Genomic DNA, 56,888 nt, shown 5'->3' with positions numbered 1-56,888 from the left:
GGCATGTGCTGCTCGCGACCCGTGGGCGAGGACCAGCCCTCCTCGACGCGCGCGCGCAGGGTCGGCCGGAGCAGGTCCGTGCCGGACAGGCCGCGCAGCGCGAGGATCGCGGGACGCACGAACGCCTCGAACGAGACGAACGCGCTGACCGGGTTGCCCGGCAGGGCGATCACGGGGGTGCCGTCGGCGAGGCGCCCGTAGCCCTGGGGCTTGCCGGGCTGCATCGCGACCGACACGAAGAACATTCCGTGCATCGGTGCGAGCACCTCCTTGACGACGTCGTACGCGCCGACGCTGACACCGCCCGACGTGACGATGAGGTCCGCGGCCCCGGCGGACTCGAGCGCCTCCGCGAGCGCGTGCGCGTCGTCGCGGACGGCACCGAGGCGGTGCACCTGGGCGCCCGCGGCGCGGGCCGCAGCGGCGAGGAGGTAGGAGTTCGAGTCGGGGATCTGCCCCCGCCGGGTCGCGACACCGGGCGTCACGAGCTCCGAGCCGGTCGAGATGACGACGACGACCGGCCGCCGGTGCACGACGACCTCGGGGCGCCCGACCGCGGCGACGGCCGCGATCCGGTACGGGGTGAGCTCCTGGCCCGCACGGAGCACGACGTCGCCTGCTGCGACGTCCTCCGCGACACGGCGCACGTGGCGACCGGGCGGCGCAGGGGCGCGCACCTCGACCTCGTCGGTGCCGCCGTCGGTGTCCTCGATGGGCACGACGGTGTCCGCACCCGGCGGCACGGGAGCGCCCGTCATGATCCGCGCCGCGGTGCCCGCACCGATGACGGGCGCCGCGTCGGTCCCGGCGGCGAGGTCGGCGACGACGCGCAGCCGCACCGGCGCGGCCGCCGACGCACTCGCGACGTCCGCGGACTGCACGGCGTAGCCGTCCATCGCCGAGCCGTCGAAGCGCGGCAGCGCCTCGAGAGCCGTGACGTCGCCCGCGAGGACCAGGCCCGCGGCGTCCTCGAGCGCGAACGTGACAGCAGGCGTCGGCGTGATCTGGTCGAGCACAGCCTCGCGGTGCTCCGTGACCGTGCGACTCATCGAACCTCCCCGGTGCGGTAGCCACCCACGCTAACGGCCCGGGACCGGCTCCGGGGGTCATCGGTGCGACGTGGCGGGCGTGCTCACCGCGCCGCGCGTCCCCCGCTCAGTCCACCGCTGACCCGGGACGACCGCTCCGGGTCCGTCGTCGCGAGCCAGTCGAGCAGACCGCACACCACGTCGGTGCAGCCGCCGCAGCCGGTCGTGGCCCGGGTCGCGCGGGCGACCTCCTCGACGGTGTCGTGGCCCTCACGCCAGCACGCCACGACCTCGCCCTTCGTCACGCCGTTGCAGCGGCACACCGTCGTCCGGTCAGGCATCAGGGTCGGCGAGGCGGCCGGCACAGGGGCGCCGGCGACCGGGCGCACGAGGAGCTGAGCGGGGTCCGACGGGGCCGGCGTCCCGTGCGTGTAGGCCGCGGTGAGGTCCGCGGCGACCGGGCCCGCGCCGACGCAGGTCGCGCCGACGACCCGCCCGTCGGCCACGACGACCTCGACGTGCCGCCCGCCGGCAGGGTCGGACAGCAGGACCGAGCGAGAACCGGGGAGCTCGGCACGGCGCGAGCCGCTGACCCCCATCGACACGACATCGAGGCCCGCCGCCTTGAGCCGCACGACGTCGGTGCCGCCTGCACGGAGCGGCACGGCGTCCGCAGCGCCCGCGCCGCCGTGCCCGCGGGGTTCGTCGAGGCCGTCGGGTCCGGCAGTCAGCGACACCGCGAGCCGGCGCGCCTGGTCCCAGCCCTGCGCGATGAGCCCGGTGCCCCCCTCGGGCGGCTGCGCGCAGTCCCCGATCGCGAACACGCGGGGGTCGGCCGGGGTCGCGAGGTCGGGTCCGACGACGACGCCGCGGCCCACGTCGAGGCCCGCGAGCTGCGCGATCCGCGTCTCGGCGACCGTCCCCGCGGCCAGCACGAGCAGCTCGCACGCGAGCACCTCGCCGCCCTCGAGCCGGATGCCCGCGACCCGCGCGTCGTGCACGAGCGCCTCCTGCGTCCGAGCGGCGACCCGGAGCCCGATACCGAGCGACGCGAGCCCGCTCGCGACGGTCGCCGCGGCCCCGGCGTCGAGCTGCCGGTCCATCAGGTGCGCGCCACCGTGCACGACCGTCACCGCGAGGCCTCGGCGCGCAAGCCCGCAGGCGACCTCGAGCCCCAGGACTCCCGCGCCGACGACGACGGCCACGCGCGCGTTGACGGTCGCCGCGACGATCTCGCGGGCGTCGTCGAGCGTGCGCAGCGCGTGCACCCCGGCCGGCAGCTCGCCGTCCGGGCCGAAGCCGTGCAGGTCCGGGATCCGTGCGCGCGCGCCCGTCGCGAGGACGGCCACGTCGTAGGGGTGCAGCCCGCCGTCCGAGTCCACCGCGACGCGTCCCGACCGGTCGAGCGCGACGCACGCGAGGCCCGGCAGGACGCGGGTGCGCGCTCGGACCGTGCGCGGCAGGGACAGCGACGCGACGTCGATCTTCCCGGCGACGACCTCCGAGAGCAGCACCCGGTTGTACGGCTCGTACTCCTCGGCGCCCAGCACCGTCACGTCGAACCGGCCGTCGCGGTCCCGTGCGTGCAGGTCGTCGGCGAACCGTGCGCCGACCATGCCGTGCCCGATGACGACGACCCGCGTCGCGCCGGTCACGCCGCCGCCCCCGCACCCGTGGGGAGCGCACGCTCGTGCGGACCGTCGTCCGACCCGTCGTCGTACGGGCTGTCGCACGGCTCGATCGAGACCGCGCACACCTTGAGGCCGGGCATCCCCGACACCGGGTCGGTCGCGTCCGACGTCAGGTGGTTCACGCTGCCCTCCCCCGCCCAGTGGAACGCCATGAAGACCGTGTCGACGCGCACGGCGTCGGTCACCCGCACCCGAGCGACCGCCCGTCCGCGGCCCGAGTCGAGGCGGACCCACGCACCGTCCTCGATGCCGTACCGCTCGGCGAGCAGCGGGTGGATCTCCGCCAGGGGCTCCGGGGCCGCGCGCACGAGCTCGGGGACCCGGCGGGTCTGCGCCCCCGACTGGTACTGCGCGAGCACCCGCCCGGTCACGAGGTAGACGGGCGCGCCGGCGTGCACGTCGTCGGAAGTGCCGGCGTGGTCGACCGCCACGAGGCGCGCGCGGCCGTCGGCGGTCGGGAAGTCACGGGTGAACAGCCGGGGCGTGCCGGGGTGCGGGGGCTCGCCCTCGGGTGTCGCGGGGCACGGCCAGAACAGGTCCGGCTCGGCGTCGAGGCGCGCGTGGCTGAGGCCGGAGTAGTCCGCACGGCCGCCCGCGCTGGCCCGGGCGAGCTCGTCGAACACCTCGGCGGGGTCGGTCGGGAAGTGCACGGGCGAGCCGAGGCGACGGGCCAGGTCGGCGAGGATCTCGAGCTCGCTGCGGACACCTGCCGGGGCGTGGAGCGCGCGTCGGCGGCGCAGGACGCGACCCTCGAGCGAGGTCATCGTGCCCTCCTCCTCGGCCCACTGGGTCACCGGGAGGACCACGTCGGCGAGCAGCGCCGTCTCGGACGGCACGAGGTCGCACACGACGAGGAGGTCGAGGGCCGCGATCCGCTCGCGCACCCGGTCGGCGTCGGGCGCACTGACGACGATGTTCGAGCCGTGCACGAGCAGCGCGCGCGGACCGTCGGGGGTGCCGAGCCGGGCCAGCAGCTCGACGGCGGGCAGGCCGGAGCGCGGCAGGTCCGCGGGGTCGACGCCCCACACGCCCGCGACGTGCGCGCGAGCGTCGGCGTCCTCGATCGAGCGGTAGCCGGGCAGCTGGTCGGCCTTCTGGCCGTGCTCGCGACCGCCCTGGCCGTTGCCCTGACCGGTGATCGCGCCGTACCCGCTGCCCGTGCGCCCCGGCAGGCCGAGCAGCAGGGCGAGGTCGATCGCCGCGGTCACGGTCGCGGTGCCCTGCGTGCTCTGCTCGACGCCCCGGCCGGTCAGGACGTAGGCGCCCGCCCCGCCGCGCGACGGCGACGCGGACGAGAGCAGCCGGGCGACCGCGCGCAGCGTGTCGGCAGGCACCCCGCTGACCTGCTCGGCGCGTTCGGGCCACCAGGACGCGACCGCGCGACGCACGTCGTCCAGCCCTGTCGTGCGCCGCTCGACGTACGTCGCGTCGTGCAGCCCCTCCGCGAGCACGACGTGCGTGAGCGCGAGCAGGACGACGAGGTCCGTCCCCGGTACCGGCTGCACGTGGGTGCCCCGCCCGTCCGACGTCAGGTCGGCCGTCGCGGACCGCCGAGGGTCGACGACGACGAGCCCACCCGCGGCCCGCGCGCCCGCGAGGTGCTGCACCGACGGGGGCATCGTCTCGGCGAGGTTCGAGCCCAGCAGCAGCACGGCCTGCGCACCGCCGAGGTCCTCGAGCGGGAACGGCAGCCCGCGGTCGATGCCGAGCGTCCGGTTGGCGCCGGCCGCCGCGCTCGCCATGCAGAACCGACCGTTGTAGTCGATGTTCGGCGTGGCGAGCACGGCACGGGCGAACTTGCCGAGCGTGTACGCCTTCTCGTTCGTCAGGGCGCCGCCACCGAACACCGCCACCGTCGCGGGCCCGCTCTCGGCCCGCAGCTCATGAAGCCTGCGGGCCACGAACCCGAGCGCCTCGTCCCAGGTCGCGGGACGCAGCCGGCCGTCGGTCCGCAGCAGCGGCGTCGTCAGCCGGTCCGGGGTGCGCAGGAGGCTCGCGCTCGTCCAGCCCTTCTGGCACAGGCCGCCGCGGTTCGTGGGGAACTCGCGGCCCGACACCGTCACCGGGTTCGCGCCCGGGGGCGATCCGGCTGCGTCCACCGGCGTGAGCTGCATCGCGCACTGCAGCGCGCAGTACGGGCAGTGCGTGTCGGCGGCGCCCGTCATCAGACCGCCGCCGCCGCCATCGCCGCGCCACGCCGGTGGTAGACGGCCCACGCGACGACCGACATGACCACGTAGAGACCGATGAACACCCAGAGCGCCGCCTCGAGGCCACCGGTCCGCGACGTCGACACCGCGAACCCGCGCGGGATGAGGAAGCCGCCCAGCGCACCGATCGCCCCGGCGATGCCGATGCACCCCGCGGCCGCCTTGCCGGCCCGGTCGAGCGCGGCCGCTCCGACGACCCCCGCACGGAAGACCGCCGGGATCATGCGGTAGGTCGAGCCGTTGCCCACGCCGCTCGCGATGAACAGGACGAGGAACGAGGTGAGGAACAGACCGAACGTGTGCGACCGCAGCGCGGCGATGGCCCCGAGCGCCCCGAGCGCCATCGCGAGGAACGACGCGATCGTGACGCGCGTGCCGCCGAGCCGGTCCGCCAGCTTGCCGCCGAGGGGACGGGCAAGCGAGCCGACGAGCGCACCGAGGAACGCGATCGATGCCGTGACCTCGGGGAACTGACCCTTGAGGAGCGTCGGGAAGGCCCCCGAGTAGCCGATGAACGAGCCGAACGTGCCGATGTACAGGAACGAGATGATCCACGTGTGCCGCGTGCGGGTCGCCGCGGCGAACGCCCGGTAGTCGGCCTTCGCGGACGTCAGGTTGTCCATGAACCGCCACGCGATGAACGCCGCGAGCAGCACGAACGGGATGAACATCAGCCCGGCCCGCTCGAGCGAGAGACCCGCGCCCGCGACGATCACGAGCGGCACGGCGAACTGCACCGCGGCGGTCCCGAGGTTGCCGCCCGCTGCGTTGAGGCCCAGCGCCGTGCCCTTCTCGCGGGCCGGGTAGAAGAACGAGATGTTCGCCATCGAGGAGGCGAAGTTGCCGCCGCCGACGCCTGCGAGCGCCGCGATCGCGAGCATCACCCCGAACGGGGTGCCGGGTCGTTGCACGGCCCACGCGATCGCCGACGTCGGCAGGAGCAGCAGGAGCGCGGACACGATCGTCCAGTTGCGGCCGCCGAACCGCGGGACCGCGAACGTGTAGGGGATCCGCAGCGTCGCGCCGACGAGGCTCGGTACCGCGATGAGCCAGAACAGCTGGTCGACGCTGAAGGCGAAGCCCGCGGCGGGCAGCTGCGGTACGACGATGCTCCAGACCGCCCACACCGCGAAGCCGAGGAACTCGGCGAACACCGAGGCCACGAGGTTGCGCTGCGCGATGCGGCGGCCGCCGTCCGCCCAGAACGTCGGGTCCTCGGGGTCCCAGCGGTCGATCCAGCGCCCGCGCGCCGAGTGCGTCCGGCCGAGCGGGACGACGGGGTCGGTGATCGTCGTGGGTCCGGCGCCCGTGCCGACGGTGGTCACGGTGGTGGGAGTCGCCATCACTGCCTCCTGGAGGGTCGGCCCCGGTCGGGCCGTCTCCTCGACGGTAGGAAGCGGTTGTTACGCCCCACCCCCGCGCTCGTGACGCGCGTGGAAACCTCCGCGCACACCCGGCGCGGACGGGCCGTGAGATCCCGCGAGAGCACGAGGCCTCCCGCTCAGTCGACCGAGCGCCCCGCGGGGGCCTTCGACACCGCAGCAACGCGGAGTCGTCGTGTCATACCCCGTGTCGGAGCGACAGCTGCCGGTCCCGGGTCGCGTCCCCGGGTGCGAGGGCGGCGTCGACCGCGGCAAGGGCGTGCACCTGGGCGGAGTCGATCAGGGGGAGATCGGTGTCGGTAGCGCCGATGAGCAGCCCGATCTCGGTGCAGGCGAGCGCAACAGCTCCGGCGCCACGGTCGGCGAGCCGGTCGACGATCTCGAGGTACGCCCGCTTGGACGCTGGCTCGATCCGGCCCGTGGTGAGCTCGTCGAAGATCACACGGTCGACCACCCCTCGGTCATCGTCGCCGGGGACGATGACGTCGATGCCCCATCTCTCGCGCAGCCGATCGCGGTAGAAGGACTCCTCCATCACCTGCCGGGCACCGAGCACCCCGATCTGCTCGACGCCCAGCTCCTGGGCGCGGGCCCCGACCGCGTCGGCGATGTGCAACAGGGGCACGCGGGTCGCCGCCTCGATCGCGGGAGCCACCTTGTGCATCAGGTTGGTGCAGAGCACGACGACGTCCGCTCCGGCGGCCTCGAGCCGGACGGCGCCGTCCACGAGCAGCGCCGCGGCCTCGTCCCAGGCGCCACGCACCTGGAGCTCGCGGACCATCCCGAAGTCCAGCGAGACCATCACGACCTGCGCGCAGTGATGCCCGCCGAGCCGGTCACGGACCTCCTCGTTGATGATGCGGTAGTAGGTTGCGGAGGAGTCCCAGCTCATCCCGCCCAGCAAGCCGATCGTTCGCATGGGTGCCATCGTGGCCGCTCGCGGCCGCTCCCGGAAGACCGAGACGCTTGGCCGGGTCCCAAGCCATACTTGGGGCATGGACGCAAAGCGCATGCTGATCTTTGGTGCGGTGGTTCGCGCGGGCTCGCTCGCCGCAGCCGCACGGGAGCTCGGCTGGACCCAACCGGCGGTCAGCCAGCACGTCCGTGCCCTGGAACGGGAGCTGCGGGTGCCGCTGATCGTGCGCGGCGCTCGCGGCACGGTCCCGACCGAGGCGGGCCTCATCGTGCTGGCGCACGCCAACGCGGTCGCCGCACGTCTTCGAGCCGCGGACGCAGAGGTGGCCGCGATCGCGGACAGCACCGCCGGCAGCGTCCGCCTGGCCACGTTCCCGACCGCCGGGGCAACCCTCGTTCCCGCGGCGATGGAGGTCATGGTTCGCCGCGCGCCGGGCCTGGAGGTGCGCCTCACGGACGCCGAGCCTCCGCAGGCGCTCGGCCTGCTCGACTCGGGCGACGTGGACGCCGCGCTGGTCTTCCGGTACGACGACGAGCCGGCCAACAGCGACCGCTTGGTCCGCACGCTCACCGACCATCCTCTCGGCGAGGACGCGATCCGTCTCGTCCTGCCGGCCGAGCATCGGCTCGCCGGGCGACAGCGGGTCAGGCTGACCGAGCTTGCCGACGAGCGCTGGGTGGGCGGCTGCGTCCAGTGCCGAGAGCACCTCATGCGGGTGTGCGCCCGTGCCGGCTTCGCACCGGACGTCCGGCACAGCACCGACGACTACGTGATCGTCCAGTCCCTCGTCGCGCAGGGTCTGGCAGTCGCCCTGCTACCCGAGCTCGCGCTGCGCAGCGTGCGCAACAGGGGAATCGCGGTCCAGGACGTCGACGGCGTCGGCATCCGGCGCATCTCCTTGACCCATCACCCCGATGCGGCCGGCATCCCGGCGCTCCGCGCCCTGGTCTCTGCGCTCACGGAGACCCGGACGAGTCCCGTGACGGACCTTGCCGTGGGCTGACGACCGCCGACAGGTTCCGGACGCAGCGGAGTCTCCCGGGCCCGTGACCCATGAACCGATCACGAGCAGGCGGCTTCGTCCGTGGTCCTCGGCGCGCCGGGCGCACCACCTCGGGGAACTGGCTCGCGCGGGCTGGGCCGCACAACCCACGTCTGCTCCTCCGGTCACGATCACCCCACGGTCAGGCCTTGCCCACCTTCCTAGCCCCTGACGGAACGTCGCTCCAAACAGGAGCATGCGGGCATCCGTCGCTGGCACCTCGACGCAGCGCGCGCGTTCTTCAGTGTCGAGCCCCCGCACGACCTCCCAGCGCGTCTTCGGGCCGTGAGCGCGCCCGTTCTGGTCGTGGCCGGAGCTCAAGACCGTCTGAGGGGCCTGGCGCTGGGACGCTCGGCCTGCCGATCTCGGGCCGCATCTGGACGAAGACGGCCACCGCGCCGAGCACCAGCACGACCGCTGCCACCATCAGCGCGAGCTGGAGCCCATCGGTGAAGGACACTGCCATAGACCACGAGATGGCATGCGGAACGTCGCGCGACGACGCAATGCCGCCCGCGCCTCCCGCGGTCGCCGTGTCGACGACGCGCCGAGCGACATCCGCGGGGACCCCGGCGGCGGCGAGTCGTGAGGGGAGAACCGACGCGAGCCGGGCGGTGATGAGGCTGCCCATGATGGCGATGCCGGCGACGCCGCCCAGCTCGCGGGTGGCGTTCGTCGTAGCCGATGCCATTCCGGCGCGGGCGGCAGGGACACGGCCCATCACGGCGATCGTGATCGGGCTGAAGGACATCCCCATGCCGGTGCCGATCAGGGGGAGCGCCCACCAGAAGTCGGCGTAGCTCGCGGTCGCGTCGACCCTCGAGAGGATCGCTACGCCGGTCGCGCAAAGCGACAGTCCGATGACGAGGGGCAGCCGAGCGCCCCATCGGGCCGCCATCCGGCTCGCGACCGGTGCCGCGATCATGATGACGCCGGTCGAGGGGAGCGAGGCGATCCCGGCAGCCGCGGCCGACCAGCCGAGCACGGACTGCATGTACAGGCCGAGGTAGCTGAGGACGCCGAACATCCCGAAGCTCACCACGAAGCCGGCGAAGGCCGCGCCCGCGAAGATGCGGTCGCGGAACAGCCGGACGTCGAGCATCGGGCGCTCCGCCCGCAGCTCGACCGGGACGAAGAGAGCGAAGCCGACGACGGCAAGGGTCGCGCTGCCGAGGACCGTCGGCGAGCTCCAGCCGCGGCTCGGTGCCTCGATCAGCGCAAAGACCGCGCCGGCGACACCCGCCGTCCCGATGACCTGACCGAGCAGGTCGATGCGACCGTGGTGCCCGTCGTCGTGCGGCAGCACCCGCGCACCCAGGGCCAGAGCGGCGACGCCGACGGGGACGTTGATCCAGAAGGCGCTGGCCCACCCGAAGGCGGTCACGAGCGGGCCGCCGATCGCCGGACCGAGGGCGAGGCCAAGTGCCGAGACCCCGCTCCAGGTGCCGATGGCGCGGGCGCGTTCGACCTCGGAGAGGAAGGTCACGCGCAGGACCGCGAGCGACTGCGGGGTGAGGAGAGCCGCGCCGACCCCCTGGACCACGCGGCCCGTCATGAGGATCGGGAGCGTGCCGGCGAGCGCGCACACCAGCGAACCACCCGTGAACAGCGTGAGCCCGACGAGGAACAGGCGACGGCGTCCGAGGCGGTCGCCGAGGGTCCCGCCCAGCAGGAGGAGGGACGCGAACACCAGGCTGTAGCCCTCCATGACCCACTGCAGGTCGATCATCCCGGCATGGAGGTCGGTCGAGATGCTGGGCAGCGCGTTGCTGACGACGACGTTGTCCAGCATGGACATGAAGAGGGCCAGGCAGAGCGTGGAGAGGATGAGTTGGCGCCGACGGGCGTCGGGGGCAGGATGCATCGACGTGAACCTAACGGTGTTAGATCAATGGACGATGCGAGGTTCCCACTAACAGTGTTAGATTGCAAGCGGTCGACCAGAGGAGGATGCAGCGATGGCCCCCAGGCCCCGGGCGGGGATTGATCAACCCGTGCTCACTCAGGACGCTGTCGTCCAGGCCGCGCTCGTCGTTCTCGAGCGCGACGGCCTGGATGCGTTGTCCATGCGACGTGTCGCAGCCGAGCTGGGACTGCAGGCGGCCTCGCTGTACTGGCACGTCCGCAACAAGGAGGAGCTCCTCGATCTGGTGGCCGACGCCGCGCTGGCGGGGATGGACCTGTCCGTCTCCGCAGGCAGCTGGCGTGAGCGGGTGTGGGTGCTGGCCCACCGCTACCGAGTGCTCCTCAAGTCGCGGCGGGACGTCCCGCGCCTCATCGCGGGCCGCTTCGTCGTCGGGCGCCATGCCTCGACGATGATGGAGCACGTGCTCGGTGAGTTCCGCGAGGCCGGCTTCAGCCCTGGCGGTGCGGCGGCTGCGATGTACCTCCTCTCCGTCACGTACGTGCAGGGCTTCGTGCTCCAGGAGATGAACCCGATGCGTGCGGTCGAGGCGCTGGGGGGAACGCCCGCCGAAGCGATGGAGGCCGTGTCCGCCGAGCTCGCCGGCCTCCCACGGGAGTCGTTCCCGCACCTCGCCGAGGCGTCGGCCCACATGACGGCGATGGACCTCGACGAGAGGTTCGACTGGGGACTGGAGTGCCTCCTCGACGGCCTCGAGCTCCGGCTCGCCGGCTCGCTCACGTCGGCGGAGCCTGGAGATCCCACCTCTCGGTGAAGCGGCCACGTCTGGGTCTCGCGTCACTCGGCCCGACCGCCTCAGCGACCGCACCCCGCGACGACGTGCGCGGACGACCGAACCTCGATGTAGCCCATGGGTGCACGCGGTCGCGCGACGTCGACCTTCGCCGGTGCGCGGCAAGGCTTCGCCCGGCGGGGGTGTGGAGCGAGCACGTCAGTGCGCTCGTGCGGCGTCTCCAGCAGGCGGGCTCCGGTGTCGAAACCCAGACGCAAATCCCGGTGGGGAGGGCCGCCCTCGTCGAGCGTCTCGATCCACAGCGACCACGCTGCCGCCTGGATCGAGCAGCCAGCCGCCGTGCCGCGAGCTGGGTGAGGACCGTTCGCGGTCGTCGTCAGTCTCGTCGTGCGGCGGTGTCGTCGTGCGGGTTCTCGTCGCGCGCGGTCGCGTCGTGCGCCGCGAGGGCCTCGTCCAGCTCGGCCATGATGCGCCGGCACTCCTCGACGTCCCACGGCGTCCCGGACAGCTCGAACTCGAAGAGCACCGGGCGGCCGGACCGCGCCGCGACGACCCGGCACGCGCGCTGGTAGTGCACGCCGAAGTTCCGGTTGCCGCTGCCGATGACCCCGACCATGCGGCGCCGGTTGACGTCGGACGCGAGGAAGCGCAGGACGCCCTCGGGCACGGTGTCGTTGCGGTCGTTGCCGGACTTGTACGACGGCGTCAGCAGCACCCAGGGCCCGTCGGCCTCGCCCAGCCGGTGCTCCCGCTCCGCGAGGTTGAACACGGGCCGACCGAGGCGCTCGGCGAACGAGCGGACGAGGCCGCTCGACGACGAGTAGTAGTAGATCGGTGTCTGGCGCATGGCCTGCCCAGCCAACCAGGCCCGGGACCCCGCCGCGAGGACGATGGTCCCCGGCTCAGAGCCCGGCGATCAGGTCGGCGAACGACGTGGGGTTGGCGAACGGGTCGGCGACCCGGTGCGGCGACCGTGCGGCGACGAGGTCGGCGAGCTCACCGGCGGCGCGCTCGACCCGCACCTGGAGCGGCGGGACGTCGTCGGGCACCTGCTCGCCGCTCGTCGCGCCGAAGTCCTCCGTCGCGCCGAACACCGACGTGGGGACGACGACCGCGTGCAGGTACGTGAACAGCGGGCGCAGGGCGTGCTCGAGCGCGAGCGAGTGCCGGACGGTCCCGGCGGTCGCGCCGATGAGCACCGGCATGGCGGCCAACGAGCCCGGCTCGAGCACGTCGAAGAAGTTCTTGAACAGCCCGCTGTAGGAGCCCGAGAAGATCGGCGTGACGGCGATGACGCCGTCGGCCTGCGCGACCGTGTCGATCGCGCGCTTGAGGTCGGCCGACACGAGGCCGGTCAGCAGCGTGTTCGTCAGGTCGTGCGCGTGCTCGCGCAGCTCGACGAACGTCACGTCCACGTCGATCCCGCGTTCGCGCAGCGACGCGGCGGTCGCCTCGGCGAGCCGGTCGGCGAGCAGCCGGGTCGAGGACGGCTGGCGCAGCCCGCCCGCCACGACGGCGATGGTGCGGCGGTTCATCGCGACACCCCCGCGCTCTCGGGCTCGGGAGAGGCACCGGTGACGTCGTCGGGCGCGGCGTAGACCGTTGCGTCCTTCGACCCACCGGCCGCAGCCACGAGCGAGGCATGCGTCGGCGCGTCCGGCACGTGCGCCGGGCGGCCGATCGCGAGCTCCTTGCGGAGCACCGGGACGACCTCGCCGCCGAGGATGTCGAGCTGCTCGAGGACGGTCTTGAGCGGCAGTCCCGCGTGGTCCATCAGGAAGAGCTGGCGCTGGTAGTCGCCGACGTGGTCACGCATCGCGGCGTACCGGTCGATGACCTCCTGCGGGCTGCCGACCGTGAGCGGGGTCTGGGCGGTGAACTCCTCCATCGTCGGGCCGTGGCCGTAGACGGGGGCGTTGTCGAAGTACGGGCGGAACTCGCGCTGGGCGTCCTGGCTGTTCGCGCGCATGAAGACCTGACCACCGAGCCCGACGATGGCCTGGTCGGCCGAGCCGTGCCCGTAGTGCTCGAAGCGGCGGCGGTACAGAGCGACCATCTGCTGGGTGTGCTCGATGGGCCAGAAGATGTTGTTGTGGAAGAACCCGTCGCCGTAGAAGGCAGCCTGCTCTGCGATCTCGGGGCTACGGATCGAGCCGTGCCACACGAACGGCGCGACGCCGTCGAGCGGGCGCGGGGTCGCGGTGAAGGACTGCAGCGGCGTGCGGAACTTGCCCGACCAGTCGACGACCTCCTCGTCCCAGAGCCGGCGCAGCAGCGCGTAGCTCTCGATCGCGAGGTTGATCCCCTGGCGGATGTCCTTGCCGAACCACGGGTAGACCGGGCCGGTGTTGCCGCGGCCCATGATGAGGTCGACGCGACCGTCTGCGAGGTGCTGGAGCATCGCGTAGTCCTCGGCGATCTTCACCGGGTCGTTCGTCGTGATGAGCGTGGTGGACGTCGAGAGCTGCAGCGTCGTCGTCTTCGCGGCGATCCAGCCGAGCATCGTGGTCGGCGACGAGGGCACGAACGGCGGGTTGTGGTGCTCACCGGTCGCGAAGACGTCGAGCCCGACCTCCTCGGCGTGCAGGGCGATCGTCATCATCGCCTTGATGCGCTCGTTCTCGGTCGGGGTGCGACCCGACACCGGGTCGGTGGTGACATCCCCGACGGTGAAGATTCCGAACTGCATGTGACTGCTCCCGCCCTCCGATGTTGTACAACATTCAACCATCTGGACAGCAGAACCTCAACCCTTGCGGCGGTATTCCCCGCGGACCGGCCTGCGGGCCGTGTCGCGGGCTACGCGACGAGAGCGCGCAGCCGCGGCAGCACCTCGGTCGCGTACAGCTCGAGGAACCGCGGCTGGTCGGGGCCGGGCGCGTGGAACACCAGGTGCCGGAACCCGAGCTCGAGGTACTCCTGCGCACGGCGGACGTGCTCCTCAGGGTCGGTCGAGACGATCCAGCGGGACGCGACGCGCTCGATCGGCAGCGCGTCGGCCAGGCGCTGCATCTCGACCGGGTCCTCGACGCCTGTCTTCTCCTCCGGGGTCAGCGCGAGCGCGCCCCAGAACCGCGTGTCCGCGAGCGCGCGGTCAGGGTCGTCGTCGAACGACACCTTCATCTCCATGAGCGTGTCGACGTCGCCCGCGACGCGTCCGGCCTTCTCGAGCCCTTCGGCCAGGGCCGGCACGAGCGTGTCGGCGTACAGCGAGCGCGGCTTGCCCGACGTCGTGATGAAGCCGTCCGCCATCCGCCCCGCGAGCCGGGTCGCGGCCGGGCCCGACGCGCCGATGTAGATCGGCACGGGCGACTCGGGGCGGTCGTACACCGTGGCGTTCTCGGTGCGGAAGTACGTGCCCTCGAACGTCACACGGTCCTCCCGCCACAGCTGCTGGATGAGCTGCACCGACTCCTTGAGCCGCGCGAACCGCTCCTTCATGTCGGGCCACTCGATGCCCAGCGGGACCTCGTTGAGCGACTCCCCCGAACCCACGCCCAGCACGATCCGGCCGGGGAACATCACGCCGAGCGTCCCGAACGCCTGCGCGACGACCGCCGGGTGGTACCGGAAGCTCGGCGTCAGCACGGACGTGCCGAGGATGATCCGCTCGGTCCGCGCGCCGACGGCCCCGAGCCACGGGATCGCCGCGGGCGCGTGCCCGTCGTCGTGCCGCCACGGCTGGAAGTGGTCGGAGATGAACACCGAGTCGAAGCCCGCCTGCTCGGCCAGCACCGCGTAGTCGGCGAGCTGCGCCGGCCCGAACTGCTCCGCGGACGCCTTGTACCCGAACCGGACCTGACCCGTCATCGTGATCTCCCTCGTGCGTCCTGTCTGCTCCATCATCGTCGCCGACGCACGTGAACGGCGTGTTGCCCCGAGGCTCAGTGCCAGGACGTCCAGTCGGCCTTCGCGATCATGCAGTGCACGCCCTTGACCGCGTCCACCACCTGGCTGACCTCGAAGTCGCCGGCCGCGGACAGGTACGCGAGCGCGACCGACCGCGGGACACCGAACCGCCCGTGCAGGAAGTCGACGGCGTGCCGGACCGCCTTGCGCATCGCCTCGTCGAGGTCGCTGTCCATACCCGTCGGGATCCAGTGGGTCCCGGTCTCCACGACGGGGTTCGTCAGCGGCCCGAGGACGCCCGCGCGGTCGGCGGCCGAGATCACGCTGAGCCGCAGCGTCGCCCGCAGCGATGCCTCGAGCGCCGTGAGCGCGACCTCGCCGTTCCCCTGCGCGAAGTGCGGATCGCCCGCGTAGAACAGCGCGCCGTCGACCAGCACCGGCAGATAGAGGGTCGAGCCGACGCCCGTGTGCCGGATGTCGATGTTGCCGCCGTGGTCGCCCGGCGGCACGGACGGGACCGCGTCGGTCGTCGCGACGGCCGTTCCCATCAGCCCCAGGAAAGGGTGGAGCGGGAACTGGACGTGACGGCCGCCACCCGCGTCGATGCGCCCGAGGTCACGGCCGCCCACGTGCGCGACCCAGCTGAAGTGGGAGACGGTCCCGGTGCTGACGATCCGGTCGATGTGCCGCGTCGGCGACGAGTCGTGGTCCTCGGGGAACTCGCCGGCCAGCGCGCCGAAGCCGTGCCGGTTGCTGACGAACCCGTAGGGGACCCGGTACGCGAGGTCCAGGACGTCGACCTTGAGCACGTCGCCGGCGCGGGCACTCGGGACTCGGATCGGCCCGGTGACGACGTGCGGACCGTCGTCGAGCGTGTTGCTCAGGGTGCTCGCCGCGATCTCGACGACGTCGTCGAGCACCTCGTCGACCCCGAACTGCGCGAGATAGGCGCGAGGGTCGCGCCCCTGATCCTCGAGCAACCCCTCGTGGCTGACGGTGTCGATCGTGACGGTCTCACCTGCACCGACCTCGAGGACCGCCTCGGCGGCTGCGTTCGGCAGCCAGCCCCAGCGGACCTCGTCGACGCGCGAGGGCAGGTAGTGCCGGCCGAGGACGACTCCGCGGCCCGGCTGGAGTGCGGCGGTCATGCCGCACCGGCCGGCGCACGGCCCGCGCCGTGGGCCAGCCCGACGACGAGGTCGATCTCGACTGCCGCCCCGACGGCGAGACCGGTGACTCCCACGCAGGTCCGGCTGGGCAGCGGGCCCGAGAACCACCGGACGTACTCGGCGTTGAACGCGTCGAAGTCTGCGAAGTCCGTGAGGTAGACCCGCACCATCAGCGCGTCGTCAAGGCTCGCACCGACGCCCGCGACCACGGCTCGCAGGTTGGCAAGAACCTGTCGCGCCTGCTCGACGGTCCCGCCGTCGACGAGCTCGCCCGTCGACGGGTCGGTGGGCATCTGTCCGGTCACGAAGAGCAGGTCGCCCCACTGCACCGCATGGGCGAAGGGGCCGACCTGGGCCGGGACGCCTGCGCCGGGCTCGAAGACGTACGTCTGCTTCTTGGGCATGGTCATACCTCCGCTGCGTCCATCGCGCCGACGAAGCGACGTGTCGCCTCGTGCCGCGGGTTACCGATGACCTCGTCGGCCGGTCCTTCCTCGATGACTACTCCGCCAGCCATGAACACCACGCGGTCGGCAACCTCCCGCGCGAACCTCAGCTGGTGCGTGGCGATGATCATCGTCAGGCCGGCGTCCCGGGCGAGCGCCTGGATCACGGCCAGCACCTCGGCGACGAGCTCCGGGTCGAGCGCGCTCGTCGGCTCGTCGAGCAGCAGCACGCGCGGGCGGGGGGCCAGCGCCCGCGCGATCCCGACGCGCTGCTGCTGGCCGCCGGACAGGTGCCGCGGAAGTGCGTCAGCACGGTCGGTCAGACCAACCTGCTCGAGCATCTCGTCGGCCCGCGAGTCGGCCTCCGCGCGGGTCATGCCGTGCAGCCACCGCAACGGACCGGCGACGTTCTCGCGCGCGGTCAGGTGGTGGAAGAGGTTGAACTGCTGGAACACCATCCCGACACCGGCCGCGACGCGCTGGCGGGCGATTCGGCGCTCCCGCAGGCCGGCGCCTCGCTCGTCGTACCCGATCGCCGTGCCGCCCACGAGGACCGAGCCGCCGTCGAGCCCCTCGAGGTGGTTGATCGTGCGCAGGAGTGTGCTCTTGCCGGACCCGCTGGGCCCGAGCAGCGCGATCACCTCACCCTGGCGCACGTTGAGGTCGATGCCCCGCAGCACCTCGTTGGCGCCGTAGCTCTTGCGGATCCCGTAGGCCTCGATGAGCGCTTCGCCGAAGCTGCGCGGCGGCGGGTCGGCCTGGGTCGCGCCGGCGGTTGCCGTCGGCCCGACGTCGGTACGGTCGACGACCGTGTGCGGACCCGCCGGAGTCGTCGCCGGGTGTGTGCCGAGCGACCGCACCCGGGTCAGGAGCGAACCGTGCGAGGCTCGATCGAGGTCGACCGAGCGCTCGATGACGAGCTGGACCAGCGTGAACGCCCCTGTGAGCACGAGGTACATCACGGCGGTCGCGAAGTAGATCTCGAAGTAGTCGAACGTCGCGGAGGCGAGCTGCTGGGTGCGCAGCGTCAGCTCGGGCACCGCGATGATCGACGCGAGCGCCGAGTTCTTCATCGTGGCGACGGCCTCGCTCCCGAGGGCCGGGACGCTCGCGCGCCCGGCCTGCGGTGCGACGACGCGGCGCATGAGGACGACGGGCGTCATCCCGAGCGCACGCCCCGCGGCCGTCTGGCCGGGGTCGACCTCTCGGACAGCGGACCGGAAGATCTCCGCGAAGAAGACCGCCTCGTTGAGCGCGAGCGCGACCCCACCGGCGATGAGCGGCGGGAAGGTGACCCCGACGCGCGGCAGCACCGTGAACACGAACACGAGCTGCAGGATGAGCGGCGTGCCGCGGTAGAGCGTCGTGTACGCCCGGGCCGAGAACGTGAGCGGCTGGAACCGCGTGAGCTGCATCGCGGCCAGCAGCAGGCCCAGGACCATGCCACCGGCGAATCCCATGGCCGTGAGCCGCAGCGTGAAGGCGACTCCGTCCAGCAGGTAGGGCAGCGTCAGGTAGTGGAAGAACTTCGTCATGGTCCTGGGCCTCCGGCTCAGCCGACGCTGAGGATCGTCGGCGCGGCCAGGGCGTTCTCGTTGAGCTTCCACTTGACGGAGAGCTCGTCCTGCAGCCCGCTGCCCTGGATCTCGGCGAGCGCGGCCGCGACCGCGTCGCGGAACTCGTGCTGGCCCTGCGGGATCCCGATCCCGATCGTGTAGTCGAGCATGACCGTCTCGGCCGATCCCAGGTCCTTCGGGTGCTCGGTGATGTAGCCGTTGACGGTGTTGATGTCGTTCATGTAGGCGTCGGCGCGCCCGGCCAGGATCGCCTGCACGCAGTCCGCGCTGCTGTCGAACAGGCTGACCGTCGGCGCCACCGTGCCGGCCGCCTCGCAGGCGGGTCCGACGGCCTCGACGAGCGGCACCTCGACGTAGCCCTTGTTGAGGGCGACCGTCAGCCCGCAGAGCGAGGTGTCGATGCCGGTGATGGACTTCGGGTTGCCGGTCGCGACGAGGATGCCGTCGAAGACCTTGGAGTAGCTGATGAAGTCCACCCCGCCCGCCGCGCGCTCCTGCGTCGCGTAGAGGTTCGACAAGATCCAGTCCGCACGGCCCGAGGAGACCGTGGGGATGAGCTCGGAGAAGCCGACCGGGACGTAGTCGACGGCGAAGCCGAGGCACGCGCCGATCGCCGCGCCGAGGTCGATGTCGAAGCCGACGTACTCGTCGGGGTTGTCGGGGTTGACGACCTCGTAGCCGGGGGTGTGAGGGTTGAGCGCGTTGGTCTTCGTCGTCCCGACGAGATCGGGGTGCGCGGTGCGGAGTGCGGTGCACGCGGTCGAGTCGGCGAGCGTCTTCCAGGCCGAGGCCTGGTCGGTGGGGGCCGAGGTGCTGCCGGCCGAGGCGCTGCTGCTGCTCGAGCATGCCCCGAGGGCAAGGAGGGCGGCCAGCGCTCCCGCCGTCGCGAGGGCGGTCGTGGGCTTGTTCATCGCGGTTCCTTCCAGGTCACCGGAGCCGTCGGACGCCTCGTGAAACGGGGCTCCCCGCGACGCCGCCGTTGGGGTCCCGGTCAGATGGTCTGACCGATGTCCCGGAACGCTAGCCCCCGAAACGGGGCTCGAAGGTCCGCCAGCGGCATTCGAAACAGACTGTTTACACAGTCGATACCGGGGGAAATATTGGTCCGACCATCCGACCGCTGAGATGCTACTGTGCCGCTGTCCCGCACCGTCGATCAGAGGAGCAGCGTCCGTGCAGACCACTCCCGTCCCGCCCCTCGCGCACCGCGCACCGAGCATCTCCGTGACGCTCGCCGCACATTTCGAACGGCTGATCGCGACCGGCGGGCTGCCCCCCGGATCCCGGCTTCCGAGCGAGCGAGACCTCGCGGCGTCGATGTCGGTGTCACGCGCGTCGCTGCGCGAGGCGATGGCGGAGCTCGAGAACAAGCACCTCATCGAGCGCACCCCCGGCCGCGGGACCATCGTCGTCGAGGCGTCAGCCGAAGAGCTCGAGCTGCGCGGGCTCGCCGCCGACTCGGCCGAGCAGGACGACGCGGCCGAGCTGCGCCTCGTCGTCGAGCCGTCGATCGCCGCGCTGGCAGCCCAGCGCGCGACCGAGTCCAACCTCCTCCAGCTTCGGGAGGTGCTCGACGCCTCAACCCCAGCTCTCAAGCCGGCCCGCTCGCTCGAGCTCGACCTGGAGTTCCACCTCCTGCTCGCGCACGCCGCGGGCAATCCCCTGCTCGTCACGCTGCACGGCCTCATGAGCGAGTGGACGATGCCGGTGCGCACGCACTCGCACTCGACCCGCGCCGGCCGGACGCACTCCGTCGCCTGGCACCGTGCGATCTACGACGCGGTGGCGGCGCACAACCCCGACGCCGCGCGTACGGCCATGGAGAGCCACCTCGCCGACGTCCGCCATCTCATCGCTGCCGAGACAAGCCGTTGATGCGCCTCCCCTCGCCCCGCACCCTGTATCCGGCCGGACTTCTGATCCTGACCGCCGCGACTGGGACGATCGACGCCGTCAGCTACCTCGCGCTCGACCGGGTCTTCACCGGCAACATGACCGGCAACGTGCTGTTCATCGGCTTCGCTCTCGCAGGCGTCGACCACATCCCGTTGCTCAACAACGCGATCGCGCTGGCCGGATTCGTGCTGGGCTCGATCCTCGGTGCGCGGGTCGTCGGCCACGAACACCCTCGGGGGCTGCCTCGCGTCAGCGCGTGGCTGCTCGCGACGGGCTGCGTTCTGGCCGCACTCCTCGCGACCGCCTGGGCCCTCACGTCGACACTCGGCACCCCGGCCCAGCTGATCGTGACCGCTCTGCTCGCCGGTCTCATGGGCGCCCAGGTCGCCGCGGTCAAGCCGGTCGGCAACGTCGACATCACGACGATCGTCGTGACGAGCACGCTCGCGAACCTGTCCCGCGACAGCCGCCTCGCCGGCGGACGTCAGCCCACGCGCCACGCGGCGCGGGACCGGCTCCTCGCGGTGATCGCCATGGGCATCGGTGCGACGGTGGGCGCCGGCGCGATCCGGTGGACGTCAGGTCCGGTCGCGCTCGGCGCTGCGACAGCGGTCTTCGCGCTCGGCACCGCGGTGCTCATCCTCGGCCGCGTCGCTCAGCGGCGCGCTGACGAGCCGTCCACCCCCACCGCCGAGAACAGCCGCGCGACCTCGTCGTACGCGGCGAGCAGCTCGGGGATGCTCGACCGGACCCGCGCGTAGAGCGCGACGTCGACCGCAGAGACCGGCACGGCCGGCTCGACGTCGGTCGAGGGACCTGATCCGCCCGCCGCGAGCGCCACGGCGTCCGCGAGCGACGTCGCCCGACCGAGCGCGTACAGCCCGAGCGCGGCGGCGCCGAGCGCCGATCCCTCCGCTCCGCCGGTGACCTGCAGCGGGTGCCCGAGCGCCGCCGCCATGACCTCGCGCCACACCGGCGAGCGGAAGGCGCCACCGGTCGCCCGGATCTGCGTGACCGGCTCGAGGCGGTTCAGCTCCTCGACGATCGCCGACAGCTGGAGCGCGACGCCCTCGACCGCAGCCCGCACGAAGTGCCCACGCGTGTGCTCGTGCCGGATGCCGAGGTAGGCGCCGGTCAGGTCCGGGTCCCACAGCGGTGCCCGCTCGGCGAGCAGGTAGGGCAGCATGACGAGCCCGTCCGAGCCGGGCGGCACGGCGTGCGCGAGCGCCAGGAGCTCGGCGTCGCGGGGGGCACCGTCGGGTCCGGGTGGCAGGTCGCAGCCGAAGACACCGCCCGCCCAGCGCACGACGACGCCGCCGTTGCTCACGGCGCCGCCGACCACCCAGGCGTCGTCGGTCAACGCGTAGCAGAACAGGCGACCGTCGGGGTCGACGACAGGCTGCGGGACGACCATGCGGACCGCGCCGCTCGTGCCGAGCGACAGTCCGACGACGCCGGGCTCGAGGGCACCGGTGCCGAGGTTGCCCAGCGGGCCGTCACCCGCCCCCACGACCACCGGGGTCCCCGGGGCCAGTCCGACGCGCGCGGCCATCGCGGCCGACAGGTCGAGCGTCGCGGTCGTCGGCAGGATCGGCGGGAGCTGGTCGGCGCGCACTCCTGCGACGTCGAGGGCAGCGGCCGACCACGTGCGGGTCGCGTTGTCGAGCAGTCCGGTGGCTGACGCGGACGACAGCTCGGTGACGAGGGACCCCGTGAGCGCGAGGAGAACGTAGTCCTTGAGCCCGACCCACCACCGAGCCGCGGCGCACACCGCGGGCTCGTGCCGCGCGAACCACATGAGCTTCGTCAGCGGGCTCATCGAGTGCACCGGTGTGCCCGACGTGCGGTGCAGCGCGGCTGCCTGACCCGTCGCGCGCAGGTGGGCCGCTTCCCCGTGCGCGCGCGAGTCGGCCCACGTGACGAGCGGGGTGAGGGGGTGCAGGTCGGCGTCCAGGGCGATGAGCCCGTGCATCGCCGAGCTCACCGACACCGCGACGACCTCGGCGCCGCGGGCCGCGGCCACGCAGTCGGCGAGCGCCCCGGCGACGGCGGCGACGATCGTCTCGGGGTCCTGGACCTGCCAGCCTGGCTCCGGGGACAGCAGCGGGTACTCCCGGATCGCGGTGTGCCGCCACGGGTCGCCGACGCCGAACGCGACGACCTTGGCCGCGGTCGTCCCGACGTCCAGCCCGATGACGACCTCGGCGGGGAGGCTCGGGGCCACGGGCTGCAGGGAGGGTGTGGACGGCGACGTCATCATGACCCCATCAGGTCGTGGGCGGAGGTGATGACCGCTGCCACGAGCCCGGCGTCGGACGCGAGCGCCCTGTCGAGGTGATGCAGCACCGCGGGGACCGCGTCAGGCAGCGGGCCGGCCGCGAGCGGCACGAGCACGGTGGCAGCCGGGTCGGCCGCCGGCGCACCGGCGCCGCGCAGGTGGCACACCCAGGCGGCCAGGATGCGCACGGCCCCAGCCGGCATGCGGCCCGCGGACCGCACACCCCGCAGGGTCGGCACGATACGCACCGGCAGCTTGAGCGAGCCGTCCGTCGCGATCTGGGCCAGGAGGTGGCGCATGCGCGGGTTGGTGAAGCGCTCGAGGAGCGCAGCCCGGTACGCCGCGACCTCGTCGGGCGGCAGCGTCAGGTAGCGGGACGACTCGTCCCACCACTCCTCGACCCAGGCGCGGCAGACCGGGTCGCCGATCGCCTCCGCGACGGTCTCGTGCCCGCGGATGCTGCCGGCGTAGGCGAGCAGCGAGTGGGCACCGTTGAGGAGCCAGAGCTTGCGCTGCTCGAACGGCGTGACGTCGTCGACGATCCGGGCGCCCACTGCGTCCCAGCCGGGGTGCCCGGCGAGGAACTCGCCCGCGAGGACCCATTCGCTGAACGGCTCCGTCACGACCGGGGCGGCGTCCTCGCAACCCGTTGCGGCGAGGACGGCGCGTTCCACGTCGTCGGTCGGACGGGGGGTGATCCGGTCGACCATCGTGGTCACGAACGACACGTTCGCGTCGATCCAGCTCGCGAGGGTCGGGTCGACGGCGTCAGCGAAGCCGCGGACGACTCGCGCCGCGACCGCGCCGTTGTCGGGGAGGTTGTCGCACGGCACGATGCTCACCGGGCCGCTCCCCGCGGCACGTCGGGCGAGCAGGCCGGCAACCAGCCGCGCCGGGACGGTGTCGACGACCGCGAGGGGGTCGGCGCTCAGCACGGTGATGTCGTCGGCGACGTCCGGGCGTGCGACGTCGAGCGAGCCGTCGGCGCCGCGGGCGTACCCGGCCTCGGTCACCGTCAGGGTGACCAGGGCGAGGTCGGGCGAACGCAGGTACCCGAGCCACGCCTCGTGCTCGGATGCGGCGTGGACCGCCGAGACGCTCGAGACGACCTCGTAGTCATCACCGTCCGGGCGCTGCGTGACGAGCGTGTAGAGCCCGTCCTGCAGTCCCATCGCGTCGGCGAGCACGGGCGTGCGCCCCGTGAAGGCGGCGATGCCCCAGTCCGGCGCGTCGGGTGCGTGCTCGGTGTACCAGGCCTGGTGGGCCCGGAAGAAGTTGCCGAGACCGAGGTGCGCGATCCGCACCGGGGCCGCAGGCCGGGCGTCCCCGGACGATCGCGAGAGACGGCGGGCTGTGTGGGTCGAGGACGTGGCGGTCACGCTCGCCATCCTGGTCGTCGCGAGAAGCGGGCGGCAATCGGTTGCCACTTCTTGCCGCCGTCGGCGCGAATCCTTGCTCAGGCCCCCCGCAGGGCGCATCGTGGCCCGCATGACCACGACGCAGTCGGGAACGACCCAGACCGGCTCCAGCGTGATCGGCGGGCCCGCGCAGGTCCTCACCGACGACGAGATCACGCGGTTCGTGCGCGAGCAGCTCGACGCGCGCGACCTCGACGGCCGCAGCGTGTGCCTGGTGATCCCCGACGGGACCCGCAGCTGTCCGCTGCCGCTGCTCCTGAGCGCGGTGCACGGCGCGCTCGCCGGTCGCGTGACCCGGCTGACCGCGCTCGTTGCCCTCGGGACCCACGCCCCGATGGACGAGGCCCACCTCGCGAAGATGCTCGGGTACGCCGTGGGCGGGCTCGAGGAGCGGTACCCCGGCATGACGGTGCTGAACCACGAGTGGTGGGACCCGGACACGTTCGTGTCCCTGGGCGTCATCCCGAGCACGCGGATCGCCGAGCTGTCCGAGGGCCGTCTCGCGCAGAGCGTCGACGTCCGGCTCAACCGGGCCGTCGTCGAGCACGACGTCGCGATCGTCGTCGGGCCCGTGTTCCCGCATGAGGTCGTCGGCTTCTCGGGCGGCAACAAGTACTTCTTCCCGGGTGTCGCGGGCCAGGCGATCATCGACCTGTCGCACTGGCTCGGCGCGCTCATCACCAGCTCCGAGATCATCGGCACGCGCGGCATCACCCCCGTGCGAGCCCTGATCAACGAGGCGGCCGCGATGATCCCGTCCGAGAAGCTCGCGCTGTGCGTCGTCGCGCAGTCCGGGACAGGCGCGCTGCACGCGGCAACCTTCGGTGACACCGAGTCCGCGTGGGCCGCCGCGGCCGACGTCGCGGCCGAGACGCACGTGCGGTACCTCGACGCACCCGTCACGCGCGTCCTGTCGATCATCCCCGAGAAGTACGAGGACATCTGGACCGGGGCCAAGGGCTTCTACAAGCTCGAGCCCGTCGTGGCGGACGGCGGCGAGGTCATCATCTACGCCCCGCACATCACCAAGATCTCCGAGACGCACCCCGAGATCTACGAGATCGGCTACCACTGCCGCGACTACTTCGTGAAGCAGTGGGACCTGTTCTCCGACGTGCACTGGGGGGTCCTCGCCCACTCGACGCACCTGCGCGGCGCAGGCACGTGGGACGCCGAGCACGGTGAGCGCGACCGCGTCCGCGTGACGCTCGCGACCGGCATCCCCGAGGACGTGGTCCGCAAGGCCAACCTCGGCTACCTCGACCCGTCGACGCTCGACGTGGCGGCGTTCGAGGCCGACGGCGAGACCTTCGTCGTGCCGAACGCGGGTGAGGTCCTCTTCCGCCTGCGCTGAGCCGTCGAGTCCCGGACGACGAGGCGGGTCGGCAGCACGACGGGCTGGCCGGTGCGGCTGCGCGCACCGTCGATCATCGACAGCAGGTGCGTCGTCGCCGCCGACCCCTCGGTGTGCAGCGGCGCCGCGACGGTCGTGAGCGCGGGCGTGACGAGCTCGGCCGCGAAGATGTTGTCGAACCCGATCACGCTGACATCGCGCGGCACCTGGACGCCGGCCGCGCGCAGACCCCGGATGAAGCCGATGGCCACCTGGTCGTTGTAGGCGATCACGGCCGACGTCGGCGCCTCGAGGAACTCCGCGACCGCGAGCGTGCCGCCCTCGACGTCGGGCGTGACGGGGCCGACGCGGCGCACCTTGAGCTCGAGCTCGAGCGCCGCCTCACGCAGCGAGCGCCACCTCATCCCGTCGGTCCAGGACGCCTCCGGACCCGCGACGTAGGTGACGTGGTCGTGACCCAGCTCGCCGAGGTGCTCCGCGGCGCGGCGCATCCCGCGCGCGATGTCGGTCACGACGCACGGCACGTCGACGATCGCGCGGTTGAGGACCACGACGGGCTTCTGCTTGGACATCATCCGGATCGCGGAGTCCGACATGCGCGAGCTCGCGAGCAGGATCCCGTCGACCGTGGCCATCGCGCGCTCGACGGCAGCGCGCTCGCGGACGTCGGACTCGCGTGTGTCGACCAGGAGCACCGTGTACCCGGCCCTGCCCGCGGCATCCTGCGCGCCCCGCACGATGCCCGAGTAGAACGGGTTCGCGATGTCGGAGACGACCAGCGCGATCATGCGTGTCCGGGACGTCGACAGGGCGCGTGCGACCGGGTTGGCCCGGTACCCGAGGTCCTGCGCGACCCGCCGGACCCGCTCGGCGGTCTCGGAGCTGACGCGACCGGGCCGGGAGAAGGCCCGCGAGACCGTGGACGGGGCGACGCCCGCGGCGCGCGCGACGTCGTAGATCGTGACGGTCGGTGGAGCACCGTCCCGACCTGTCATGGACCCGTCTCCCTCGATGTCGCTGCCGCCGCCGTGCGGCTCGGCGGGCCTCGCCGCCCGCCCGGCACGGGCCCAGCGGTCGCCTCGAGCCTACGGCGCGGTCCCGCGGGGCAACTCCTGGCAACCGATTGCCCCGGCAGTGGGCCGCTGGCTCAATGGGAGACGCGCCGCCGCGTTCGCTCTGCTCGCGGCGGTCATCATGGTCACCTGCCCGCTGACCGAGGCGCGGTTCACGCAGATCGTCGGCGAGGTCCGCGCCCGCAGCGCCGCGCGCCCGTGCGGTCGCGTGGACCGTGCGGGCGTCTGCTGCACACAATGGCTGCTGCACGCCATGGTCGCTCGACCGGTCCGAGAGCACGTCAACAGTGAGCTGAGGTGACGCAGTGCCCGCACAGACCGACGTGACGCTCTCGCCCGAGGTCGGCGCGGCCGCAGAACGGGTCATGGAGCTCGTCGCCGGCAGGGCCCGGCTCGGCGTCGCCTTCTCGGGCGGTGTCGACTCGGCCGTCCTCCTCGCGCTCGCCGTCCGGGCTCTCGGCTCGGACGGCGTGATCGCGGTCCTCGGCGTCTCGCCGAGCCTCGCGGCCGACGAGCGGTCCGCGGCGCACGACGTCGCGGCGTTCATCGGCGTCCCCGTCGTCGAGGTCGCGACCCACGAGGGCGAGAACCCCGCGTACCGCGCGAACGGCCCGGACCGGTGCTTCTTCTGCAAGGACGAGCTGTTCACGCGGATCTCGGACGACGTGGTCGCCGCCCACGGGCTCGGAGCGGTCGCGTACGGCGAGAACGCCGACGATGCGCGACGACCCGACCGGCCCGGCTCGCTCGCCGCGACCCAGCACCAGGTGCTCCGTCCGCTCGCCGCGGCGGGGCTCGACAAGGCGATGGTGCGCCGGATCGCCCGCGAGCTCGCGCTGCCGTGCGCCGACAAGCCGGCGGCTCCGTGCCTCGCGTCGCGCATCCCGCACCACGACGAGGTCTCCCCCGCCAAGCTCGCCCAGATCGAGGCCGCGGAGAAGGCCCTGCGCGCGCTGGGGTTCGCCGACTCGCGCGTGCGTCACCACGGCGACGTCGCGCGCATCGAGCTCCTCGCGACCGACCTGGAGCGCGCGGTCGCGCCCGGCCTGCGCGAGGCCGTGCAGCGCGCCGCGACGGACGCAGGCTTCCGGTTCGCGGCGATCGACCTGGCCGGCATCCAGTCGGGCGCGTTCACGCTGTCGCTGGTCGACGTCAGCGGCCGGCCGGCCGGCTCCGGCGGCGCCACGCTCGGGGCAGCCCGTGCCTGACATCTGGCAGCCGCCCGACTCGATCGCGGACTACGTCGAGCTCGACCACGACCGCGTCGCGCGCCGCGGCTACGGGGAGGCCGTGTACTGCGAGGGCAAGTCGCCCGCCCAGCTCGCCGCCGTCGCCGAGGCGGTCGCGGAGCGCTCCCGGATCGCGTCGACGCCCTCGGCCACGCTCTTCACGCGCGCGTCCCCGGCGCACGCCGAGGCCGTCCTGGGCGTGCTGCCCGACGCCCGGTACGACGAGGACGCGCGCCTCCTCGTGTGGCCGCCCGTGCCGCCCGCACCCACCGGGGGGCTCGTCGTCGTGCTCGCGGCGGGCACGTCGGACCTGGCCGTCGCGCGCGAGGCGTACCTGACGGCGGTCTACCTCGGTCGGGTCTGCGAGCTCGTCGTCGACGTCGGGGTCGCGGGGCTGCACCGCGTGCTCGCCCGGGTCCCGCTGCTGCGCAGCGCACGGGTCGTGGTCGTCGCCGCCGGCATGGACGGCGCCCTGCCCGGGGTCGTCGCGGGTCTCGTCTCGGCCCCGGTGATCGCGGTGCCGACCTCGGTCGGGTACGGCGCTGCGTTCGGTGGCCTCGCGCCCCTGCTGACGATGCTCAACGCGTGTGCGCCGGGCGTCGCGGTCGTGAACATCGACAACGGCTACGGCGCGGGTCACCTGGCCGCGCAGATCGCGGCACCTGTCTAGGTCGGCGCGACGACCTCGTCCGCGTCGACCAGGTCAGCGACGCGCGCACCGGGCACCAGGCCCGCGTGCTCGACGGCCGCGACCGCCGATGCGAGCAACCCGCGGACCGGGACGCCCGCGGAGTCCGCGAGCGCGGCGACGTCGTCGAACTCCGGCGTCGCGTGCACGACGACCCCGTCCACGTGCGCGACCTTGACCCGGACCGCACCGCCCGCGACGGGCACCGTCCGGGTCAGGCGGTCGAGCGCGGTGCGCGCCACCTCGACCTCGCGGACGCCGATCGTGCTGGTCAGCGCGAAGACGAGGGTCCGGAGCGCCGCGCGGTGGCCGGCGTCGGCCAGCACGGCGAGCGTGTGCGCGGGGCGGCCCTTCTTCATGACGATCGGGACGAGCCACGCATCGGCGGCGCCGGCCTCGAGGAGCGCCGCCAGGACCGTGGGCCACACGCGCGGGTCGAGGTCGTCGACGTTGGTCTCGAGCACCCACATCCGGGTCGAGGCGTCGGTGCCGGTCGAGCCGTTCGCGGTCGACGCGTCGGGCAACCCGAGCACGACCCGCACGACGTTGGGGCGACCCGGGGTGTCCCGGGTTCCCGCGCCGATCCCGACCGCGCCCACTCGCAGCGCAGGCAGGTCCTCGGAACGGGTGGCGAGTGCCGTCACCAGCGCCATGCCGGTGGGGGTCGCGAGCTCGCCGTCACCGCCGCTCGTCACCGACCACCCCTCCGACAGCGCGAGGACGGCCGGCACGGGGACCGGGATCTCGCCGTGAGCGGCGCGGATCCGACCTGACCCGAGCGCGATCGTGCTCACCGAGAGCGACGCGACCCGGAGGTCCTCGAGCGCTGCGCACGTCCCGACGACGTCCGCGATCGAGTCCCAGGCGCCGACCTCGTGGAAGTGCACCTCGTCGGGCGCGACGCCGTGCACCCGACCCTCCGCGTCGGCCAGCCGCGCGAACGTCGCGAGCGAGCGGTCACGGACCCCGGCCGGGATGTCCGCCTCCTCGATGCGCGTGCGGATCGTCCGCCACGTGCGGTGCGGGTGGTCCGCGACGAGCGTGCGGACGTCGAGCTTCGTCGCGCGCATCCCGGCGCGCTGCACCGTGCGCGTCTCGAGGCGCACGGTCGCGGGGAGCACGGCCTCGACGACCGACTGGACGGCGGGCAGCCGTGCGCCGGCGTCGATCAGGGCACCGAGCAGCATGTCGCCGGCGACCCCGCCGGACGCGTCGATCCAGGCATGCAGCGTGCTCACGTCGTCCACTCCCCCACGGTACGGGTGACCCGGCCGGCCGACGGTCGGACGCGTCGCGCTGGTCAGAGGTTGAACGCGACGCGCGGGCAGGTCGCCACCAGGTCGATCGCGGTCTCGAGAGCCTCGTCCTCGTCGAGGCGGTGCTCGGCGACGAGCTGGGCCAGGTAGCCGCTGTCGAGGCGTCGGGACATGTCGTGGCGGGCCGGGATCGAGCAGAACGCTCGCGTGTCGTCGATGAAGCCCGACGTCTTGGCGAAGCCGGCCGTCTCGGTGACTGCTGCCCGCCAGCGCCGGACCGCCTCGGGGGCGTCGAGGAACCACCAGGGCGCGCCGACGTACACCGAGGGGTAGAAGCCGGCGAGGGGCGCGAGCTCACGTGAGAAGACCGTCTCGTCGAGCGTGAAGAGCACGAGGCGCAGGTTCGGTTGCGTGCCGAACCGCTCGAGCAGTGGCCGCAGAGCGTCCGTGAACTCACCCCGCAGCGGGATGTCGTGGCCGGTGTCCGGGCCGTAGGCCTCGAACGTCGGCCGGTGGTGGTTGCGCAGCACCCCGGGGTGCAGGGTCATCGTGAGGCCGTCCTCGGCGGACATGCGCGCCATCTCGAGCAGCATGTGCCGGCGCAGCGAGGCCGCCTCGTCGGGCGTCGCCGTGCCCGTCACCCCGGCGCGGTAGATGCGCGCGGCCTCGGCGGTCTCGAGCGGTGCGGTGCCGACGTCCTCGTCGGCGGGGAGGAGACGGTCGAGGTGCGGGCTCAGGGGCGCGGCGCTGGACATGGCCGCACTCTCCGACCCCGCCGGAACGGACGGCAATCGCTTGCCATCTGTTGCCGCGGACGGTCGACGAGCGTCAGGCGACCGCCGGCAGGTGCAGCTCGGGCACGTGCAGGCCGGGCAGGTGCAGCGCCGGGAGACGCAGCTCGTGCAGCGCGTCGAGCAGGATCCGGTTGAACGCGACGGGCTGGTGGGAGTTGACGTCGTGGCCCGCGCCGGGCACGACCGTCAGCCGGGTTCCGGGCCGGGCGCCGAGGTACCGCCGCTCGTCGAGCCGCAGCGGGTCGCGCCGACCGTTGACGAGCCACACGGGCACGTCGAGCCCCCGGAGGTCCGCGAGCGGCGAGTACCCCGTGAGCACCCTCAGCATGTCGGTGACGACCGACCAGTCGTCGCCGCCGATGTCCAGGGTCCGCGTCACGTGGCCGGCAAGCCTGCGGTACGCGCCGACGGGCTTGCCGCGGATCTCCGTCGAGCACCCCGCGAGAACGACGCCAGCGAGCGTGCCCTCGCGGCGCGCGGCGTACGCGAGGGAGGTGTACCCACCGAGCGAGAGACCGACGAGGAGCGGCGGGACGGCACAGCCGGCGACGGCCTCGTCGATCGCCGCGAACGCGGCCTCGGCCGTGAACTTCTCGCTCGCGCGCGTGCCGTGGCCGGGCAGGTCGATCGCCACGCCGCGGTGCCCGCGCCGAGCGACCGCGGCGACCTGGGGGGACCAGATCGCCGACGACGTGCGGACTCCGTGGACGAAGATGACGGGACGCGGGATGGCAGGGCTCTTCTCGGAGGCTGGCGGGGCTGCTGGTTCGATGGTACGCGGCGCTGCTGAGCGGTCCCTGGGCGCGGTTGGAGCCGTGGGAGCCTTGAGCACATGCCGTCGTACCGCATCACCCTCGGCGTCGGCGCGCTGCGCGCCGGGACCGACCCGCAGTCCGTCCTGCCGGCCGCGGCGGCCGCGGCGCGCGAGCTGACCGTCGTCGAGGCGTGGGACCTCGCCGTCGTCCGCGGCGAACCCCGCATCACCGTCCGGTTCACGGCCGACGACGACGAGGGCGCGACGCACGTCGGGCGCCACACGAACGCCGTCGTCGAGACGCTCGCGGACGTGCGCACCCCGCAGCTGAGCCGCCGGTGGGGCGCCCGCTGGTACCCGGTGCGCTGAGCCCCGGACGGCGTGCGCGAACCCCGCGGCGCCCGACGTCAGCTCGCATCGACCTGCTCGGCGATGTGCCCGAACCGGTGCGCCGTGCGGCTGATCGCCTGCTCCCGCAGGACGCACAGCAGCTCGCGGCGGCCGCTCGCGAGGACCGGCTGGTCGAGCACCGTGACGTCACCGACGCGGGTCCGGGCCGCCTCGCGCAGACCGGGCGCGAGCCCGATGACCCGGATCCGACCCGTCACGCGACCCGCCGCGACCCGCGCGGCGAAGGCCGCGTCGTCCTCGTTCCAGAGGCGGCTGATCGCGACGGGCACCCGGGCCCGGGCCGCCGCCGCGAGCACGCGCATCACCTCGCGCTCGCGCGCACCGGCTCCGACGCGCACGGTCAGGTGCGGCACCGGTCGGTAGCGGAAGATGTTCGCCTCCGCGCGCAGCCCGCTCGGGTCGTGCTCGCGGCCGAGCTCGAGGTCCCAGCACCGCGCGTCGTCGGCCTCGGCCCACGCGAGCCAGGCGTCGTCCCCGACAGGCACGTCCGGCGAGTCGGACCAGAGGCCGAGCTGGGCGACGTAGTTGGGGCCGCCGGCCTTGGCCCCGGGCCCCACGACGGACGCCTTCCACCCGCCGAACGGCTGCCGGCTCACGATGGCCCCCGTGATGTGCCGGTTGACGTAGGCGTTGCCGACCTCGACCCGGTCGAGCCAGTGGTCGATCTCGTGCTCGTCGAGCGAGTGCAGGCCGCCGGTCAGCCCGAACGCGACGGCGTTCTGCAGCTCGAGGGCCTCGTCGAGCGTCGCGGCCCGCATGACCCCGAGCACGGGCCCGAACACCTCGGTCGTGTGGAAGAACGAGCCCGGCGCGACGCCGCTCTTGACCCCCGGCGTCCACAGCCGCCCCTCGGCGTCGAGCTGTCGCGGCTGCACGAGCCACTGCTCCCCCGGGTCGAGCGTCGTGAGCGCGCGCAGGAGCTTGCCGGCGGCGGGCTCGGTGAGCGGACCCATCGTCGTCGCCAGGTCCGTCGCGGGCCCGACGGCGAGCGAGGCGACCGCGTCGGCCAGCTGGCGGCGCAGGCGCCGGCTTGTCCCGGCCGACCCGACGAGGATCAGCAGCGACGCCGCCGAGCACTTCTGCCCGGCGTGGCCGAACGCCGACCGCACCACGTCCGCGACCGCGAGGTCGTGGTCGGCCGAGGGCGTGACGATGATCGCGTTCTTGCCCGACGTCTCCGCGAGCACCTCGAGGTCGGTGCGCCACGACGAGAACAGCCGCGCGGTGTCGATCGACCCGGTGAGGACGACGCGCGCGACGGCCGGGTGGGTCACGAGCCGTCGACCGGCGCCGCCCTCGGTCGCGAGCAGCACCTGCAGCAGGTCGCGCGGCACCCCGAGGTCGTCCATGGCGCGGTGGATCGCCCCGACCGCGACCTGCACGCACCGCGGGGTCACGTGGGACGGCTTGACGAGCACCGGCGAGCCGGCCACGAGCGCGGACAGGACCGATCCGACGGGGATCGCGACCGGGAAGTTCCACGGCGGCGTCACGACCGTCAGGCCGTCCGGGCGGTAGGTCGCGCCGGGCACGCTCCCGTCCGCGAGGAGCTCGGCCTGGTCGGCGTAGTACCGGGCGAAGTCCACGGCCTCGCTGACCTCGGGGTCGGCCTCGGCGACCGTCTTGCCGGCCTCCTGGACCATCGTCGCGACGAGATCGCCGCGCGCCTCCTCGAGGTGGACGGCCGCGCGGCGCAGCACGTGGGCGCGCCGGGCGGGCGACGTCTGCGCCCACAGCTCCTGGTGCACCTGGGCGCGTGCGACGGCCGCGTCGACGTCGTCGGTCGTCGCGACGGCGGTCCCGGCAGGGACGACGACGTGACGCACAAGCACGTCGGCGGCCCAGTCGCGCGACGCGGCGACGGCCGGGTCGGTGTCGGCGGCGTTGACGAACGGGTCGCCCGGAGCCGCCTCGACGGGAGCGGGCCGCGGGCCGCGTCGCGGCGTCGTCGGCGGCTCCTCGCTCCGCCGCACCGACGAGATGAAGGCCGCGCGCTGCCCCGCGAGCCCGTGGCCGGCACCGTCCGCCGGGGTGAACATCGCCGCGAGGAAGTTCTGCGGTGCGGCGTTCTCCTCGAGCCGTCGGACCAGGTAGGAGATCGCGACGTCGAAGTCCGACCGCGCGACGACGGGTGTGTAGAGCAGGACCGGGCCGACGACGTCCCGCACCGCACGGGCCTGCGCGGGCGCCATGCCCTGGAGCATCTCGATGTCGAGCGCCTCCGAGACGCCGCGGTCGTTCGCCAGGAGGTGCGCGAGCGCGACGTCGAACAGGTTGTGGCTCGCGACGCCGACCCGGACGTCGCGCGCGCGCTCGGGCCGCAACGCGCGGTCGAGGAGGCGCACGTAGTTGGCGTCGACGTCGGCCTTGTCCGGGTAGGGCGCCTGCTCCCAGCCGTGCAGCTCGGCCTCGACCTGCTCCATCGCGAGGTTCGCACCCTTGACGAGACGGACCTTGATCCGCGCACCGCCGAGCGCGCGGCGCCGGGCCGCGATCTCGCTCAGCTCGTCGAGCGCGGCCGACGCGTCCGGCAGATAGGCCTGCAGGACGATGCCCGCCTCGAGCCCCAGCAGCGCGGGATCCAGGAGCAGCCGCTCGAACACCTGCACCGTGAGCGCGAGGTCGCGGTACTCCTCCATGTCGAGGTTGAGGAACGTGGCGTGCCGGGCGGCGGCGAGATACAGCGGACGCAGCCGGGCGACGACCCGGTCGCGGCTGCCCGCGGTGTCCCACGTCGACAGCTGGCTTGCGACGGACGACACCTTGACCGACACGTAGTCGACGTCGGGACGCCGGACCAGCTCCTGCACCCGCTCGAGTCGCCGGGTCGCCTCGGTCTCCCCGAGGACGGCCTCGCCGAGCAGGTTGAGGTTGAGGCGGAAGCCGTCGGCCGCGGCGCGCGCGATGTGCACGGCGAGGTCGTCGCCCGCATCGGCGACGAGGTGCCCGACGATCTGCCGCAGCCGGAGCCGCGCCGCGGGCACGACGGCCTGGGGCAGGAGGGGGGCCAACGGTGCCCCGAGCGTGAGCAGCGTCCGGTCGACCGGGCCGAGGAACCCGCGGGCCGCGGAGGCGTAGCCCGTCAGGGCAGCGAGCTCGCGCGCGGCGACACGCTCGTCCTCGGGGCGCGCGACGCGGTCGATGAACCGGACCGCGAGCTCGAGGCCCGCCGGGTCGGAGACGAGGGCGGCGAGCCGGCCGGTCGTCCGCTGCTCGCTCGCGGTCTGGCCCGCGGCGCTCGCCGCGATCCACTGCTCGGCGAGCTCGAGGGCTGCAACAGTCAGGGAAGTCGGGCTGGTCTGCATACTCACCTCTTCTACTCCCTGTGGGTGCCGTCCGCGAGAGGCCGCGCCCGGTCGGTCCGACCCGGCCCCTGGGACAACGACGGAGCCGACCCGGCATGATGGTCCGGTGACTGCTGCACAGCTCCCCACCCTGGCCCTGCGTGGCGCCGACATCCCGCTCCTCGGGCTCGGCACCTGGCGGGCCGAGGGGGATGGCGCCGTGCTCGCCACGACGACCGCCCTCGAGCTCGGCTACCGCCACATCGACACCGCGACCGGCTACGGCAACGAGGCCCAGGTCGGTCGCGGGCTCGCAGTGTCGGGCGTGCCGCGCGACGAGGTGTTCCTCACCACGAAGCTGCCGCCCGACCGCGCAGGCCGCGAGCGCGAGACCCTCGAGGAGTCGCTGACCGACCTGGGCACCGACCACGTCGACCTGTGGCTCGTGCACTGGCCGCCGAACAAGCAGGCCACGCCCGCCACGTGGGAGCAGTTCATCGCGCTGCGCGACGAGGGGCTCGTCCGTGCGATCGGCGTGTCCAACTACTCGGTCGCCCAGATCGACGAGCTGATCGCCGCAACGGGCGAGGCGCCCGCGATCAACCAGGTGCCGTGGAGCCCGACCGACTACGACGCGCAGCTGGTCGCCGACCATGCCGCACGCCGGGTCGAGCTCGAGGGGTACAGCCCGCTGCGGCGCACCGACCTCACGCACCCGACGCTCGTCGAGGTCGCGGCCGCCCATGAGGTCACCGCTGCCCAGGTCGTGCTGCGCTGGCACCTCGACCACCATGTCGTCGTCATCCCGAAGTCGGTCCACCGCGATCGCATCGCCGCCAACCTCGACATCCTCGGGTTCGCGCTCACGGCGGCCGAGGTCGCGCGTATCGACGAGATCGGCCCCCGGGCAGGCTGAGCCATGAGCGGTGACGCGCCCGACACCGAATCGAGAGGCGCACGGCGCCCCTCGACGGGCGCCGTGCGGCGCCGGCTGCTGACCTGGCTGGCCCCGGTCGTCGTGGTCGTCGTCGTGGCGGCGTCGTTCGCCGTGGTGCAGGTTCGCGCCGCCCGTGCGGCCGATGTCCGAGCGGCGACTCAGCGGGTCGTCGAGGCCGACGCGACGCAGGCGGCCCGGGTCGCCGCCGACGCAGCCGCCGCGCGGGACGAAGCGGCTCGGCTCGCACGAGAGGCGAGCGTGGCTGCCGAGCGCGCCGCGGCCGTCACGACGGTCCAGACCCAGGTCGCGACAGCTGAGCCGGTGCTCGCGGCGTCCGAGGGCAAGGTCGACGACGACGCGGTGCGCCGCGCGCTCGCGACCGCGATCGAGGCGGCGCGCACCACGATCACAGCGGCCGCCGAGCCGGTGAGCGCAACGGCACCGGATGCGGCCGCGATCCTCGCCGCGGGCACGGCCGTCGACACGGCCCGCGGCGCGGTCGAGGCGGCACAGGCGACGTGGCGGCAGGCGGCCGAAGCGGCTGCGGCAGCGGCAGCCGCGGCGAAGAGGTCGACGGCCGCGAGCACGCCGGCCGCGGCCGGCTCATCGGCGGCGGATCTCGCCGCAGCGGCTGCGGCAGCGAAGGCGAAGGCGGCCGCGGGGGGCGTGCCCGTCTCGGTGACGTCGGTCCCCACCGCGGACGGCGACGGCTCCAACGGCCACATGCCCATGTCGTCGATGTGCCTGATCGGCTGGGGGACCGACCAGATCGGCAGCCCGCAGTACCTGCGCTGCGACGCGGCGGACGCGCTGGCCGGGCTCAACGACGCGTTCCGCGCCCGCTTCGGCGAGTCGCTCGCGATGGATCTCACGTACCGCTCGTACGACGAGCAGATGCGGATCGCCGCCTACTACGGCGCGCTCGCCGCGAAGCCCGGCACGTCGTCGCACGGGCTCGGCACGGCCCTCGACGTGCAGGAGTGGCCTGGGGTCTACGGGTTCGGCACCGAGCGGTACGTGTGGCTCGTGGCCAGCGCCCCGACGTATGGCTGGTTCGCGCCGGCACGGGTGCGCGAGACCGGTGCGTATCCCGAGTACTGGCACTACGAGTACGGCCCGGGTCGCACGAGCTGATCGACGGGCGGACGCCCTCGTGCCGAGCTCCGAGGCGCGTCAATGTCACGGTCCGATAACGATCCGGCGCGCTGGGACCAAAGTACCTAGTACTCACTGTGCTAGGTGTCTGAGCCGCTGATAGACATTGCCTCCTCCTACCCGGGGACCCCTCTGACCGGCAACGTCGCCGGTCCTCCGCCCCGGACGACCGCACCTTCCGCGCACTTCACCACAACGAGGTGGTCATGAATCGACACGCGCTCGCGGGGATCTTCCTCGCCGTCCTGGCTGCACTGATCGTCCTGCTCTCCGGCTTCCTCGGACCCGACGTCCAGGGAGTCGTCCTGCTCGGCGCGGCCCTCGGCGGCGCCCTAGGCCTCGTCCCGGACCGCTCCCCCGCGCAGCGCGTCGGAGCGTTCGCCGTCGGGTTCGTCGCCGCCTGGATCGGCTACCTGCTGCGTGCCGCGACGCTCCCCGACGCGCCGAGCGGTCGCGCCGTGGCCGTGCTCGTCGTCCTGCTCGTGTGCCTCGCGGTCGCCGCAGCGACCCGTGGCCGGCTCCCGCTGTGGGCTGCGCTCGTCGGCGCGGGCGCGATGGCCGGCTCGTACGAGGCGGCCTACGCGGCCGACCCGACCGCGTTCCTCGCGTCGTCTCCCGCCTCGGCGACCGCCGTCCTGCTCACCGCAGGTGCCGGGTTCGTCGCCACCGCGTTGCTCGGGCCGAGCGTCGCCGACGACCGAGCGAACGAGCGTGCGACCTCCGCCACGGCCGAGGAGGTCCACGAGCCCGTCCGTGCCCCGGCGCTCGAGCCTGTCCGGGACCGCCAGCACGCCGAACCCTCCCCCGTCTTCCGCTCCTTCGAGCCCACCCCGGAGGCCTGACGTGACCGCACCGACCACCGCCCCCCGACGGCCCCACCGCTCCGTCGTCAGCTCACGCGCGCTCCGCCGCGTCGGGACCGCGAGCCTCGCCCTGCCGCTCGCGATCCTCGTGGCCTCGACGCCCGCGAGCGCCGGCACCGCGAGCGCGACCAGGACGGCGGCCGCCGCATCCACCGGTGACGTCGTCGTCACCAACACCGAGACGGTGCAGGCCCGGCTCGACGCGACCGGCAAGCAGCAGGAGGCCCGCGTCTACGAGCAGCTCACCTTCACGGGCAAGGGCAAGGCGCACGTCTCCAACCCCGTGTCGACCAAGGGGCTGCGCAACCTCGACGGCTTCGGCGGCTTCACGGTGGCCGACGGCGCGCTCACGACCGATGTCACGGTCGACGGCGAGCAGCGTCTGCGCACCGTGAGCGACCTCGATCACCCGCTGCCGCTCGCCGTGTCCGTCGCGTACACGCTCGACGGCACGGTCGTGAGCCCCGGCAGCGTGCTCGGGAGGTCGGGGACGCTCGAGGTCCGGTACACGGTCACGAACACGACCACCCGCCAGGACAAGGTCTCCTACGACGACGGCACGGGCACGCAGGTCGCCACGACCGCCGAGACGGTCGTGCCGATGATCGGTCAGCTCGTCACCACGCTGCCGTCCACGTTCACGGCGGTCACGTCGGGCGAGGCGAGCATCGCGGGCGACGGTCGCGGCGGCACGATCATGACCTTCCAGATGACGCTGTTCCCGCCGATCGGCTCCGCGACCGCCGAGTTCGGGTACACGGCGCGGATCACCCAGGGCGTCGTCCCGCCCGCGACGATGACCGCGCTGCCGGTCTCACCGTTGACCAGCACGTCGTTCAAGGGCGGCTCGGCGAGCTACGCGAGCGGCGCTCAGGCCGGCGTCGACCTCACCGCGGGCGCGATCACGATCGACTCGAGCGTGCTCCAGCTGCGCGACGGCGCGGCGAGCCTGCTCGACGGCCTCGTCCAGCTCCGCGACGGTGCCGGGGCGCTGTCCGCTGGCCTCAACGACGAGGCGGCGCCCGGTGCGGCTCAGCTCGCCGCGGGCCTGACGACGGCGCACTCTGGTGCCGCCCGGCTGGCCGGTGGCGCGTCCACGCTGGCCGGTGGGCTCGTCCAGCTCCGAGACGGCGCCACCCAGCTGTCCACCGGACTGAGCACCTCGGCGGTCCCGGGGGCCAACCAGCTCGCCGCAGGCCTGACGACCGCGCACACCGGCGCGTCCGCCCTCGCGGGCGGCGCGCAGCAGGTCGACACCGGCGCGCAGCAGGTCGCTGCGGGGAGCGCTCAGCTCGACGACGGGCTCACGTCGGCAGGCAGCAAGGTGCCCGCGCTGCTCGCCGGGCTGACCCAGGTCGACGGGGGGCTCGCCAAGATCGACGCGGGACTCGCCCAGCTCCAGGGCGCGAACGGACTGGCCGCGATGTCGGCCGGCATCGGTTCGAAGGCGACGGCCGGGACGCTGCTGTACGGCATCGACCAGCTCCGGACGCAGATCGCCGCGGCGGTGGCGGGCCTCACGAACCTGCAGGGTGCCGCCGGCGCAGCGACCTCGTACGTCGGCAACGGCGACGACCTGCGCACGGCAGCAACCGATGTCACGACCGCGGCAGGAGACGCCGGCGTCTCGCCGGCGACCCATGACTCTCTTGTGGCCATCGCGACGGTGCTCGGGACCCGCGCCACGGCGCTCGACAACGCCGCCGGCTACCTGGTGGCAGTCAACGGCGGCCTCGCGTCGCTCAGGTCCCAGATCGACCCCGCAGCGAACACGGCCCTGCTCACCATGGGCTGCGGCCTGAGCTCGGCGTCGTACGTCGGGGTCTGCGACCCGGCCAGACCCGGGCTGCTCGAGGGCATCGCCTCGGCGATCGCGGCCATCGGGAGCCCGAGCGCGACCCCCGCCGACCAGGCAGGGCTCACCCTGCGCGGCGGCCTCAACCTGGCCCGCGGCGGCGTCGCGCAGCTCTCGGCGGGGGGCCAGACCCTCGTCGACGGCCTCGGCCAGCTCTCGAGCGGCGCGTCCGCGCTCCGCACCGGCGCCGGTCACCTGGTCGGCGGGACGGGGCAGCTCGTCGCCGGGTCCGCCCAGCTCTCGGGCGGCACGGCGTTGCTCGAGACCGGTGCGGGCAGCCTCGCGTCCGGACTGCGCACCGCGAGCGCAGGGTCGACGACGCTCACCGAGGGCCTCGGAACCGCTGCCGGCGGTGCACCGACGCTCGCCGACGGCGCCGCGCAGCTCTCGGGCGGCACGGCGCTCCTGGCGACGGGTGCGAGCAGCCTCGCGTCCGGTCTTCGGACGGCCGCGGCAGGGTCGACGACCCTCGCCGACGGGCTCACGACCGCGGCCGGCGGGGCACCTGCCCTGGTCGACGGCGCCGGGCAGCTCTCGGCGGAGGGGACCTCGGTGCTCGTGTCGAACGGCATGGCGACCGCGGCCGACTACGGCGTGAAGTATGCGGTCATCGCGGCCGGCGCCCAGCGTGCGGCGGACGAGGGCATGGCGTACGGGGCGCCGTCGGGCGCTACTGGGGCCACCGCCTACTCGATCGAGATCGCCGGGGTCGACGGTGCGGGCGTCGGCAACGTGGGCCGGGGCTTCGCCTCGATCGCGCTGTTCGGCGTCGGCTCGGTCGTCGCGACGCTCGCCCGGCGCCGCTTCGCCTGAACCGCGAGCACTCGGTCGGGGACCGGCCCGACCGGGACCACGACGCCGCCAGACCTGCCGGGTCCGGCGGCGTCGTGCTGCCTGGCGACAGGTGGTCGACGTGTCTCCGGGGCGCAGGGCGCCGTGGGCCCGCTGCCCGTCAGTCGAGGCCGGGCTCGTCGTACCGTCGCCACCGCCAGAGGGCTACCGCGCCGACCCAGGTGAGCAGGAAGACGACGAAGGACGCGATCCCGACCTGGTTGAGGTCGAGCGACGCGAGCGAGGACCACGGTGGGTGCCCGGCCCAGCCGGCGCGGTCCCCCACGAGCTGCGCCACCTCGACGGTCGCGATCCCGGCGGCCAGCGCGACCGACAGCCCGGTCAGCGTGATGTTGTAGAAGACGCGGCGCAGCGGGTGGCCCGACGCCCAGCCGTAGGCGCGGGTCATGAGCACACCGTCGGTCGTGTCCCACAGGGTCATGCCGGCGGCGAAGAGCAGCGGCAGGGCGAGGATGGCGAGCGGCGGCAGGCTCCCGCCCGCGGCCGATCCGGCGGCCAGCCCGATCGCGCCGATCTGGGTCGCGGTGTCGAACCCGAGGCCGAAGAGCAGCCCGATCGCGTACACCTGCCAGGGGTGGTCGATCAGTCGGTCGTAGCGCCCGCGGAACAGCCGGTTGAGCAGCCCGCGTCGTGCGAGCAGCTCGGCGAGGTCGACGTCGTCGTGCTGCCCTCGGCGTGCTGCGCGCCACGTCCGCACGAGCCCGACCAGGACGGCACCGTTGAGCACCGCGAGCAGGTAGAGGAACGACGCCGACACGATCGGTCCGACGATCGCGCTCGCACCCGCGAAGCTCGACTGCACGCGCGCCGCCGCCTGTGCTGCGAACGCGATCCCCAGCGACAGCCCGAGGACGACCGTCGAGTGGCCGAGCGAGAACGCGAGCCCGACCCCGAGCGGGCGGCGGCCCTTCTGCAGCAGGTAGCGGGTCGTGTCGTCGATCGCGGCGACGTGGTCCGCGTCGAACGCGTGCCGGACGCCGAGCAGGTAGGCGGTGAGCCCGGCCCCCGCGTACACGGCCGACGACCCGCCCCCGCCGCCGAGTCGAAGCTGCCCGCCGTAGTGCGCGAACAACCCGAACCCCACGACATGCAGCGCGAGCACCACGCCGTAGAGGGGGACGAGCCGCGCGGCGTCCGACCGGCGCGCGACCGCTACGTCCGTCGATGCCGCGTCCCGGACCGCCTCGCTCATCGGATCGCTCGGGTCATGCGAGCACGGTAGCCGGGGCGGAGAACGGCAGCGCGTTGATCGCAGCAAGCTGCCCCGCCGACCGCGAGCGCAGCGCGACGAGCCGCCGGCGGTCCAGGCGTTCGCACACCCAGTCCCAGTGCAGCGAGCACCAGTCGCCGGGCGCGACGGCCCCGGCCAGTCCGAGCCCGTCGACGGCCGTCACGACCTGCTCGAGACGCGGCGCTCCCTCATGCAGGACCCGACCGTCCCACTCGAGCGGACGGCTGAGCACGAGCGCACGCTCGCCGGTGACCTCGACGACCTTGCCCCAGCGGATGCGGCACCGGTCGAGCACCCGGAGCGGCTCGTCATGGCGACCCTCGCGCAGCAGCCCGACCCAGGGGTACACGCCGAACACGTGGAAGCTGTGGTGCGGCTGCGCGCCCGGGATCTCCGCCGCGAGCCGCTCCCACGACCGCCCGACGCGCGCGCGGAACCGGTCGTCGAGCGAGCGCCCGGTCATCGCGACGGGCACACGGTCGAGCAGCGCGTTGCCCAGCCAGTACGCCTCGACCACGCGGGCGTCGAGCGGGTCGCCGATGCCGTTCGCGGCCGCGATGAGCTCGAGGTACGGCCAGGCCCCCTCGAAGCCGCGCGCGAGGTGGCGCAGGTCGGCGTCGTCCTGGCCCGCACTGACCTGCTCGAGGAGCTGGCGGGACGCGTCCGGGCCGCAGTAGCCGAGCGCGTTGGGCGGGTAGGCGTACCGGGTGAACAGCAGCGCGCCGCTCACCTGCCCGCCGGTCACGACCGCCCCCTAGGCCGCGGCCACGGCGGTCCGCGGGTCGCGTGCGCGCCAGGCCTGGACCGAGACGATGAGCCCTCCCGCGAGCAGCATCGCGAGCCAGATGAGCTGCGGGCCGAGCGCTGCGCCGTCGACCGTCGCCTGCAGGCCGGCGGTCACGAGGGCGGCCAGGACGAGCACCGCGGTGACATCGAGCGCCTGCGCGCGGGCCAGGGCCGCGAACCACGTCGCGACGTAGGCCGCGAGGATCACGCCGGTCAGCAGCACCCACCCCCACTGGGTGGCGTCCATCGTGAGCAGCTTCCCCGCCTGCCCCCTGGCCACGGCCCACGCGACGAGGACGACCGAGCCGCCGCCCATCCGGGCAACGCCGACCGTCCACGACGACAGCCCCGACAGCAGCTTCTTGGCGAGCACGACCTCGACCGCCCACAGCAGCGTCGCGGTCAGGATCAGGAGCTCGCCCGAGCCCAGCGCGGACGACACGCCACCGACCAGCCCGATCTGACCCGCGACGAGCAGGGCGATCGCGCCCACATGGGCCCAGGTCAGGCGCTCACCGAGGAGCGGGACGGCGAGCAGCGCGACCCAGACCACGAGCGTCTTGTGGAGGAAGGCCGACTGGGTCGACGACGCCCTGGCGAGTCCCTCGAAGAAGAGCAGGAACGGAACGCTCCCCCCGATGACCGCCACGGCTCCGAGTCCGAGCCACTGCCGGGGACTCGACGGTCGGTCCAGGCGCGCCCCGCCGCGGGACCCGACCGCGACGACGGCGAGCAGCACGAGCGCCGCGATGATGTTCTTGGCCGTCGTGTACAGCGAGGCGTTGCCGAACGCGCGCACGCCGTTGCCGTTGAGGAACACGGCGACGCCGCTGATGGCGGCGGTGCTGAGCGCGAGGAGCAGTCCAGCTCGTCGGGTGTTCGTCATGGTGCTGCCTCCATCGGGACGGGGCGGGACGGGCGGTGGCTGGACGGGCTCGGATCGGAGGGTGCGGGGGCGAGCGGGCTTGACTCGTTGCCGCGCAGCGTGCGGGCCTCGAGCGCCTCGGCGGCACTCAGCCGGGCCAGCGCGAACCCGGAGTGCGCGAGCACCCAGTCGCCCGGGACGACCGGTCCGTCGAGGGTCAGGAGCGAGACCTGCAGCGTCCGGGTCCCGGCGCGCGCGAGCACCACGCCGTCGGGTGCGACCTCGACGACCTGCACGATCTCACCCAGGCACACGGGAGACCCCCTCGACCTGCGGTGCGGTCGCCACGAGCCCGACCACGGTCGCCACGACGGCGTCGAGCGCCGCCACGACGGGCACGCCCAGCGCTGCACCGTGCTCGAACGCCGTCGCCTCGACGCCGACGAGCACGAGCCGGCGGGGCAGCCGGTGCAGGGCACGGCCCAGCTCGACGGCCGCTGCGAGCCCGAACGCATGCGTCCCCCCGCGTCCGGTGCGGGCCCACGCCCGGTCGGCCAGCGGGCCGGCGTGCACCCCCGCCTCCACGACGAGCAGCGATCCGGGCGCGGACCCCGACCGGACGGCGTCGACGACGACGGCCAGGTCGACGGTGTCCCACAGGTCGATCAGGCCCGTCGGGTCCTCGTGCTCGACGACCGTGACGCCGGGCAGGTGCAGGGCGGCCACGCGGCGCGCGACCTCGGGGCCGACGGCGTCGTCGCCGCGGTCGGGGCTGCCGAGCCCGATGACGAGCCGGCTCGACGTCACGACCGCTCCACCGTGAGGTCGAGGAAGTGGGTCGCGCACGAGATGCACGGGTCGTAGTTGCGGATGGCGTGCTCGCAGCGGTGCGACAGGTCGTGGTCGGAGAGCTCGATCCACTGCTCGACGAGGGTGCGCAGGTCGGCCTCGATGCTCGGCTGGTTCTGCGAGGTCGGCGGCACGATCTGTGCGTCGAGGATCGTCCCGTCGGCGTCCAGGCGGTAGCGGTGGAACAGCACGCCGCGCGGCGCCTCGGTCGCCCCGAACCCCTCGCCTGCCCGCGCGGGCACAGGGACCGACGGCGCGACGCCGTCCTGCCAGGCGTCGATGATCCGGATCGCCTCGACGAAGACCTCGACCAGCTCGACGGCCCGCACGATGATCGACTTGAACGGGTTGCGGCAGGTCACGTCGAGCCCGCCCTCGCGGGCAGCCTCCTTCGCGAGCGGCGAGAGCCGGTCGTGGTTGAGCGTGTAGCGCGCGAGCGGGCCGACGACGTACGGGCCGCCGCCGTCGAGGCTCGCATGCAGCGCGTTCGAGTGCGGGACGTGGAACTCCTGGATGTGCGCGGTGAAGTCGCGCACGTCGAACGCCGTGCCGTCGGTCGTCACGACGTTGCCCGACTCGATCGGGTAGCCGTGCTCGGGCCGCAGGGAGAGGTAGGTCCAGGGCTGCTCCATGTCCGGGAAGTCGAACGTCGACACCAGCCGCACGGTCTCCAGCGCGTCCTCGAGACCGCGCTCCAGGGCCGGCCGCAGCCCGCGCAGCTCGGCGACGCCTGGCATCCGGTAGAACCCGCCGAGCCTGACGTTGACAGGGTGGACGGACCGGCCGCCGACGAGCGTCATGAGCTCGTTGCCGATCTTCTTGAGCCGCAGCCCGCGCTCGACGACCGGGCCGAAGTCCTTCGCCATCTCGATCGCGCCCGGGTAGCCGAGGAAGTCCGGGGCGTGCAGCAGGTAGATGTGCAGCGCGTGGCTCTCGATCCACTCCCCGCAGTACAGCAGCCGGCGCATGGCCCGGATCGTGTCGGGCACCACGACCCCGCACGCGTCCTCGATCGCGAGGCACGAGCTGAACTGGTAGGCGACCGGGCAGATCCCGCAGATCCGTGCGGTGATGTCGGGCGGCTCGGTCCAGGCCCGCCCGCGCAGGAACGCCTCGTAGAACCGCGGCGGCTCGAAGATGCGCAGCTGGACCTGGTCGACGCGCCCGTCCTTGATCTCGATGTGCATCGCACCCTCGCCCTCGACCCGGGCGAGCGTCCCGACGTGCAGCACCTGGCCGCCGTCGGTCAGCTTGTGGCTCATGAGCCCACCTCCTCGGGTTGGGGTGCCTCGTGCCGTTCGCTCTCACGGCGGAACGGCTCGGAGGCGGCGTTGAAGGTCCGGTAGATGCGCATCACCTGGTCGTCGTCCATGCCGAGGGCCAGGAGCCGGTCGGCGAGCGATGACGTGTTGGGGGTGTCCTGCGGTCCGAAGCAGCCGTAGCAGCCGCGCGCGAACGCCGGGCAGAGCGCCCCGCACCCCGCCTGGGTCACGGGGCCGAGGCACGGCGTCCCGTGCGCGACCGCGACGCACACCGTGCCGCGTCGCTTGCACTCGACGCACACGCTCGTGGTCGGGATGCGCGGGCGGCGGCGCTGGATGTAGGCGGAGAGGACCTCGAGCAGCTGGTGCTTGTCGATCGGGCAGCCCCGCAGCTCGAAGTCGACGCTCACGTGCGCCGAGATCGGTGTCGAGCGCGCGAGGGTCGACAGGTACTCGGGGTGGGCGTACACGACGGACCGGAACTCCGCGATGTCACCGAAGTTGCGCAGCGCCTGGATCCCGCCGCTCGTGGCGCACGCGCCGATCGTCACGAGGGTGCGCGACATCGCCCGCACCTGCCCGATGCGCTCGATCTCGTCCGGTGTCGTGACCGAGCCCTCGACGAGCGACACGTCGTACGGCCCCTCGACGACCGCGCGCGTCGCCTCGGGGAAGTAGGCGATCTGGACCTGTCCGGCGAGCGCCATGAGCTCGTCCTCGCAGTTGAGCAGGGTCAGCTGGCACCCGTCGCACGACGCGAACTTCCACACGGCCAACGTGGGCAACGCCTGAGTGGTCATCAGAGCTCCCGGCAGGACAGCAGGGGGGCGAGCCGGTCGTAGGTGAGCACCGGCCCGTCGACGCACACGAAGAGCTCGCGCAGCTGGCAGTGCCCGCAGAGCCCGACGCCGCACTTCATGTTGCGTTCCATGGACAGGCGGATCCGGTTCTCGCGGACCCCTCTGTCGACGAGCGCGGACGCCACGTACCGCATCATCACCTCGGGCCCGCACACGAAGGCCGTCGTGCGGCGGGCGTCGAAACCCGCGCGCGGCACGAGCTGGGTGACGAGGCCGACCCGGCCCCGCCACGCGTGCTGCGCGTTGTCGACCGTCACCTCGACGACGATGCCGTTGTCCTTGGCCCACGTGCGCAGCTCGTCGCCGAACAGGATGTCCTCGGGCGTGCGCACGCCGTACAGCAGCACCACGCGCTCGTACCGGTCCCGCTGGGCGATGAGCTCGAGGATCGCTCCGCGCAACGGCGCCAGGCCGATGCCGCCGGCGACGAACACGACGTCGCCCCCTGCGGCGTCCGTCACGTCCCACGACGTCCCGAAGGGCCCGCGCACGCCCAGCACGGCGCCCGTCGGGGCCGTGATCAGCGCATGCGTGACGACCCCGACGTCGCGGATCGTGTGCTCGACCGGGCCCGGCACGAGCGGGTTGCCGCTGATCGAGATCGGTGCCTCACCGACCCCGAACGCGTCGAGCATCGTGAACTGCCCGGCCGCGTAGACGAGCGGATCCCCGTCCACCGGTTCGAGCTCGAACGTGTAGGTGTCCCGTGTGTCCTGGCGCGTCCGCCCGATCCGGAACAGCCGGGGCAGCATCGGGTCGAGGACTGCGGCCGGGCTCCTGCTGTCGACCAAGCTCATCGTGTCCACGCTCCTGCGGGTCTGGGCGGTCTCAGGTGGTGACGGCGGGTTGCGGGGTCCAGCGCAGGGCTGCGGCCTCGGCGGTGATGTCGATCGCCGCGGGGCACCACGTGATGCACCGGCCGCAGCCGACACACCCCGACGTGCCGAACTGGTCGATCCAGGCGGCGAGCTTGTGGGTCATCCACTGGCGGTACCGCGACCGGATCTCGGGCCGGATGCTGCCGCCGTGGATGTAGGAGAAGTCCTGGGTGAAGCACGAGTCCCAGACCCGGCGTCGCTCGGCCACGTCACCCGTGAGGTCGGCGACGTCCTCGACCGAGGTGCAGAAGCACGTCGGGCACACGAGCGTGCAGTTGGTGCACGCGAGGCACCGCGACGCGACGTCGTCCCAGCGCGGGCTCTCGGCGTTCGCGTACAGGACGTCCTTGATGCCCTGCGTGTCGAGGGTGCGTCCCATGTGCGCGGCGGACCAGGCCGCGACGTCGTCCGCGCCCTGCACGTCGACCGGCAGCGCCTCGGCCGACTCCACCTCGTCGAGGACCTCGGCCCCGCGCGGCGTCCCGACCTCGACGAGGAACCGGTGCGGTCCGTCGTTCAGCAGCTCGGTCAGCGCCAGGTCGTACCCGGCGTCCGCCCGCGGTCCGGTGCCCATCGACGCGCAGAAGCACGTGCCGCCGGGGCTGCTGCAGGTCGCCGCGACCACGAAGGTGCCGTCGCGGCGGGCGGCGTAACGGACGTCGACGTGGTTCCGGCCGAGCAGCACGACGTCGTGGATGGCGAGCGCGTGGAGGTCGCACGAGCGCACCCCGATCAGCGCGTACGGACCGAGACCGTGGCCGTCGGCCTCGGGCCCCTCCTCGTTGACGGTGAACTCCTCACCGGTCCGCCGCCCGCGCCAGAACAGCTCCGACGCGGGGAAGAACACCGGCTTGGGCGACTGGGCTCCCGCCGCGAAGCCGAAGACCGCGTCGTCGTCGCGCCGTCGCAGGCGGTAGTGCGCGGCATCCTGCTCGTCGCCCCAGCCGCGCGGCAGGTCGTCGACCGTCCGGACCGGGCCGGGGACGATCGCCCCGTCGCGCACCGTCGGACCGACGACCGAGTACCCGCGCGCACCGAGCACGTCGATGAGCTGCTGCAAACCGTCCATACCGAGAACTCGCACGTCGTCCGCCATTGGACCTCACCTCTCGGGGATCACCTCACCGTGGCGCGCGCCGGACGTGGTCACCAGGGACCTACGTCATACCCGACAGGTCCCGTGCTTCGCGGCGCCTCGGCCCGCGCGACCGGGCGAGCGGGTGTTTGACTACCCCCATGCCTCTTGTCGGTGAGTACGAGCCCAGCCCGCAGAAATGGGTCCGCGACCAGGTCGAGCTCTACGAGAGCTCGGGCGGCACGCAGGGCCTGACCCTGCGGGGGATGCCCGTCGTGATTCTCACGACGATCGGCGCCCGGTCGGGGAAGCTGCGCAAGGCCGCCCTCATGCGCGTCGAGCACGAGGGCACCTACGCCGTCGTCGCGTCCCTCGGGGGCGCGCCGGCCAACCCCGTGTGGTTCGCCAACGTCAAGGCCCACCCCGAGGTCGAGCTGCAGGACGGCTCGCAGAAGTGGGACCTCGTCGCGCGCGAGGTCCACGGCGAGGAGAAGGCGCTGTGGTGGGAGCGCGCGGTCGCGGCCTTCCCCGACTACGCCGCGTACCAGCGCACGACGACGCGCGAGATCCCCGTCGTGGTGCTCGAGCGCCCCTGAGCACCCGCCCGGCGCCTGCGGACCTGCCTGGCGGTCAGCCCACGCGGTAGGTGTCGACGAGCTGGTCCATGAGCGCGTCGATGCGCGGGTCGACCCGCTTGCGCGTCGGGTCCTCGTCGTGCCACGCGACGATCTCGCGGGCGCCCTGCTCGAACGGGATCGTCGCGGTGAACTCTGGGACCACGCTGCGCAGCTTGGAGTTGTCGAACACCATCGAGTGCGCCTTGTCACCCAGCAGCCCCGCGCCCCAGGCGGGGTCGGCCGCGGCGATCGCGTCCGACGGGACGTGCACGATCCTCGCCTCGACCCCGGCCGAGAACGCGAGCGCCTCGGCGATCTGGTCCCAGGTCAGCGCGTCGTCCGACGTGATGTGGAACGCGTCGCCGATCGTGCGCGGGTGACCGAGCAGCGGCACGAACCCCTTCGCGAAGTCGTCGTGGTGGGTCAGGGTCCACAGCGACGTGCCGTCGCCGTGCACGACGACCTCCTTGCCCTGCCGCATGCGCTCGACCGCCGTCCAGCCGCCGTCGAACGGGACGAGGGTGCGGTCGTAGGTGTGCGAGGGGCGCACGATCGTCGCGGGGAACCCCGCGTCGCGGTAGGCCGTCACGAGCACGTCCTCGCAGGCGATCTTGTCGCGCGAGTACTGCCAGAACGGGTTGCGCAGGGGCGTCGACTCGACGACCGGGATGCGCGCGGGCGGCGTCTGGTACGCCGAGGCGGAGCTGATGAACACGTACTGCGCGGTCCGGCCGGTGAAGAGCTCGAGGTCGGCGCGGACGTGCTCGGGCGTGAACGCGACCCAGTCGACGACGGCGTCGAACTCGCTGTCGCCCAGGGCCGCCCGGACCGACTCCACGTCGCGGATGTCGCCGTGCAGCGCGGTGACGCCGTCGGGCAGCGGGTGGGCGTTGCTCGAGCCGCGGTTGAGGACGTGCAGGTCGATGCCCCGCTCCACGGCGAGCCGCGTGCTCGCCGAGCTGATGACGCCGCTACCGCCGATGAACAAGACCTTGAGAGCACTCATGACCTGCACGGTAACCGGTCCGGCGCGCGCTCGCGTCCGCAGGGTCTTGGAGGTCGGGCAAGTGCGCACGTAAGGTCGCCGCACGCCGACGCCCGCCTCGGCGCGCTCGTGCCCGCCTGTGCCCGCGCATGCCCGGCCACCCGAAGGGGACGGTGTGACCAGCAGCTCGCTCGCCGTCGGCCGCCCGGTCCGACCGTGGCGGTCGCGTCTCGCGCTGCTCGGCCCGGCGTTCGTGGCCTCCGTGGCCTACGTCGACCCGGGCAACGTCGCGGCGAACATCACGGCCGGCTCGCGCTACGGCTACACGCTCGTCTGGGTCCTGGTCATGGCCAATGCCATGGCCGTCATCGTGCAGTACCAGTCGGCCAAGCTCGGCCTCGCGACCGGGCACAGCCTGCCCGAGCTGCTCGGGCAACGCCTGCGCCCCACGCCCCGCCGGCTGTACTGGGTGCAGGCCGAGGTCGTCGCGGGGGCGACCGACCTCGCGGAGGTCATCGGCGGGGCTGTCGCCCTGCACCTGCTGCTCGGGCTGCCGCTGCTGGCCGGCGGCGTCATCATCGGCGCCGCGTCGATGCTCCTGCTCGCGGTGCAGTCCGCGCGCGGCCAACGACGCTTCGAGGTCATCGTCATGACGCTCCTCGTCATCATCGCCGCGGGGTTCCTCGCGCCGCTCGTGGTCAGCCCGTTCGACCTGCGCGGGGCGCTGGCGGGACTCGTCCCGCGGCTGCACAGCGCCGACATGGTGCTGCTCGCGGCGTCGATGCTCGGCGCGACGGTCATGCCGCACGCGATCTACCTGCACTCGGCGCTCGCGCGGGACCGCCACGGCTACCACCCGGCCGCCGAGATCCGCGCGCGACTCATCCGCGTCACCCGCTGGGACGTCGCCCTCGCACTGCTCGTCGCCGGCGCCGTCAACATCGGCATGCTGCTCGTCGCGGCGTCGAGCCTGGCCGGGACTGCGGGCACCGACACGATCGCCGGCACGCACGCCGCCATCACCGCCGCCCTCGGTCCGGCCATCGGCGTCGTGTTCGCGCTCGGCCTGCTGGCCTCGGGGCTCGCGTCGACGTCGGTCGGCTCCTACGCGGGCGCGGCGATCATGAGCGGCCTGCTGCACAAGCGCGTGCCGCTCCTGCTCCGCCGTCTCGTCACGCTCGTCCCGGCCCTGGCGGTGCTCGCGGTCGGTGTCGAGCCGACCTCGGCGCTCGTGCTCAGCCAGGTCCTGCTGAGCTTCGGGATCCCGTTCGCCCTCATCCCGCTGATCCGGCTCACCGGCAACCGCGACCTGATGGGCGACAACGTGGACTCCCCCGCGCTGCGGGTCGCGAGCTGGACCAGCGCGTTCCTCATCGTCGCGCTCAACGTGGTGCTGCTCGCGCTCACGCTGGGGGTCGGGCGCTAGACCGGCCCGCCCTTGAGGTAGCTGCCTAGACCGGTGTCAGTCGCGCGCAGCGGCCGCCAGTGCCTCGCGCAGGGTGTCCGCGTCGAACCGCCGGACGTACGCGGGGGTGTCCGGCTGGAAGCGCCAGCCCTCCGCGAGGGGTCCGGCGTCCACGACGTCGTACCCGAACTGGTCGAGCAGTGCGACGACCTGGTCCTTGGCCTCCGGGTCATCGCCCGCGACCGGCAGCGCCCGCCGCCCGGGGGTCCCCGCGGGGGTGCCGTCGACAGCCAGGTCGTCGAAGCGGATGTTGTTGAACGCCTTGACCACGCGGGAGGTCGGCAGGTGCGTCTGGAGCAGCTCCGCCGAGGTCGTGGAGCTGGCATCGAGCTCGGGCAGGTGCCCGTCGCGCTGCGAGTAGTAGTTGTTGGTGTCGATCACGATCTTGCCCGCGAGCGGCTTGACGGGGACCTGCAGGTAGGCCTTGAGCGGGACCGTCACGACCACGACGTCGCCGCCGTCGGCCGCCTCGTGCGCCGTGCCGGCTCGCGCCCGGTCGCCGAGCTCGTCCACGAGATCCGTGAGGGTCTCCGGCCCGCGTGAGTTGGACACGATCACGTCATATCCGTGAGCGACGGCGAGGCGCGCCAGGGCGCTGCCGATGTGTCCGCTGCCGATGAGTCCCAGTGTTGTCATGCCGTGCCCAACCCCCGTGCCGCCACCGATGTTCCTTCGGACGGCCCGTGGCGACGACCCCACGTCCGGAACGTCAGCGCGCCAACCGGTCCCCGAGCTGCGCGACGAGGGCCTGCTCGGTCAATGACCCGGCGGGGACGACGAGCTCGAGCGCGGAGCCGCCGCAGTGCAGCGTGAGCACCCGGACGCCCGCGTTGCGCGGGTCGTCGGCCAGGACCGCGCGGTCGACGCGCGCGAGCGGCAGCACCGTGGAGGCCAGGGAGTACTCGGGCCGCCGACCACGCGTCACCCAGTCCCGGCGGTGGAGGACCTGGAGCTCGGCGGCGTCGCCGCACACGACGGCGGCGTGGAGCACGACCGGGCGAACGAGCCGGACAAGACGTCGCAGAGCCCCGCCCTCCCGGGACGCGAGGAGCTGTCGGCGGTGGTAGCCCAGCAGCCGCATGCGCGGCTCGGCGCGGAGGACCGCGAGCTGGCGGGTCACGAGCGCGATGTCGCGGTCCCCCAGGTCGCGCTGCCCGAGCGGCGGCAACCCAGCGGCGCCGCCCGCGGCGGGGCCCGGCGACCTGTCGCCGTCGCGATCGGTCCCGGTCCGGTACAGCGAGCGGAGCAGGGACACGAGCTTCTCCACGACGTCCAGCGACGTCCCCACGTAGGAGAGCGCCAGGGCAGGCGCGCGACCCTGCTCGCCCTCGTCTGCGCTGTACACGGTGATCCACCCGTCGAGCAGGTCGGTGCCGTAGTCGATCGCGCAGATCGCGTCGTGCGCGATCACCCGCTCGTCGTACCCACCGGCCCGGCGGCTGAGGACTGTCAGCGCCGCGTCGTCCACGATGACGAGGTGGTCGTAGAGGTCCATCGACGCCGTCGCGTCCCGGCGCGCGATGTTGCGCGGGAGCTTCAGCACGAGCCGCGCCGTGGCAGGGTCGAGCCCGTGGCCCCGGTAGAGCGGGGGGATCTCCTCGCGCGACGTCACGGGCATGATCCAGGGACCGAACGCGTCGTACTCGGCTGACCTCACACGAGCGACGCTACCCCCGCGGGTGCGAGGGTGTAGCGCGGAACATTCACAGCCTGCTCAACAGTGGCTCACAGGAATTGTTGGCAAATGGGTGGGACAATCGTGCGCGCATTCACCAGAACGGGACTATCGTCACATCGTTCGGTTTCGATGCCGCGCCCGCAGGGGGCGGATCGTCCTTCCGAGAGGTGACCCATGCGTTCTATGCTTCAGTTCGCTGACGGTGCCGGGCGATATATCAGCGCCGGCGTCATCCAGATCTCCGTCACCAACCTGGCGATCATCGTTGCGATGATCCTGGTGTTCGTCCTCGCCCTGGTCCTGCCCTTCCCGGGCCGGCACCACCACGACCGTTCGGACCGCGACTCATGACCGCCGTCGACACGGGCCAGCCGCCGGCTGCAGGCTCGACGAGCTGGACCGCGCGCCTCCGGGAGCGCATCTCCCACATCGTCCCTTCCGGACAGGCGCTGCCCGACCGGCAGCCTGTCTACATGTCCTCGTGGATCTACGTCTTCGGCGTGCTGACCCTCGCCGCGCTGGTCGTGGTCGTCGCCTCGGGCGTCCTGCTCGCCCTCGGTGGCGTCACGTGGTGGCACGTCTCGAGCCTGGGCCGCTTCATCAACTCGCTCCACCTGTGGAGCGTCGAGCTGTTCTTCGCGTTCATGGTGGTCCACCTCTGGGGCAAGTTCTGGATGGCCGCATGGCGTGGCAACCGGGCCCTGACCTGGATGACCGGCGTGGTCGCGTTCCTCGGCTCGATCGGGACGGCGTTCACCGGGTACCTGTCGCAGGCGAACTTCGCCTCGCAATGGATCAGCACCCAGGCCAAGGACGGGCTCAACTCGGTCGGGGTCGGCGCGTTCTTCAACGTGATGAACCCGGCCCAGATGCTCCTGTGGCACGTCGTGCTGCTGCCGCTCGTGCTCGGCGTGATCGTCGTCCTGCACGTGATTCTCGTCCGGCGCCACGGTATCGTGCCGCCGATCGACGCCGACGAGGAGACCGCATCATGACGACGTCGACCGCACCCCGCCGCGCGAACCGCACGGGCCGGCCCAGCACGCCCGACTCGCACGGCTTCGCCACGCGCCCCTACGACCTCGTCAAAGAGTTCGTCGTCGCGCTGATCGTCGTGACGCTGCTCGCAGTCGGGCTCGCCGCGGTCTTCTCCTCTCCCGACGAGAAGGCCATCACGATGCGCGACTGGGCGAACGCGGCACCGAACGACGTCGTCGCCACGGCCGCGGGCGAGCTCGCGGGCACGACGACGAGCGCGGGCTTCGGACCGCCGTACAACACGGCGGCGGACGGCGCGTCGCTCGGCCCGCTCAAGCTCCAGAAGTGGGCCGGCGTCACGATCCCGCTGGACTCGGCGCAGGACCTGGTGCTGACCCCGCTCGCGGGCGTGACCGACAACAGCAAGCTCACCGATGCGCTCGCGACCTGGCAGTCCGCCGGCGCCGACCAGCGCACGCAGTGGGCGACCGACTACAGCGACGCGCTCGCCCAGGCGCCGGACGGCAACCCCGCCAGCGTGGCGACCGGCGACTACGGCCCCGTACCGGTGATCGCCACGAGCTTCCTCTCGTTCGCGCAGACCGGCGGACTCGAGGGCGCCCTGACGTCGTCCGGCAACTTCTACGGGGGCGACCAGACGAAGTCGCTCCTGCTGCTCGCCGACGGCGCCTACCTCGAGGACCAGGCCCGGGCCCGCAACCTCGGCGGCGACCAGTGGGGGATGATGAACGAGACCGGCAACTACCCCGGTCAGCCCTGGATGTGGCTGTACACGTTCTGGTACCAGGTCCCGCCGTTCTCGACGTCCGACAACGCCGACGCGCTGGTCTGGGGCCTGATGATGCTGCTGACCCTCGGGCTCGCCCTCGTGCCGTTCATCCCCGGGGTGCGCTCGATCCCCCGTTGGGTCCCGGTGCACCGGCTGATCTGGCGGGACTACTACCGGGACCACCCACGGCGCTGACGGCGACCGCCCCGGCGAGGTCCGCGAAGACCGTCCTCAGCTGGGGGTACAGGGTGCGGTACACGGCGTAGAGCGCGCCGTATGCCGCAGCCGTCGACGGGTCGGGGGTCACGTCCTCACCGACGGGCTCGACGACCGGCTCCGCTGGGGGCCGGTCGTCGGGCGCGCGGCCCCGACCGTCCAGGTAGTCGCGCGCCAGCAGGGCCGCGCCGGCCGCGCTGACCTCGCCGTCCGAGCACACCCGGACCGACCGGCCGGTGATATTGCTGACGACCCGCACCCACAGCGGGCTGCGCGCGCCACCCCCGACCATCCGGATCGTCGTGACCGGCTGCCCGGTGACCTCCTCGAGCCGCTCGAGGTGCAGGCGCAGCTCGAAGCCGACCCCCTCGAGGATCGAGCGGTACAGGTGCGCCCGGGTGTGCCGGCCGTGCCAGCCCACGACCGCGCCGCGCGCGAGCGGGTCCCAGTACGGGGTCTGCGCCGCGTTCCAGTACGGCAGCGTGAGGAGCCCCTCGGCCCCGCACGGCAGATCCGCGGCGGCGGCCTCGAGCCCGCTGCCGACGACGCCGTCCGCCCCGGTCTCGCCGAACTGCTCGCGGCACCAGGTGGCGACGTAGGCGGCCGCGTTGAGGACGGTCTCGAGCGTGTACGCACCCGGCTGCGCACCGGCGAGGGTGCGGAACGCCGGGTCCCACCGGTACTCCGAGGAGTTCACCCCGAGCACCATCGACGTCCCGAGGTTGAGGTAGGCGACCCCCGGGACCGTCGCCCCCAGGGCGAGGCCGGCTGCTTGGCCGTCGCCGATGCCCGCGACGAGCGGGACGGGCCCGGGCAGGCCGAGCGCGCCCGCGACGTCCGGGGTGATCATCCCGAGCGGCTGACCGGCAGGGACCAGCGCGGGCAGCTGCTCGAGACGCACGCCGGCCAGCTCGAGCAGCTCGGGCGACCAGTCGAGGCGCTGCAGGTCGAACAGTCCGAGGGTGTCCGCCGAGCCGTGGCTCGTGGCCCAGCTCCCGGTCAACCGCCACGAGAGGTAGGCCTGCACGTCACCGACCCGGTCGGCGTCGCGCAGCACGTCGGGCTCGTGCCGGGACAGCCAGGCGAGCTTGTAGATCGCGGGGGTCGTGTCCGGCGGCTTGCCGGACAGCTCGTGGACGCGTGCGGTGCCGAGCGCGGCGATCTCCTCGTGGGCGCGCCCGTCGAGCCACAGGATCGCGGGGCGGAGCGGACGGCCCGCTGCGTCGAGGCACACGAACGACTCGCGCTGGTGCGTCAGGCAGACGGCCTCCACCCGCGCCGGGTCCGGTAGCGCGGCGACGGCCTCGGCCACGGCGTCCCTCGTCGCGGACCACCACTCCTCGGCGTCCTGCTCGTGCCACGACGCGCGCGGCTGGAGCAGACGCAGCGGACGTGCGGCCTGCGCCACGACGCGGCCCGCAGCGTCGTGGACGACAGCCTTGGCTGCCGTCGTCGAGCAGTCGACGGCGATGACGAGTCCGGCGTCGCCCGTCATGCGGACGGCGTCACGATCACCTTGAGGCCGACCCGCTCGTCGGCCGCGCGGAACGCCTCGAGGCTCCGCTCGAGCGGCAGCGTGTGCGACACCAGGGACCGGACGTCCACCAGACCGCGTCCGACGACGGCGGTCGCGCGCGGGTACATCTCCTTCATCCGCCGGGACATCTTGATCGTGAGCCCCTTGCGGCGCGCGACGGCGGCGGGGAACGACGTGCTCTCCGTGGCCGGGATCCCTGCCAGGACGACGGTCCCGCCGGGCCGGGCCGCGACGACCGCGAGGCGCACCGCGTCGTCGTTGCCGGCCACCTCGAGCGCGACGTCGACCCCGCGGCCGTTCGTCGCGCGGTCGAGGCGGTCCAGCACGTCGTCGGCGGCGGGGTCCAGCACCACGTCGGCGCCCACGGCCGCCGCCACCTGACGCCGGTGCTCGAGCGGCTCGACGGCGATCACCTGCGTGGCACCCGCGGCACGCGCGAGCTGGACGACGCACAGGCCGATCGGTCCGCAGCCGACGACCGCGACGGTGCCCCCGAGCCGGAGGCCCGCGAGGTCCATCGCATGCATCGCTACCCCGAGGGGCTCGAGCATGGCCGCGTCCGCGTCGCTGAGGGAGTCCGGCACGCGGTGGAGCAGCGACGTGGGCCACGCGACGAGCTCACGCAGGCCGCCGTCGTTCGTCCCGTGCCCCGCGAAGACCACCGACGGGCACAGGTTGCGGTTGCCCTCGAGGCACTCCTCGCACGCGCCGCACGGGCGGGCAGGGTCGACGGCGACGCGGACGCCGTCGTG

The 56,888-nt window shown here is 73.2% G+C and carries 51 protein-coding genes and 2 pseudogenes (1 of these 53 running past the window's edge); 17 read left to right on the top strand and 36 right to left on the bottom strand.

What is annotated here, in order from left to right:
- The 5 genes from glp to VFW79_RS10615 all read right to left on the bottom strand — a co-directional run.
- Positions 1-1,049: the 5' portion of a gephyrin-like molybdotransferase Glp gene (gene glp / locus VFW79_RS10635; RefSeq protein WP_329677278.1), read on the bottom strand. It extends 178 nt beyond the left edge of the window; the window shows 1,049 of its 1,227 coding nt (coding positions 1-1,049); the start codon lies at positions 1,047-1,049; its stop codon lies off the left edge, out of view.
- A gap of 83 nt (positions 1,050-1,132) precedes the next feature.
- Positions 1,133-2,683: an FAD-dependent oxidoreductase gene (locus VFW79_RS10630; RefSeq protein WP_329677277.1), complete on the bottom strand. Its 1,551-nt coding sequence runs from the start codon at positions 2,681-2,683 to the stop codon at positions 1,133-1,135.
- A complete protein-coding gene (locus VFW79_RS10625; protein WP_329677276.1) occupies positions 2,680-4,884 on the bottom strand; it encodes a molybdopterin oxidoreductase family protein in 2,205 nt (734 codons plus the stop codon). The genes VFW79_RS10630 and VFW79_RS10625 overlap by 4 nt, the downstream gene beginning before the upstream one ends.
- Positions 4,884-6,272, bottom strand: a complete 1,389-nt coding sequence (locus tag VFW79_RS10620; RefSeq protein ID WP_329677275.1) for a nitrate/nitrite transporter — start codon at positions 6,270-6,272, stop codon at positions 4,884-4,886. The genes VFW79_RS10625 and VFW79_RS10620 overlap by 1 nt, the downstream gene beginning before the upstream one ends.
- 217 nt (positions 6,273-6,489) lie before the next feature.
- On the bottom strand, positions 6,490-7,230 hold the full coding sequence (locus VFW79_RS10615) for an aspartate/glutamate racemase family protein (protein ID WP_329677274.1): 741 nt from the start codon (positions 7,228-7,230) through the stop codon (positions 6,490-6,492).
- A 76-nt stretch (positions 7,231-7,306) separates the two neighbouring features.
- Here VFW79_RS10615 and VFW79_RS10610 point away from each other — a divergent pair, with 76 nt between their 5' ends.
- Positions 7,307-8,230 (top strand): LysR family transcriptional regulator, encoded by a 924-nt coding sequence (locus VFW79_RS10610; protein WP_329677273.1) that lies wholly within the window; start codon positions 7,307-7,309, stop codon positions 8,228-8,230.
- A gap of 280 nt (positions 8,231-8,510) precedes the next feature.
- On the opposite strand, the gene VFW79_RS10605 is transcribed toward VFW79_RS10610, so the two are convergent.
- Complete coding sequence (locus VFW79_RS10605; RefSeq protein WP_329677272.1) at positions 8,511-10,133, bottom strand: MFS transporter; 1,623 nt, start codon at positions 10,131-10,133, stop codon at positions 8,511-8,513.
- A gap of 130 nt (positions 10,134-10,263) precedes the next feature.
- Between VFW79_RS10605 and VFW79_RS10600 the strand changes: the two genes are divergently transcribed.
- Entirely contained in the window at positions 10,264-10,947 is a 684-nt protein-coding gene (locus VFW79_RS10600) for a TetR/AcrR family transcriptional regulator (RefSeq protein WP_329677271.1), read from the top strand.
- A 355-nt stretch (positions 10,948-11,302) separates the two neighbouring features.
- Here the strand turns inward: VFW79_RS10600 and nrdI are convergent, their stop codons facing one another.
- The 9 genes and pseudogenes from nrdI to VFW79_RS10555 form a co-directional block, all read right to left on the bottom strand.
- Positions 11,303-11,773 (bottom strand): class Ib ribonucleoside-diphosphate reductase assembly flavoprotein NrdI, encoded by a 471-nt coding sequence (nrdI, locus tag VFW79_RS10595; RefSeq protein ID WP_329677270.1) that lies wholly within the window; start codon positions 11,771-11,773, stop codon positions 11,303-11,305.
- A 55-nt stretch (positions 11,774-11,828) separates the two neighbouring features.
- Entirely contained in the window at positions 11,829-12,461 is a 633-nt protein-coding gene (locus tag VFW79_RS10590; protein ID WP_329677269.1) for an FMN reductase, read from the bottom strand.
- Positions 12,458-13,615 (bottom strand): LLM class flavin-dependent oxidoreductase, encoded by a 1,158-nt coding sequence (locus VFW79_RS10585; protein WP_329677268.1) that lies wholly within the window; start codon positions 13,613-13,615, stop codon positions 12,458-12,460. Before VFW79_RS10585 ends, VFW79_RS10590 begins: the two co-directional genes overlap by 4 nt.
- 110 nt (positions 13,616-13,725) lie before the next feature.
- Positions 13,726-14,736, bottom strand: a complete 1,011-nt coding sequence (gene fgd / locus VFW79_RS10580; protein WP_329677267.1) for a glucose-6-phosphate dehydrogenase (coenzyme-F420) — start codon at positions 14,734-14,736, stop codon at positions 13,726-13,728.
- Positions 14,737-14,810: 74 nt separating this feature from the next.
- The gene (locus VFW79_RS10575) at positions 14,811-15,923 is read right to left on the bottom strand and encodes an acetamidase/formamidase family protein (RefSeq protein ID WP_329677266.1); all 1,113 of its coding nucleotides are present in this window, start codon (positions 15,921-15,923) and stop codon (positions 14,811-14,813) included.
- Positions 15,920-16,348, bottom strand: a complete 429-nt coding sequence (locus VFW79_RS10570) for a Rid family detoxifying hydrolase (RefSeq protein WP_329677265.1) — start codon at positions 16,346-16,348, stop codon at positions 15,920-15,922. Before VFW79_RS10570 ends, VFW79_RS10575 begins: the two co-directional genes overlap by 4 nt.
- 2 nt (positions 16,349-16,350) lie before the next feature.
- On the bottom strand, positions 16,351-17,112 hold the full coding sequence (locus VFW79_RS10565; protein ID WP_329677285.1) for an amino acid ABC transporter ATP-binding protein: 762 nt from the start codon (positions 17,110-17,112) through the stop codon (positions 16,351-16,353).
- A 189-nt stretch (positions 17,113-17,301) separates the two neighbouring features.
- A pseudogene (locus VFW79_RS10560) lies at positions 17,302-17,925 on the bottom strand (amino acid ABC transporter permease); the annotation flags it as partial.
- A 17-nt stretch (positions 17,926-17,942) separates the two neighbouring features.
- A complete protein-coding gene (locus VFW79_RS10555) occupies positions 17,943-18,878 on the bottom strand; it encodes an ABC transporter substrate-binding protein (RefSeq protein WP_329677264.1) in 936 nt (311 codons plus the stop codon).
- A gap of 262 nt (positions 18,879-19,140) precedes the next feature.
- Here VFW79_RS10555 and VFW79_RS10550 point away from each other — a divergent pair, with 262 nt between their 5' ends.
- Together VFW79_RS10550 and VFW79_RS10545 are read left to right on the top strand one after the other, a co-directional pair.
- A complete protein-coding gene (locus VFW79_RS10550; RefSeq protein WP_329677263.1) occupies positions 19,141-19,842 on the top strand; it encodes a FadR/GntR family transcriptional regulator in 702 nt (233 codons plus the stop codon).
- Positions 19,842-20,624, top strand: a complete 783-nt coding sequence (locus VFW79_RS10545) for a YoaK family protein (RefSeq protein WP_329677262.1) — start codon at positions 19,842-19,844, stop codon at positions 20,622-20,624. Before VFW79_RS10550 ends, VFW79_RS10545 begins: the two co-directional genes overlap by 1 nt.
- Here VFW79_RS10545 and VFW79_RS10540 read toward each other — a convergent pair.
- Positions 20,519-22,123 carry a gluconokinase gene (locus VFW79_RS10540; protein WP_329677261.1) on the bottom strand — a complete coding sequence of 535 codons (1,605 nt, stop codon included), beginning with the start codon at positions 22,121-22,123 and terminating at the stop codon, positions 20,519-20,521. The two genes, VFW79_RS10545 and VFW79_RS10540, sit on opposite strands and share 106 nt — an antisense overlap.
- Positions 22,120-23,529 (bottom strand): mannitol dehydrogenase family protein, encoded by a 1,410-nt coding sequence (locus VFW79_RS10535; protein ID WP_414647939.1) that lies wholly within the window; start codon positions 23,527-23,529, stop codon positions 22,120-22,122. The genes VFW79_RS10540 and VFW79_RS10535 overlap by 4 nt, the downstream gene beginning before the upstream one ends.
- Positions 23,530-23,629: 100 nt before the next feature.
- On the opposite strand from VFW79_RS10535, the gene VFW79_RS10530 reads away from it, so the two are divergent.
- A complete protein-coding gene (locus VFW79_RS10530; protein ID WP_329677259.1) occupies positions 23,630-24,913 on the top strand; it encodes a lactate racemase domain-containing protein in 1,284 nt (427 codons plus the stop codon).
- Here the strand turns inward: VFW79_RS10530 and VFW79_RS10525 are convergent.
- Positions 24,814-25,908 carry a LacI family DNA-binding transcriptional regulator gene (locus tag VFW79_RS10525; RefSeq protein WP_329677258.1) on the bottom strand — a complete coding sequence of 365 codons (1,095 nt, stop codon included), beginning with the start codon at positions 25,906-25,908 and terminating at the stop codon, positions 24,814-24,816. The genes VFW79_RS10530 and VFW79_RS10525 overlap by 100 nt on opposite strands.
- A 383-nt stretch (positions 25,909-26,291) precedes the next feature.
- Between VFW79_RS10525 and VFW79_RS10520 the strand changes: the two genes are divergently transcribed.
- Positions 26,292-27,194 carry an ATP-dependent sacrificial sulfur transferase LarE gene (locus VFW79_RS10520; RefSeq protein WP_329677257.1) on the top strand — a complete coding sequence of 301 codons (903 nt, stop codon included), beginning with the start codon at positions 26,292-26,294 and terminating at the stop codon, positions 27,192-27,194.
- Positions 27,187-27,885, top strand: coding sequence for a nickel pincer cofactor biosynthesis protein LarB (gene larB / locus VFW79_RS10515; protein WP_329677256.1), 699 nt, complete (start codon positions 27,187-27,189; stop codon positions 27,883-27,885). The genes VFW79_RS10520 and larB overlap by 8 nt, the downstream gene beginning before the upstream one ends.
- Here the strand turns inward: larB and larC are convergent.
- The 3 genes and pseudogenes from larC to VFW79_RS10500 all read right to left on the bottom strand — a co-directional run bounded on the left by larC (position 27,882) and on the right by VFW79_RS10500 (position 30,668).
- A complete protein-coding gene (gene larC, locus VFW79_RS10510; protein WP_329677255.1) occupies positions 27,882-29,141 on the bottom strand; it encodes a nickel pincer cofactor biosynthesis protein LarC in 1,260 nt (419 codons plus the stop codon). The genes larB and larC overlap by 4 nt on opposite strands.
- Positions 29,142-29,203: 62 nt before the next feature.
- Positions 29,204-29,857 (bottom strand): annotated as a pseudogene (locus tag VFW79_RS10505) (glucuronate isomerase); the annotation flags it as partial.
- Between the two features lie 130 nt (positions 29,858-29,987).
- Positions 29,988-30,668 (bottom strand): alpha/beta fold hydrolase, encoded by a 681-nt coding sequence (locus tag VFW79_RS10500; RefSeq protein WP_329677284.1) that lies wholly within the window; start codon positions 30,666-30,668, stop codon positions 29,988-29,990.
- 117 nt (positions 30,669-30,785) lie between these two features.
- On the opposite strand from VFW79_RS10500, the gene VFW79_RS10495 reads away from it, so the two are divergent.
- A complete protein-coding gene (locus VFW79_RS10495) occupies positions 30,786-31,076 on the top strand; it encodes a hypothetical protein (protein ID WP_329677254.1) in 291 nt (96 codons plus the stop codon).
- Positions 31,077-31,114: 38 nt separating this feature from the next.
- Here the strand turns inward: VFW79_RS10495 and VFW79_RS10490 are convergent, their stop codons facing one another.
- Positions 31,115-34,423: a bifunctional proline dehydrogenase/L-glutamate gamma-semialdehyde dehydrogenase gene (locus tag VFW79_RS10490; protein ID WP_329677283.1), complete on the bottom strand. Its 3,309-nt coding sequence runs from the start codon at positions 34,421-34,423 to the stop codon at positions 31,115-31,117.
- A 106-nt stretch (positions 34,424-34,529) separates the two neighbouring features.
- Between VFW79_RS10490 and VFW79_RS10485 the strand changes: the two genes are divergently transcribed.
- From VFW79_RS10485 to VFW79_RS10470, 4 genes are all read left to right on the top strand, one after another.
- Complete coding sequence (locus tag VFW79_RS10485) at positions 34,530-35,318, top strand: aldo/keto reductase (protein ID WP_329677253.1); 789 nt, start codon at positions 34,530-34,532, stop codon at positions 35,316-35,318.
- 3 nt (positions 35,319-35,321) lie between these two features.
- Positions 35,322-36,473 carry a M15 family metallopeptidase gene (locus tag VFW79_RS10480; RefSeq protein ID WP_329677252.1) on the top strand — a complete coding sequence of 384 codons (1,152 nt, stop codon included), beginning with the start codon at positions 35,322-35,324 and terminating at the stop codon, positions 36,471-36,473.
- A 227-nt stretch (positions 36,474-36,700) separates the two neighbouring features.
- The gene (locus tag VFW79_RS10475; protein ID WP_329677251.1) at positions 36,701-37,336 is read left to right on the top strand and encodes a hypothetical protein; all 636 of its coding nucleotides are present in this window, start codon (positions 36,701-36,703) and stop codon (positions 37,334-37,336) included.
- 1 nt (position 37,337) lies between these two features.
- Positions 37,338-40,025, top strand: a complete 2,688-nt coding sequence (locus tag VFW79_RS10470) for a hypothetical protein (protein ID WP_329677250.1) — start codon at positions 37,338-37,340, stop codon at positions 40,023-40,025.
- 139 nt (positions 40,026-40,164) lie between these two features.
- Here VFW79_RS10470 and VFW79_RS10465 read toward each other — a convergent pair whose 3' ends face one another.
- The 9 genes from VFW79_RS10465 to VFW79_RS10425 are packed head-to-tail and all read right to left on the bottom strand — an operon-like array spanning position 40,165 to position 47,864.
- The gene (locus tag VFW79_RS10465) at positions 40,165-41,256 is read right to left on the bottom strand and encodes a HoxN/HupN/NixA family nickel/cobalt transporter (protein ID WP_329677249.1); all 1,092 of its coding nucleotides are present in this window, start codon (positions 41,254-41,256) and stop codon (positions 40,165-40,167) included.
- A gap of 13 nt (positions 41,257-41,269) precedes the next feature.
- Positions 41,270-42,040, bottom strand: a complete 771-nt coding sequence (locus VFW79_RS10460) for a DUF6390 family protein (protein WP_329677248.1) — start codon at positions 42,038-42,040, stop codon at positions 41,270-41,272.
- Positions 42,041-42,049: 9 nt separating this feature from the next.
- Positions 42,050-42,967, bottom strand: coding sequence for a DMT family transporter (locus tag VFW79_RS10455; RefSeq protein ID WP_329677247.1), 918 nt, complete (start codon positions 42,965-42,967; stop codon positions 42,050-42,052).
- Positions 42,964-43,242 carry a HypC/HybG/HupF family hydrogenase formation chaperone gene (locus VFW79_RS10450; RefSeq protein WP_329677246.1) on the bottom strand — a complete coding sequence of 93 codons (279 nt, stop codon included), beginning with the start codon at positions 43,240-43,242 and terminating at the stop codon, positions 42,964-42,966. Before VFW79_RS10450 ends, VFW79_RS10455 begins: the two co-directional genes overlap by 4 nt.
- A gap of 4 nt (positions 43,243-43,246) precedes the next feature.
- Entirely contained in the window at positions 43,247-43,753 is a 507-nt protein-coding gene (locus VFW79_RS10445) for a hydrogenase maturation protease (RefSeq protein WP_329677245.1), read from the bottom strand.
- A complete protein-coding gene (locus VFW79_RS10440; RefSeq protein ID WP_329677244.1) occupies positions 43,750-45,057 on the bottom strand; it encodes a Ni/Fe hydrogenase subunit alpha in 1,308 nt (435 codons plus the stop codon). Before VFW79_RS10440 ends, VFW79_RS10445 begins: the two co-directional genes overlap by 4 nt.
- Positions 45,054-45,857 carry a hypothetical protein gene (locus VFW79_RS10435; RefSeq protein WP_329677243.1) on the bottom strand — a complete coding sequence of 268 codons (804 nt, stop codon included), beginning with the start codon at positions 45,855-45,857 and terminating at the stop codon, positions 45,054-45,056. The genes VFW79_RS10440 and VFW79_RS10435 overlap by 4 nt, the downstream gene beginning before the upstream one ends.
- Positions 45,857-46,714: an FAD/NAD(P)-binding protein gene (locus tag VFW79_RS10430; protein WP_329677242.1), complete on the bottom strand. Its 858-nt coding sequence runs from the start codon at positions 46,712-46,714 to the stop codon at positions 45,857-45,859. The genes VFW79_RS10435 and VFW79_RS10430 overlap by 1 nt, the downstream gene beginning before the upstream one ends.
- 31 nt (positions 46,715-46,745) lie before the next feature.
- The gene (locus tag VFW79_RS10425) at positions 46,746-47,864 is read right to left on the bottom strand and encodes a 4Fe-4S dicluster domain-containing protein (protein WP_329677241.1); all 1,119 of its coding nucleotides are present in this window, start codon (positions 47,862-47,864) and stop codon (positions 46,746-46,748) included.
- 167 nt (positions 47,865-48,031) lie between these two features.
- Here VFW79_RS10425 and VFW79_RS10420 point away from each other — a divergent pair, with 167 nt between their 5' ends.
- On the top strand, positions 48,032-48,466 hold the full coding sequence (locus VFW79_RS10420; RefSeq protein ID WP_329677240.1) for a nitroreductase family deazaflavin-dependent oxidoreductase: 435 nt from the start codon (positions 48,032-48,034) through the stop codon (positions 48,464-48,466).
- 34 nt (positions 48,467-48,500) lie between these two features.
- Here the strand turns inward: VFW79_RS10420 and VFW79_RS10415 are convergent, their stop codons facing one another.
- Entirely contained in the window at positions 48,501-49,493 is a 993-nt protein-coding gene (locus VFW79_RS10415) for an SDR family oxidoreductase (RefSeq protein ID WP_329677239.1), read from the bottom strand.
- A gap of 154 nt (positions 49,494-49,647) precedes the next feature.
- On the opposite strand from VFW79_RS10415, the gene VFW79_RS10410 reads away from it, so the two are divergent.
- A complete protein-coding gene (locus VFW79_RS10410; RefSeq protein WP_329677238.1) occupies positions 49,648-50,898 on the top strand; it encodes an Nramp family divalent metal transporter in 1,251 nt (416 codons plus the stop codon).
- 36 nt (positions 50,899-50,934) lie between these two features.
- Here the strand turns inward: VFW79_RS10410 and VFW79_RS10405 are convergent, their stop codons facing one another.
- On the bottom strand, positions 50,935-51,573 hold the full coding sequence (locus VFW79_RS10405) for an NADPH-dependent F420 reductase (RefSeq protein WP_329677237.1): 639 nt from the start codon (positions 51,571-51,573) through the stop codon (positions 50,935-50,937).
- Positions 51,574-51,646: 73 nt separating this feature from the next.
- A complete protein-coding gene (locus VFW79_RS10400; protein ID WP_329677236.1) occupies positions 51,647-52,594 on the bottom strand; it encodes a hypothetical protein in 948 nt (315 codons plus the stop codon).
- Positions 52,595-52,789: 195 nt separating this feature from the next.
- On the opposite strand from VFW79_RS10400, the gene VFW79_RS10395 reads away from it, so the two are divergent.
- From VFW79_RS10395 to VFW79_RS10385, 3 genes are read left to right on the top strand one after another with little or no spacing between them, the layout of a single operon-like run.
- The gene (locus VFW79_RS10395; protein ID WP_329677235.1) at positions 52,790-52,966 is read left to right on the top strand and encodes a hypothetical protein; all 177 of its coding nucleotides are present in this window, start codon (positions 52,790-52,792) and stop codon (positions 52,964-52,966) included.
- The gene (locus tag VFW79_RS10390; protein ID WP_329677234.1) at positions 52,963-53,610 is read left to right on the top strand and encodes a cytochrome b N-terminal domain-containing protein; all 648 of its coding nucleotides are present in this window, start codon (positions 52,963-52,965) and stop codon (positions 53,608-53,610) included. Before VFW79_RS10395 ends, VFW79_RS10390 begins: the two co-directional genes overlap by 4 nt.
- Positions 53,607-54,578, top strand: coding sequence for a hypothetical protein (locus VFW79_RS10385; RefSeq protein WP_329677233.1), 972 nt, complete (start codon positions 53,607-53,609; stop codon positions 54,576-54,578). Before VFW79_RS10390 ends, VFW79_RS10385 begins: the two co-directional genes overlap by 4 nt.
- Here the strand turns inward: VFW79_RS10385 and VFW79_RS10380 are convergent.
- Complete coding sequence (locus VFW79_RS10380; RefSeq protein WP_329677232.1) at positions 54,490-56,094, bottom strand: xylulokinase; 1,605 nt, start codon at positions 56,092-56,094, stop codon at positions 54,490-54,492. The two genes, VFW79_RS10385 and VFW79_RS10380, sit on opposite strands and share 89 nt — an antisense overlap.
- Positions 56,091-56,888, bottom strand: a 798-nt coding sequence (locus VFW79_RS10375) for a zinc-dependent alcohol dehydrogenase (RefSeq protein WP_329677231.1), incomplete at its 5' end; no start/stop codon positions are given. The genes VFW79_RS10380 and VFW79_RS10375, both read right to left, overlap by 4 nt.

The sequence above is a fragment of the Cellulomonas sp. genome (assembly GCF_036279715.1).
Classification (GTDB): Bacteria; Actinomycetota; Actinomycetes; order Actinomycetales; family Cellulomonadaceae; genus Cellulomonas_A.
The sequence above is the reverse complement of the archived record's forward strand: the minus strand, read 5'-3'. Positions and strand labels throughout refer to the sequence as shown.

Bases quoted from the DNA above. Each gene is read 5' to 3' on its own strand.
- VFW79_RS10625 (WP_329677276.1), bottom strand. From the start codon at position 4,884: ATGACGGGCGCCGCCGACACGCACTGCCCGTACTGCGCGCTGCAGTGC.
- VFW79_RS10620 (WP_329677275.1), bottom strand. From the start codon at position 6,272: ATGGCGACTCCCACCACCGTGACCACCGTCGGCACGGGCGCCGGACCC.
- VFW79_RS10615 (WP_329677274.1), bottom strand. From the start codon at position 7,230: ATGCGAACGATCGGCTTGCTGGGCGGGATGAGCTGGGACTCCTCCGCA.
- VFW79_RS10610 (WP_329677273.1), top strand. From the start codon at position 7,307: ATGGACGCAAAGCGCATGCTGATCTTTGGTGCGGTGGTTCGCGCGGGC.
- VFW79_RS10605 (WP_329677272.1), bottom strand. From the start codon at position 10,133: ATGCATCCTGCCCCCGACGCCCGTCGGCGCCAACTCATCCTCTCCACG.
- nrdI (WP_329677270.1), bottom strand. From the start codon at position 11,773: ATGCGCCAGACACCGATCTACTACTACTCGTCGTCGAGCGGCCTCGTC.
- VFW79_RS10590 (WP_329677269.1), bottom strand. From the start codon at position 12,461: ATGAACCGCCGCACCATCGCCGTCGTGGCGGGCGGGCTGCGCCAGCCG.
- VFW79_RS10585 (WP_329677268.1), bottom strand. From the start codon at position 13,615: ATGCAGTTCGGAATCTTCACCGTCGGGGATGTCACCACCGACCCGGTG.
- fgd (WP_329677267.1), bottom strand. From the start codon at position 14,736: ATGACGGGTCAGGTCCGGTTCGGGTACAAGGCGTCCGCGGAGCAGTTC.
- VFW79_RS10575 (WP_329677266.1), bottom strand. From the start codon at position 15,923: ATGACCGCCGCACTCCAGCCGGGCCGCGGAGTCGTCCTCGGCCGGCAC.
- VFW79_RS10570 (WP_329677265.1), bottom strand. From the start codon at position 16,348: ATGCCCAAGAAGCAGACGTACGTCTTCGAGCCCGGCGCAGGCGTCCCG.
- VFW79_RS10555 (WP_329677264.1), bottom strand. From the start codon at position 18,878: ATGAACAAGCCCACGACCGCCCTCGCGACGGCGGGAGCGCTGGCCGCC.
- VFW79_RS10545 (WP_329677262.1), top strand. From the start codon at position 19,842: ATGCGCCTCCCCTCGCCCCGCACCCTGTATCCGGCCGGACTTCTGATC.
- VFW79_RS10540 (WP_329677261.1), bottom strand. From the start codon at position 22,123: ATGATGACGTCGCCGTCCACACCCTCCCTGCAGCCCGTGGCCCCGAGC.
- VFW79_RS10535 (WP_414647939.1), bottom strand. From the start codon at position 23,529: ATGGCGAGCGTGACCGCCACGTCCTCGACCCACACAGCCCGCCGTCTC.
- VFW79_RS10530 (WP_329677259.1), top strand. From the start codon at position 23,630: ATGACCACGACGCAGTCGGGAACGACCCAGACCGGCTCCAGCGTGATC.
- VFW79_RS10525 (WP_329677258.1), bottom strand. From the start codon at position 25,908: ATGACAGGTCGGGACGGTGCTCCACCGACCGTCACGATCTACGACGTC.
- VFW79_RS10495 (WP_329677254.1), top strand. From the start codon at position 30,786: ATGCCGTCGTACCGCATCACCCTCGGCGTCGGCGCGCTGCGCGCCGGG.
- VFW79_RS10490 (WP_329677283.1), bottom strand. From the start codon at position 34,423: ATGCAGACCAGCCCGACTTCCCTGACTGTTGCAGCCCTCGAGCTCGCC.
- VFW79_RS10480 (WP_329677252.1), top strand. From the start codon at position 35,322: ATGAGCGGTGACGCGCCCGACACCGAATCGAGAGGCGCACGGCGCCCC.
- VFW79_RS10475 (WP_329677251.1), top strand. From the start codon at position 36,701: ATGAATCGACACGCGCTCGCGGGGATCTTCCTCGCCGTCCTGGCTGCA.
- VFW79_RS10465 (WP_329677249.1), bottom strand. From the start codon at position 41,256: ATGAGCGAGGCGGTCCGGGACGCGGCATCGACGGACGTAGCGGTCGCG.
- VFW79_RS10455 (WP_329677247.1), bottom strand. From the start codon at position 42,967: ATGACGAACACCCGACGAGCTGGACTGCTCCTCGCGCTCAGCACCGCC.
- VFW79_RS10440 (WP_329677244.1), bottom strand. From the start codon at position 45,057: ATGAGCCACAAGCTGACCGACGGCGGCCAGGTGCTGCACGTCGGGACG.
- VFW79_RS10435 (WP_329677243.1), bottom strand. From the start codon at position 45,857: ATGACCACTCAGGCGTTGCCCACGTTGGCCGTGTGGAAGTTCGCGTCG.
- VFW79_RS10430 (WP_329677242.1), bottom strand. From the start codon at position 46,714: ATGAGCTTGGTCGACAGCAGGAGCCCGGCCGCAGTCCTCGACCCGATG.
- VFW79_RS10425 (WP_329677241.1), bottom strand. From the start codon at position 47,864: ATGGACGGTTTGCAGCAGCTCATCGACGTGCTCGGTGCGCGCGGGTAC.
- VFW79_RS10420 (WP_329677240.1), top strand. From the start codon at position 48,032: ATGCCTCTTGTCGGTGAGTACGAGCCCAGCCCGCAGAAATGGGTCCGC.
- VFW79_RS10415 (WP_329677239.1), bottom strand. From the start codon at position 49,493: ATGAGTGCTCTCAAGGTCTTGTTCATCGGCGGTAGCGGCGTCATCAGC.
- VFW79_RS10405 (WP_329677237.1), bottom strand. From the start codon at position 51,573: ATGACAACACTGGGACTCATCGGCAGCGGACACATCGGCAGCGCCCTG.
- VFW79_RS10395 (WP_329677235.1), top strand. From the start codon at position 52,790: ATGCGTTCTATGCTTCAGTTCGCTGACGGTGCCGGGCGATATATCAGC.
- VFW79_RS10390 (WP_329677234.1), top strand. From the start codon at position 52,963: ATGACCGCCGTCGACACGGGCCAGCCGCCGGCTGCAGGCTCGACGAGC.
- VFW79_RS10385 (WP_329677233.1), top strand. From the start codon at position 53,607: ATGACGACGTCGACCGCACCCCGCCGCGCGAACCGCACGGGCCGGCCC.
- VFW79_RS10380 (WP_329677232.1), bottom strand. From the start codon at position 56,094: ATGACGGGCGACGCCGGACTCGTCATCGCCGTCGACTGCTCGACGACG.